Here is a 55,831-nt window from a genome sequence, read left to right as displayed (position 1 = left end):
GCCACACAAGCTGATCTCGCCGACGAACTCGAAATCAGCAGACAAGCGGTCTCATCACGGTTACACCGCGGTCTTCGACGGCTCGTAGCGAGTACCCTGATAACATCTGACGAGTGACTATTATATACGTATATAAAAGGATATTGCGTGAGCAAAATCTAGCGTCAAGTCCGTAGAGGCCCTCTATTCTGGTGATGCAATCCTCCCAAAATGCAATCGAAGCCGTCGAGATCGTTTCCTCAATGGATAACGTCGAGCTTGACGTGGACGAGGACACCTTTCGAGGGGAGTACGATAGCAGTCGTGATCAGCCGAGTCTAGCAGTAGTTGCTGCGGTAGCTGGGGTCAGCAATACAGAACCGGAGGAACTGACACCTCTCCATTCGGCGATCAATACAAGCGCGCTCAATGACCTATTCTCCCCGACAGGCAACGTACGGCAGAGAAACGGCTGTCTCTCATTCTCCTATGAAGGGTTTGAAGTGACCGTATTCGGTGAAGGAACAGTCGAGATCAGCCCTGAGGGGAACGCGTAGTCTGCACCCCTTTAGTCCGAACACGTCCAGACAATTTCGATGTCACATCGTCCGAGAGAGGAGCCTCGAAAATGTCAGAACGAACTTCGGTAGAGGAAAGGAGAATGACAGTAAGTGAACAGTCATCTGAGCATAGCGAGCAGTTGGTAACAACTCTTCGAAAGCAAAAGGGACGGGTGGTTTTGGCACTCGTAGAGGAGAAAACGATAGATACAACCCCAATTCTTCGGGGCGATGAATCCCTTTGTACTGAGGATTACGTCACCCTCCTCTACGAACTACATCACGTCGAACTACCCGAGTTAGAAGCTGATGGTATCATCCAGTTTGACCGTCATCAGGACGAGATAACACGAGGAAAACGATACGATGCTCTGTCACTCGAATAAGTATAACAACTTTGCCAATACGTATTCCAGCAAGGAGTATCGCAGCCAAACGCACCTGTCGGTTTCATAGAATGACGAACTCACATGGATGACTCAGTTGACCGCCCCGGCCCCGAGTCGGATCGCATCGTTGAACGGGAGAAAACATACGATCACGACGAACACGGAATCGTTGAGGTCACAGGTATCTGGAGGGGTATCAAACAGGTTGACACTGCCCGGAATACAGATCAAAAGGACGTGTTGACATCCTCCCCGCCCTGAAGGGCGAGGATTCCCGAGTCAAGCGAATCGAAGATTCGCGTACGTTGCGAACCGCCGGTTCGCTCAGCGTTGGGATATTACGGTTTGCAGTCTACCACTTGTTCCCTCGGTGAGAATCCGTGGGACAAGTCGTGAAGGTAGACTCCCGGCTGTGCCAACCAGCCGGTACTCCTATCCCCGGACAACTGCCCGGCAGACTCGGAGTTACGTTGATTGATGTCGAGGCGGATATTCTCCGCCCCGTTCACATCAGCGTTGAACGCCGCGTCACATTCCTCGCAGACGTATAGGCCACGTTCAACACGCTGACTGTCGTCTTCTCTACCGCAGGCGCAACACGTCTTGCTCGTGTCACGTTCTGAAACTTCTATAACCTCGATTCCCTCGACTTTTGCTTTGTAGGTGAGTATCTTCGTGAATCGGTCGAACGCCCACCCATGCAGGTCAAGGTTGCCGCGCCGACCCCAGTTCTTCGACTCACGGTTCTCGTCTTCACGCACGCCGTTGAGCTTCCCGATATTGATGCGCCCCACCCCTCGTTCGACACACCGTTCCACGATGTGTTTGGCGAGACTGTGGAAGAAGTGGGTGCGGCGCTCCGACCACTTCGCGTGCAGACGAGTAGCTTCTTTACCGCCCGAGTCGTCGCACTTGGCGATTTCCTTCGGGAAGTAATAGCCGTCCTGTTTCAAACGGTTGCCGGGGTAGAGGTCGGCTTCTTCGGTGCTGTACGCGACGGCGGCGAAGTTACAGATACCGAGGTCGATGCCCGCCGTTTCGGTGCCGGGCGCGTCAGGTGTTTCAACTTCGTGTTTGCAGACGAGGTGGAGTTCCCATCGGCCCTTCGCCGTATCGTAGACGGCGCGGACTTGTTGGATGTTTTCTACGGTGACATCGGGCCGGGTTTCGTATTCGACGAGGATATAGTCCCAGTCTCTTGGGTGTTCTTTGTGGTTTGCACCTTTCGACAATCGAACGCGGTTGTGTTTTGGGTCGTGACGGATACCTTTCTGTTTCCACGTCACCGTCGAACGGGGGTGTTCTTCGTGGACACGATTGCCGTTGTCGTCGTAGTAGTTTTTCTTGCGGTAGCCGGGTGGATTCGCACGAGAGTCGTTCTTGCGTTTGCCGTACCACGAGTTGAAGGCTTCAGCGAGTTCCTCTAGAACGCGCTGACTGGACTGAGAATGGAGTCCTTTATAGTTGTCGTGACCTTTCAACTCGCGCTTCAAGTCCGAGTCGTCGGGAATCTCGCCCGTTTCCTCCCATACTTGGCGGGAATGATAGTTTGCAACGTTCCACAGTTTGGATGCACTCCACCCGTGCAGGTCGAGCATCTGCTCCACCTGTGAGTGGTTACGGATTTTCGCCCGGTACGTGCGATGGACGTGCATTCGTGAAACGTCTCCATAATAGGTTATGTTGTCCTGTATTATGAAAATTTGGATTGCGACTGTGGAATATCCATCCGTGCAGTCATCGGTGGTGGGCGTCATCCAGTGACGGCGCGTATCCCCGCCCTGAAGGCGGGGTTTTGCGCCTGGTCATCCCATAATCATACGCTACTCGGCTAAGCAGGACGGCGAATCAATCGATGAACTCACCGACACACTAGATGAGTTCATCGCTAATATCGATTGAGAAGTGGATCAAGGGCTCTGTCAATTAGTTCAATCTGGTACTTTGTACCTGATCGGCGAGTATCGTACACCTTGATGTCCTGACTGCTGTTATCCATATTTAATGCAATATATGTACCGGGTTGCCGGTCGCATCATTCCGGTTTCTCTACCAACTACATCCCACTCTTGAACCCGCCGCGAAATGGTGACAACCGGGCACTATAGGCCAAGCAGGTAGCGAAGAAAGAATCAATATTAGTAGTCCAGTCGCAAAGTCTGCTGCCTGATTAGGTGTGTCACCAATATTATTACACCAACGATATATTGTGAAATAGCTTATGGATACCGGAGCAGTGCATTATAGCGTGAAAACCCAAGAACTCATCCACCTTCATTCGTTGCTCCTCGAAACACGTGAGTACCTTGAACGAGAGGGCAACGTGCCATACGGTGCATTTGATTCCTACGATGCGCAATCAACTCGACCGTTCCATATCCATCGCCAGAAAGACGCCCACATGAACGCAATTTACCTACTATTGGACGGGTTCGACCAATCCCTTCAGACGCACCCTCCACCGGCCACGTAACACCCCTCTGAATATACCATACTACTATAACATGACACCTACTGTTGAAGGGGCATCTGGCCGTGGTGAATTGAACGCTGTTGTAATAGATAATCCAAGTTCCGTCGATGAATGCATTCTTTACCCATCGGTCGCGACTGAGAAAGAACTCGAGACGATGTGGATTCTCGCCAAGGAGGGTGATTATACCCCACTGAAGGATAGTCGATGAGAATCAGCAGAGAGGGAAGAAGATTTCGTTCAGTTCGCATCTGTAGTTACCGAATCGTCCGACTCAGTTTCAGGCAGAATTCTGAATAAAGAAGCCGCGCTCCTGCCTACTGCTATTCCAACGTTAACCCGACGCCGATTTCCGATTCAACGGTCTCGATTTCCTCGTCGCTCAGGTCGTACATATCGTAGACGATATCGTCGACGGCACGATAGAGTTCCCGAATCTCGGCCTCTCGAGCCGCGATCTCGTCCCGTAACTCGAAGTGTGGCGTGAGATCGGCGTTGTCGACGACCGGGAGATCCGCCCGTTCCAGTTTCGCCTGTACCGTTCGTGTTTTCCCGCCGGGGTACCCGCTCTTCGGACTCTTGTTCGCGAACTCGTCGTAGTGATCCAACACGACTACATACGTCTCGAGTCGCGTTTCATCGACGAGATCAGCGGGGAACTCGTAGAGATCGACCCACCGGCGCACGATCCCGTTGCCCTCCTCGTTACGTTTCCAGTCGTAGTCCCCGTCGTCCGTCGCCTCGCGGAGTTTCAGCCGGGCGCGGAGGAGCCACTCATCGGACTCTTCTGAGTTCGCGAGCGTGAGCCGGTCGATATCGTGCCGCGACTCGAACGCGATATCGTCGACTCGAGTCGCGTATTTCAGTTCCTCGGCGAGGACGGCCTCGAAGTCCTCAGTCGGCGCGTCACGAGAGATATACTTGAACGGGTCGAGTGCATCGCGTAGAGCGCGTCGCTCCTCGAGCAGTTCGACCAGTTCGTGATAGACATCGACGAGCGCTGCTTCGATGTCAGCCGGGACGCCAGCATCGAACGCGTCCGCCGGTATGGACGCTGTATCGGCATCGGTCGCTGCCGGCGACATGATAAGCGGAATTGCCTGAAGCGAGTTGCCGAAGTACTCGTAGTAGCCGTCTCGTTTCAGTTTCGCGTGGTTGAGGTGGAAGAACTCCAACAGCGTGGAGTTGAGTAAACAGGCCACGTACTCGTTTTCCGGCACGCCGTCGGCCTCGGGAACGATCACCTCGATGTCGCCGCCATCGTTGTACAGCCCGGTCTGGTCGAGATAGAAGCGGTTCTCGGTCGCCGTAAACGGACAGATGATCTTCTCTCTCGTCTCGTCTTCGAAGATCTCCTTGTTGATCGGGTTCAGGTATTCGTACCATTCGACGGAATCCTTGGCGCGATCGTCCAGTTGCTCCCGGTACTGGGAGAGGTAGTCCATCGCGTTCGGGTAGTCCTCGATATGCTTCCCCTCGAAGTAGAGCACGTCCAGCCCTCGCGGGTTGTACTCGTACTTCCTGAGATCGCCGTTTTTGACGAGGGGTTTCACCACGTCGTCCTCGATTCCCCACTCGTCGATCTCTTCCGGCGAGACCGTAAACGCCTCGTTCAGGCCAGTCATCAGTCCCTGACCGGTTCTGTAATTCTCCCCGAGGGGCGTCCCCGCGTCCCGGATCGTCTCTTTGATGTCGAGGATGGATTTCGGCAAAATCCCCCACCGATCCGCTCCGAACGAGGACTCGGCCATCGAGTACTGTCCGCCGAGGTCGGTTTCCTCCGCCGAGACGATCTTCTCGATCGTTTGCTGAATCTTCCGTGGATCGGACTCCAGTTCGTCGCGGAGATACGTAATCGTCGTCTCGTCGACCGGTCGCCCCTTTGCGAGGCGCATAATAACGGTCAAGGTATCGACACCGGGGAAGACCTGGTTATTCCCGAGATCGACGATTTCGTGGATGTCCGCGCTGCTGCTGAGCGATTCACGAAGCCCTCGTGCATAGTGTGCTTCAGTGAAGTATCGAGAGACGATGTACCCGAGCTGTCCCCCGTCTCTGAGAAGTTCGAATCCGAGGCCACAAAAGAAGTAGTGGATGTCCGCCTTCCCGGCGTAAACGTCCGGATACCGTCGCTCGAGGCAGTCGGTGAACGCCTCGTCGGCCACGGTTTCGAGGTTGAAGTACGGCGGATTACCGACGACCGCATCGAACCCGCGTTCGGATTTCGTCTGCCCGTCGGTGTAGAAGGCCTCGACGAACTCGAGTTTCCAGTGGAAGAAGTCGTGCTCGTCGGCCGCGTCCTGTGCCCGTTGGAACCACGGCTTCTCCTCGAACGCCTCCCACGGGGTTTCGTGGTCGCCGCGAAGGGCCTGCTTCAGGTTCTCGTAGGCATCGTCGGGAACGGCGACGCCGAAGTGGGTCGCCAGATAGACGTTCGCGAGTTGGTCCAACCGCTCGCGCTTTTCCTCTCCCTCGACTTCCTCCTCGTACTTCGCTTTCTTCTTGCCGATCTGTTCGACCGTGTCGTCGTCCATCCGAGCGAACGCGGCGTATTCTCGGAGGTAACTATCGATCGTGTCTTGGACAGTGTTCAGGAACGGATCGAGCGTCGCTTGCCCGTCCGCGACATCCGCTCGAGTGTCCGAACCGGGGAGGTCGTCGATGTCGTCCAGGTCGGCCCCGAGTAGCGAGTTCCCTTGCTTGAAGTGATGGTCGAGGAACGTGAGCGGCTTGTTGCTCGCGAGCGTCTCCAGCCACATCGAGAGCTTCGCCAGCTCAACCGCCATCTCGTTCAGGTCGACGCCGAAAATACACTCCTTGGCGATGGCGCGGCGGATCTCCTCTTCGTTCATCACGCCGGAAATATCCGCCTCGAGCGTTACCGCCTGGACCTGATCCGCGAGGTAACTCGTTACCGCGGTCAGGAAGTGACCGCTTCCCATCGCCGGATCGAGGATATTGAGCTCGAGAACCCGCGCGTAGAATTCACCGGCATACTCGTGGGTTCCCGGCTCGTACCCGTCTGTTTCCAGCGATTCCCTGATGTCTTCGATGAGGGGGTCGAGCGTCTGCGAAACGATATACTGGACGATGTAATCCGGAGTATAGTACGACCCCGTGGACCGTCGTTCCCCCTCGTCGTTGACAACGTAGAGACCCCCTTCTTCGACGGTGTCGATGTAGTCATCGTATTCGGCGAACGCTTCTTCAGTAACCCAAACCTGCCCGTCGTCGGCAGCGACTGCCCACAACTGTTCCTCGGCGATCTCGAATCGGTGTTCGAGAAGGCCCTCATAGACCGACCCGAGGTGTCGGGTGTCGAGATCGCCGTAATTCGCATAGATCAGGTCGCCGTCATCGCTCGTCGTCGTACTCAGATAGTAGATGGCCCGCGCGAGATAGTCGTTCGAAACGTAGTTCTCCTCGAGGAACTGATGCTCTTCGGCGGCGAACAAACCGCCGTTGTACGCCGGGATTCCGAGATCGTCGTTGCCGGTATCGATCAGTTCGAAGAGCCGGTCGAGACGGTCCCAGTAACTCCGCGAGTGAGCGCTGAAATCGTCGAAATATTCGCCGCTGCCGGCTTCTTCGACGATATCCTCGCGGATGCGTTCCAGCGAGAATTCGCTCTCGTAATCCCGCTTTGCCCGCTCGGATTCAGGATGGATTAGCCCCTTGCCCTCGGCGTACAGGACGAACATCAATCGGTACAGATAGACGAGGGATTGCTCTTTGAGCTCTCGACGGGCGGCCTCGCCCTCAGCCGTTACGTCGAGGTCGTTGCAGTCGACGAACCCCTCACCGAGGACGCGAAGCGCCGTGAAGACGTTGTCCTGCAAGTCCTCACCGAGTTGCTCCGCGTAGATCTCGCTCTCGCGGTAGACCGTATCCAAGAACGATTCGCCGATCGCGCCCGTCAGCGCGTCCCGGTGGAAGAACGCATAGAAGTACTTGAAATCGGAGAGTCTCCCGTTCTCGATGAGGTCCACGAGGTCGACCTCGTAATAGATTTGCGTCTCATAGACGCGATTGCTGTAGATCCGCCATTTGCGACCGTTTGTGAGGAACCCCCACCGGATGGGTTCCGGCGTTCGATCGAGATAGTGGCGAATCTGCGACGAGGCGTTTCGATACGGCCGATCGACGTATTCGCTCTCGAAATCGGCGTCCCACTGTTTGGCCTCGAGTATGCCGGTCGACTTCGCGTACGTCTCGTTCAAGTCGTCGAGACTTCGGGCGCGTCGCCGGACGCTCGACGAACTAAACAAGACGTAGTCGACGTGCCCTCGATCGCTCGGAATCGGGGTCTCAGTGACGGCGTCGTATCCGAGAAGCGAGACGACCTCGTCAATCCACACATCCTGCAACTCGGACTCGAGATACGAATCGACGACGTCCCGTTCCGCCTCCCAGAGTTCCGTCAGGGCGTCGAACGCCGCTTCCGCCTCCGCATCACAGTCCCACTGCTCCGTTTCGGAAACCGTGTTCTTCAGATAGTGATCCGAGAAGAGACCGGAGTTATCGAACGGCGTCGAATCCAGCGTCGTCTGACTGCTCATCAATTACTGCTCTCTGTCTGCCGAACGCTCATAAGAGTACGCTCCTGGGTCGGGCGATTCGGGTATCGAACCTAGAGCGGCTTGCAGAGACGTCCCGTGTTCAGCGCGACCCGCTGGCTAGTATCGTAGCCTCTGAAACTCACCGCGATAGTCGTCCGAAGCGGATCGGCAAACGGGATCGATCGACGCGATCAGCGCTGGCTCGGGAAGCGGCCACCGTCGGAGGTCGGAAAGCCTAATCCCCGCCGTCCCCCAGTATCGGATATGGACGACGCTGTCGGCGACACCACGTACGATCCAGTTGGGACGGCTCCGCGTCGCGGGCATCGAGACCGAGCAGCCGAGCCCCGCGGAGGGCGAGCCCTATGAGCGCGGGCGACGACCAACCGTGGGCGAACGTCTCCCAGTTCCCCGACTTCCTCGAGCACCTCGAGAATCAGGGCGGAGCCACCGTCAGCGGGATCATCGATCGAATCGAGGCCGACGTCGATATGGACGGCGTCGTCTACCACGACCGCGGGATCCGGTCGCCGGGCTACGACGCCACCTTCGTCCCGGAACAGGAGGGGTCGCGGCTGCGGCCCGCGTTCAGCGTCGAACTCCACACTGTCGGCCCGCGCAGCGTCTGGGCGGTGTTCGACGCGACGCTCTCGTGGGACTTCTACCTCCTCGAGTCCGAGGGCGTCGCGGCGATCGCGTGGGTGAGCGATGAGGAGTACAACGCCGAAGAGGCCGGCATGTTCATGTCGAAACACGACGCGCTCGCCGCGGGGCGGTTCTCCTTTGGCACCTTCATCTACGCCGGCGAGGACTGGCAGGAGCAACGCGACCTCATCGAGGGGACCGACACGCCGGCGTTCCTCCAGCGCGACGACGGCAGCACCTTGGTGCCGACCAGCGAAAACGACTTCTACAATGTCGTCAACTCGACGCCCGAGGACTTCCGCACGAACGGCGGCGGCGCACCGCCCCACCTCGGCCTGCTCGAACTCGAGGTCACGATCGACTGACCGGCCGCGGACCCGAACTGACGAGCGTACTCGAAGCGACGCACGTGGAGGTCGCTGCGGCCGGCGGTGTGTCTCCCGATCGCAAACGTTTTCGAGACGGCGGCGAACCGAACCGATATGTCGCCCTTCGGTGAAGTCGTCGTCGTCGCCACGATCGCGGGCTGTACGACCGGGATCGGCGCGCTGCCGCTCCTGTTTTCCGACCGGGTGAGCCACCGCGTCTACGACGGCTCGCTCGGCCTCGCCGCAGGCATCATGGTCGGCGCTGCCGTCTTCGCACTCGTCCTCCCCGGCCTCGAGCTCGGCTCGCCGCTCGAGGTCGTCATCGGAATCCTCACCGGCGGCGGATTCCTGCTCGCGGCCAACGCCGCCTTTCCGCATCTGCATCTCCTGTTCAGCGAAGAGCGCGCCGAAGGCCCGAGGTCGGGACCCGATCCCGCCGGCGACCTGCCGTCGGCCGAAGCGAACTCCGATATCGACCCTGTCGACGACGATTTGCGCCGAGCCGCGCTGGTCGGCGGGGCCGTCACCATCCACAACGTCCCCGAAGGGCTGGCGGTCGGCATCGCGTTCGCCAGCGGCGAGACGGCGCTGGGAGTCGCCATCGCGACGGCGATCGCCGTCCAGAACGTCCCCGACGGGTTCGCGATGGCAGTCCCCGCGGTTCGGGCCGGCGTGTCCGGCCCCAAGACGCTCCTCTACACCACCCTCTCGGGCGGCGTTCCGGAACCGATCGCCGCGGCCATCGGTTTCTCGCTGGTCGCGTTCGTCTCCGGACTGTTCCCCGTCGCCGCCGGCTTCGCCGCCGGCGCGATGATCGCCGTCGTCTTCCGCGAACTCATCCCCTCGAGTCACGGCCACGGCTACGCCGACACCGCGACGGCGACGTTCGTGCTCGGATTCGCGATCATGCTGCTCGTCGACACTGTCCTCGCAGTCTGAACGTGAACCGTCGGGTCCGAACTCGCTCCGCGGCCGAAGTCGGCACTACCCGTTCTTGCTGTGCTCTCTCCCAGCGCTAGAGGGAATCATCGAGCCATTCGGGCGACACGACCGACTCGAGGTGACAGAACAGTCGGTCACGGGCGACGGAGCAACCGCTTCGACGCGGTTGAGAGCCGGCACAAGGGTTCGGGTGTCGAGTGCGCCGAGGGTGTCGCGTCGGGGGAGCAAGCGATAGGTGGTGTCGGCGCGCTCTGACGAGAGGCAATCGGTGTGCCGCTGTCGGAGTGAGGGATTGTCGACAACGGTGCCGACGGATGTCGGCATCGGAAATTGCCGTTTCTATCTATATGAATTTTCGGTGTGTCGGCGGTCGAGATACTCCGTCGTCTCGAGAGAGGAATCGAAGAGAACGATGGCGGCGATTGAGCGGGACGGCTCGTCGACCGGTGTCCGCACCGCGAGTTTGGCTCGCTACAAGCGCTTGCTGACGTACGGGCCGTCCTGATGGTAACCGAGCTTGTTTCGGTAGTACTCTCGAGCGCCGATGCCGGAGATGACGCTTACCTTGTCGTAGCCGGCGTCGGCGGCGAGGGCCTCGGCCTGTTCCATCAGCCGGCGGCCGTAGCCCTGATGTTGGTGCTGGTCCGTTTCGCCTTCGTCACCCATCGTGACCTCCGATCCGTAGACGTGCAGTTCCCGGATCAGGGCCGTGTTTTCGAGTTCCGGGCGGACGGGATCGTTCGGGAACCGGAGCCGGCAGAAGCCGACCAGCAGGTCCTTCTCGAAGTCCTCGAAGGAAATGAAGTGCTCGGTGCCGCCACAGGCCTCGTAGGTCATCACGTCGAGTTCGATCTCGTCGGGTTCCTCGTCGTGCATCCCGGCCTCGCGACAGCGGATGCAGTCACACGTCCAGCCGTGTTCGTCCATGCGCTTGCGGGCGAGCTGTCGCAGATTCGACTTCCAGACGCCGGCGTCGATGAAGTCCGCCGGGATGTCTCGCTGGACGCGCTGGAGTCGGGTGTACCGGGGGATCATGTCCTTGATCTCCGCGACCAGCTCGGCGGCCTCGTCGTTCGATAGCGGTTCGTACTCGTCTTTGTGCCACCAGTCGTAGGTCGCGGTCCCCCGCACCACGAGCGTGGGATATATCTTCAGGTAATCGGGCTTCCACTGCTCCTGCTCGAAGAGCCGGCGGAAGTCCTCGAGACACATCTCCTTCGACATGCCAGGCTGGCCGGGCATCATGTGGAAGCCGACCTTAAAGGCCGAGTCCCGAAGTCGCTGGTTGGCCTCGATCGACGCCTGAGCACCGTGGCCGCGGTGCATGTCGCGGTTGACCCGCTCGTAGGTGGTCTGGACGCCGACCTCGACTTTCGTCCCGCCGAGGTCGAGCATCCGGTCGATCTGCTCGGGGTCACACCAGTCGGGCTTCGTCTCGAAGGTCGTCCCGATGTTGCGGATGTCCGCCGTCTCGTTTTCCGCGATGACGTCCTCGAGATATTTGAACTCGTACTCCTCGGGGTCCTCGGCGAAGCTGACTCCCTGTGCCGGTTCGGGTTCCTTGTCGACATCGTAGTCGTTCATCGCCTCGAGGGCGCGCTTGACGAACCACTCCTGATAGTCGTGGCTGCGAGCGGTCATCGTCCCGCCCATCAGGATCAGTTCGACCTTGTCGACGGGGTGGCCGATCTGGCGCAGTTGCTCGAGTCGCAGCGTCACCTGCCCGTAGGGGTCGTAGTCGTTTTGAACCCCGCGGGCCGCGGCGGGCTCCTCGCCCGTGTAGCTCTGGGAGGACGAGAACTCGGAGTCAGGGCCGCCGGGACAGTAGAGACACTTGCCGTGGGGACACCGCTCGGGCGAGGTCATGATCGCGACCGGCGAGACGCCGGAGGCCGTCCGGACCGGTTTGCGCTGGAGCACGGTCTCTAAGTCCTCGCGGTGCTCCTCGGGCGCGTAGTCCAGCAGTTCGGAGTTTTTGGGCACCTTGGGTGCCGAGTGTTCCGAACAGGCCTCGAGCTTGGCTTTTTCGACCTCGTCGCGCTCGACCTCGCCGGCGAGAATCCGTTCGACGAGCGTCTCACAGACCCGCTCGAACGCTTCGGTTTCGGTCGGTTCTGGCGTCTCGGTACTCACTACACGTGATTCGTGGCCGTTCGTGAATAAGCGTGTCGGACTCGCCAATTCGACTGGCCACGATCGATCCGAGGCCGGCAGCGGGCCGACAACGTCCGCCGACGAGCGGTCGCTGGCCTCGATTCCGTACACGGCAGCACCGTCCGAAAGGTGATCGTTTAAGGGCGGTCTCGCCCTACTCTCGGCGTACTGAATGTCTCCCGACCTGGCGATCGTCGTCGCCGCGGTCGCGCTGCCGTTTATCGCCGCAGCACTGACGCCGCTGTTCTTTCGCGTCCTCGGAGAGGGAACGGGATTCGCGGGGAGCCTCGTCGCACTGTCGTCGTTCGGGCTTCTCGCCAGCCAGTACGGCGACGAGGGGACCGTCGCGCTCGAGTGGATCCCCTCGCTGGATATCGCGCTCCGATTTCACGTGGACGGCTGGGCGCTGTTGTTCGCGTTGCTGGCGTGTGGTATCGGTACGCTCATCTTCACCTACTCGCCCGCGTACATGCACGGCGAATCGGGGCTGGTCAGGTTCTACGCCGCCCTGCTCGCGTTCATGGGCTCGATCGTCGGCGTCGCACTCGCCGCCGATCTGATCGCGATTTTCCTCTTCTGGGAGCTCACGAGCCTCTGCTCGTTCGTCCTGATCGGCCACTACACCGCCGACGACTCCTCGCAGTACGCCGCCCGCATGGCCATGCTCATCACCGTCGGCGGCGGGCTCTTCCTGCTCGTCGGCCTCCTCTTGCTGTCGATCGTCGCCGGCGACGTGGTCGGCCCCGCCTCGGCGTTCGATCTGGCCGCGATGCTGGAACAGCCCGACGCGATGGCGGCGGCCCTTCGGGATCGGGGCCTGTTCCTCCCCGTCTTGGGGCTGCTCGCGATCGGCGCGGGGACGAAGTCCGCACAGGTCCCGCTGCACTTCTGGCTGCCGAACGCGATGGCGGCCCCGACGCCGGTCTCGGCGTTTCTCCACTCGGCCACGATGGTCAAAGTCGGCGTCTACTTCATCGGCCGCGTCCGTCCGATGCTCGTCGGCCCCGAGTGGCTGTTCCTCTTCGCGACGCTCGGCCTGACGACGATGACCGTCTGTGCGATCATGGCCGTCGCAGCGACGGACATCAAGGAACTGCTCGCCTACTCGACGGCGAGCCACCTCGGCCTGATGGTCGCCGGCTTCGGATTTACTTCCGTCTACGGCGCGGAAACCGGTGTCTTCCACCTTCTCAATCACGCGCTGTTCAAGGCCGCGCTGTTCCTCGTCGCCGGCATCGTCGCCCACGAGGCCGGGACCCGAGAGATCGACGAGCTCGGCGGACTTCGGCACGACCTGCCGGTGACGGCGGCGATCACCGCCGTCGTCGCGCTCAGCATGGCCGGCATTCCGCCCTTCAACGGCTTCTACTCCAAGGAACTGCTCTTCGAGGCCGCCGTCGAGGCGAGCCACCATCACGATATCGGGCTGTTGGGCTGGCTCTACCCCGCCGTCGCCGTCTTCGGCAGCATCTTCACCGTCCTCTACTCGCTGAAGTTCCTCTCGCTGTTCTTCGGCGAGCGACCTGCCGACCTCGGGCACGTCCATCGGCCGCCCGTCACCCTGCTCATCCCGCCGGCCGTGCTGGCGCTGCTGGCCGCCGTCGTCAGCGTCGACCCCGAACTCGCCGTCGAGGTCATCGTCCAGTCCGGCCTCGAGGCGACGGCGGTCGACCCCCACGAGATGCACGTCGGTATCCCGACGTCGTTCTCGCCCGCGGTGGGGATGAGCGCGGTCACGATCGGCGTCGGCCTCCTCGCGTTCCCGGCCTACGGCCGGCTTCACGACGGCATCCGCGCAATCCCGCGGACGGTGCCGCCGATCGGCGCGAACTGGTGGTACGATACGATCGTTGACGGCCTCAGCGACGAGGGGCGGGAGTTCGCCGAGTACGTTCACAACGGCCTCCTGCGGACCTACGCGACGTGGACGCTCGCGGCGACCTGTACGCTCGCACTCACCGGGTTCGTCGCGGCGGGTGCCATCGCGCCGACCGAGTTCGGCCTCGAGGTCACGCTCGCGATCGGACTCGTGTTGCTCGTCGCGGTGATCGGCGGCCTGGCCGTCGTCACGTCCGACTCCCACATCGCGGGCGTCCTCACCCTCTCGATTCTGGGCTTCATGGTCGCCATCTTCTACATCCTCGCGAGCGCGCCCGACCTCGCGTTGACCCAACTGGTCGTCGAAACGCTCGTGCTCGTGATCTTCCTGCTCGTGATCGAGGAGATTCCCGAATCTGACGAGATCGAGGTCGGTCGGAGCGTCCGCGACGCCGTCCTCTCCGTCGGCGTCGGCGCGACCGCGTTCGTCACGGTACTTGTCACGACGAGCGCGCGCCCCGACGGCCCGACCGATATCGCCCGCTACTACGCCGAGCAAGCGGTTCCGGAGGGCGGCGGAACGAATATCGTCAACGTGACCCTCGTCGACTTCCGCGGCTTCGACACGCTCGGCGAACTCGCCGTGGTCGCGCTCGCGTCGATTTCGATCCTCACGCTGATCGTCATGCGCGGCCGCGGCGATGACGGCTATCCCGCCGCTCGAGGCAACGACGGCAGCCCCGGCGAGGAGCCCCCTACGGACGACTCGAGGAGCGACGAACCGACCGACACACAGCGCGATAGCCAAGCCGCCGGAGGTGAAGACGAATGACGACCGTCATCATGCGCACGACCGCTCGAGCGGTCGTTCCGATCATCCTCGTCGTCGCGATCTCGCTGTTCTTCGAAGGGCACAACCTCCCCGGCGGCGGGTTCATCGGCGGAGTCCTCACGGTGACGGCCTTCGCGATCATCTACATGGCCTTCGGGCTGGACTTCCTCGAGCGGGGGGTCCTCGGGCGCGACGTCGACCCCGGCAAGGAGCACTCGCGGGACCGCGTCGTCGTGGCCTACCGCCGGCTGTTCGCCTACGGCTTCGCGATCGCGGTCGCCAGCGGGCTCGGACCGCTCCTGTTCGGCGAACCGTTCCTCGCGCAGTCGTTCGTCATGCTCGAGGGGGTACCGATCTACGACCACCTCGAGGTCGCGAGCGCGCTGGCCTTTGACTTCGGCGTCTACTGCGTGGTCGTCGGTGGCCTGCTCACGATCCTCTCGGTGGTGGGAGCCGAATGACCGCGGTCGTCCTCGCGGCCGCGGTCGGCGCGCTCTTCGCCCTCGGCACCTTCCTGCTCCTGCGGCGGGATCTGGTCCGGGTCGTCTGGGGGCTGGCGATCATCAGTCAGGCCGCGAACGTCTACCTGCTGGCGATGGGCGGCATCGCGCCGGCGACCGCCGACTCGGTGCCGGTTCTGGCGGGCCACGGCGATCACGTGCCGACGACCGCCGATCCGCTGGTACAGGCGCTCGTGTTGACCGCCATCGTCATCGGCTTCGGGATGACCGCGTTCGCGCTCGTCCTGTCGTATCGGGTCTATGAGGAACACGGCACGCTCGACGTTTCGGAACTCGGTGATCGCGAACGATGAACTCGCAGCCAATGACGGCGACGACGAGAGTAGCATCGGGTGATCGACGATGACCGCACCACCCGTCGGCACGGAATCACAGCTCGTGATCGCGCCGATGCTGGTCGTGCTGATCGCGGCCGTCGGCTCGCTCCTGCTCGGCCATCGACCCCGGGCTCGAGCGGCGGTGAGTCTCGCCGGCGGCGCGGCCTACGCGGTGGCAGTGGCCGCCATCGACTGGTACGTCGTCCTCGCGCCGGACGCGCCGGGAATCGCGACCTATCAGGTCGGCGACTGGGCGGCCCCCTTCGGCATCACGCTCGTGGCCGACGGGCTGTCGGCGTTCATGCTGACCATGGTCGCGATCCTCGGCGTCTGCTCGCTGGTCTTCTCGACCAGACACCTCCCCGGCGGCGAGGGGCGCAGCTACTACTTCCCGCTCTTTCACTTCCTCGCGCTGGGGGTCACCGGCGCGTTCCTCACCGGCGACCTCTTCAACCTCTTCGTCTGGTTCGAAGTAATGTTGATGGCAAGTTACGTCTTCGTCGCCTACAGCGGCGGCCCCCAGCACACCCGCGCGGCGTTCTGGTACGTGGCGCTCAACCTGCTCGCCAGCGCCGTCTTCCTGCTGGGCGTCGGCGGCATCTACGCGACGACCGGCACGCTCAACATGGCCGATCTGGCCCAGCGCCTCGCCGACCCGGCTGCCTACGGCCTCGAGCCCGTGCCCGTCGTCGGCCTGCTCGGCCTGCTCCTGTCGGTGTTCGCGATCAAGGCCGGGCTGGTCCCCTTCCAGTTCTGGATCCCGACCGCCTACCGGGCCGCGCCGCCCCAGATCACCGCCCTGCTGGCCGGCGCGACGAAAAAGGTCGGGATCTACGCCATCATCCGACTCTCCTTTACCGTCTTCGCCGGCGCGGAGGTCGCCGTCGACCTCCCGCTGCCGGTCATCGACGCCGCGATCGCGGGCGACTCGCCGCTGCCGTTCGTCGGCGCGGCGCTGTTCGTCATGGGCACCGCCAGCATCCTCCTCGGCGGCATCGGGGCCGTCGGCCGCGACTCCATGGAGGGCGTCTTCGCCTACTCGAGCATCGGGCAGGTCGGGTTCATCGCGATCCCGGTCGCGATCGCGGCGACGACGGCCAGCCCGGAGCTGCGCCGGTTCGCCATCATCGCCGCGTTGGTGTTCGCGCTCAACCACACGCTGGCGAAGGGGCTGCTCTTCCTCGCGGTCGGGACGGTCAGGGCCGCGACAGGGACGAGCCGCCTCAACGACCTCGGCGGGCTCGCGAGCCGGTCGCCACCGCTGGCGATCGCGGTCTTCATCGCCTCGCTCGCGCTCGTCGGTATCCCGCCGCTCTCGGGCTTTTTCGGCAAGTTCCTCGTCTTCGACGCCGCCGCTCGAGCGGGGAACGGCCCCGCGATCGTCCTCCTGCTCGCCGGGTCGCTGTTGACCATCGCCTACGCGACCCGCCTGTGGAATCGGAGCTTCTGGGGTGCCCGGACCCCCGCCGTGGAGGCGGCGACGGTCGATCCCGTACAGGTGGCCGTCCTCGTCGTCCTCGCGACGGCGATCGTCGGCGTCGGCGTCGGCTTCGAGCCCGTCTACGAGTTCGCGCAAACCGCTGCGGAGGCGGCGCTCGACTCTGAGGGCTACGTCGACGCCGTCGATCCGCAGGCCGCCGACGATCTGCTCGGCTCGAGCGGGGGTGAGCACTGATGCGGGTGCGCACGTGGCCGGTCGTCGGCGTCATCTTCGCGGTTCTATGGGTGTTCGTCCGCGGCATGCCGCTGACGCCGATCTCGCTCGTCCGGGGCCTGCTCGCGGGGCTGCTCGTCGGCCTGCCGGTCGCGTTCGTCTTCCGGCGGCTGTACGGCAAGTACGTCGACATCGGGCGCGGGGTTCGGGCGCTTCCCTACGCCGGGCTCTACCTCGGCGCGTTCATCTGGGAACTCCTGCGGGCCAACCTCGATGTCGCCTACCGCGTGCTCTCGCCGGGGATGCCGATCGAACCCGAAGTGATTCTGGTCCCGCTCCGGGTCGAATCCGATATCGCGATCACCGTCATCGCCAATAGCATCACGATCACGCCCGGGACGGTGACGCTCGACTACGACGACGAGACGAACGCGCTGTACGTCCACGGCGTCAACGGCCGCGACCCCGAGGCGATCGCCGAACCGATCCGCACGTGGGAAGATTACGCCCTCGAGCTGTTCAACGAGGACGCCTCGCCCGCGGACCCGCCGCCGGAAATCGTCGTCTCCGGCGGGGAAAGAGACAGTACCACGGGCGGCCAACGCGGAGGTAACGACGATGACTGAGAGCGATCCCGCCGTCCTCGAGACGGCGATCCGGGCCGCGTTGGTTCTCGTCAGCGGCCTCTGTGTCCTCTGTGGCTACCGCGTGATCCGCGGGCCGACGAACCCCGACCGCGTGGTCGCGCTGGACGCCATCGCCACGAACGTCGTCGCGATCGCGGTCCTGTTCGCGCTTCTGACCGATCGCGGCCTCTTTATCACCGTGAGCCTCGTGCTCGCGATCATCGGCTTTATCGCCACCGTCGCCGTCGCCAAGTTCGTCACCGACGGCGAGGTGATCGAATGATCCAGACCGTCGTCATCATCGCGCTGATCGTCGTCGGCGTCTTCTTCCTGACCGTCGGCACGGTCGGCCTGTTGCGGCTGCCGAACGTCTACAACCGGATGCACGCCACGAGCAAGCCGACGACGCTCGGCACCGCCGCGATCTTCCTCGCCGGCTTCGTCGAGTTCGGCCCCGGTTCCGAGGGCCTGACCGCGCTCATCGGGATCGTCTTCCTCTTCCTGACGGTCCCGACCGGCGCACACATGATCGCCCGCGCCGCCGAGCGGATCGGGATTCCCTTCCTCGGGAGCGTCACGTGGCCCGACCCGTCGGCAGTCGAGCGCCCCGACCGCGCCGAGCGATCGGACGAGGCCGAGCCGACCGACGACTGATCAGCGTTCGAACTCCGGCTCTCGAGTCCCGTCTCGGTCGCGGTCTCGGCCCCGATCCCATTCGCGATCCCCCTTTCGCGCTCGAGTCCACTCTTCGGCGTCCTCGAGCGTCTCCGTGTCCAGCAGTCGCTCGAGTTTGCGCTCGAACTGCTCGTCGGTCAACTCGCCGGCGGCGTAGCGTTCGCGAAGGGTCTCGAGTGCGTCGCGTGTGTCGGAAGCGGGTTCGGCGGCGGTCTCGGCGTCCGACTTTGTCGCCGACTCGTCGGTATCCGCGGCGTCGCCGGCCCACTGCCGGCGATCGTCCTCGTCGCCGAAGAGGATCGCGACCAGCGGTAGGACAGCGGCGTACCCGACGACCAACACCGGGAGCCACCACGATTGATCGGCGAGCAAACCGCCGAGCCAAAGCCCGGTCACGAGCAGTGACGCGATCCCGGTCGCGTTCTCGCGAAGCCGAGTCCACGGGCCGTCATCACGGTGACGGTCGTCCTCCCCGGTCGTATCCATAGTCGGAACTGTCGATCGGATATCAGATATACCTTATCGGTCGAGGACCCCGAGCAACCGGGGCAGACGTGACGGCGCTGCCGCTACGCAGTCTACGGACGACGGAGGAAGAGCGAGTCTTACGCGAGCGTCTCGCCGAGCGCCTCGAGTGCGGCTTCACGAACTGCGTCGCGTTCGCCGGGCAGGAACTCGACGTGACCGTCGCGGCCGCCGACGACGCTGACGCCGCCGTTCGGAACCGCTTCGGCGATCGCGTCGCCGAGATCGCGGACGTTGACGGGGTCGGTCGCGCGGACGTGGAGTTCGTCGTCGCCGACGCCGAGCGTGACGAACGGCGGGTCCGCTCGGTCGCGCTCGCTCCGGTGGAGCGCGTCCAGCAGCAGGATCGTCGTCGGGAAGTTGTACCGGTGCGTGAAGGCGTCCGTGTCGAGCACGGAGACGGTGACGCCGTCGACGCCGCGGACGGAGAGGTTCTCCCGCGCTGTCTCGAGTTCGGTCTCGAGTTTGTCGCGGAACTGTTCGGAGACGTGAGCGGCCAGATCGCCGTTGTCGTCGAACAGCAGGTCGATGATGAGTTCGCGTTTGTCCTTGTATGACTGGTAGTAGGCCTCGAGCGCGACGGCTTCGCGCCGTTCGGAGACGCCGGTTTCGTCGTAGCCGGCCTCGGTGGCGAGCTCGAGGTAGTCCGCGGGCGTGTTCTCCCAGTAGCTGACCGCGGGGAGGTGCTCTAAGTCGTCGCGGACGTCGTCGTTGACGTGGGCGGCGACGTTGGTCGCCAGCGCGGTCGAGGTGATGTCTGCGACGTCGGCACCGGCGAGCGACGGGGCGACGGCGACGTCGACCGCGTCGGCGATCTCGTCGTCCGCTCGGCTGTCGTCGATGACGACCGCGTCGGCGTCGTACAGCGAGAGCAGCTCGTAGCCGTCGGTGGACTCGACGGTCGAGCCGGCGTCGACGAGGACGACGAGCGGCAGTTGCTCGCCGTGTCGGTCGCGGGCCTCGAGCATCGAGGTGACGTCGCTGGTGGCGGCGTCCATGTCGTAGACGCGGCCGTCGAGCGGGCGGCGCTCGAAGTAGTGGTACTCCGCGTCCTCGCGGGTGTGTTTCTCGCGGATCAGCGGGAGCACGGCGCGCTCGATGGCCGCACCGGCGACGTAGCCGTCGGCGGTCGCGCCGTGGCGGACGACGACAGGACGTGCTTCCATGACGGCCCGGCGGATCGCGGTCGCTGCGTCGGCGATGTTGTCCTCGACAGCTGCCACCGCTTCGTGGTCGGCAAGCGGCGCGACGTCGGCCGGTCGAGCCTCGCGTTCGATCGCGCTTTCGAGGCGGTCGACGACCGTCTCACGGTCCTCACCCTCGAGGATCTCGAGGGATTCGGTCTCGACCTGCAGGTCGCCGTGGTGGTGTTCGACCTCGCCCTCGAGGACGACAACGTCGTCGACCTCGACTTCGGGGTAGGCGCGAACGCCGGCTTCCTCGAAGGCCGCACACTCGACGCTGCCGGTTTCGTCGGTCAGTTCGAAGACCGTCGGGCCGCTGGTCTGGCGGACGCCGGTGATCTCGCCCTCGAGGCGGACGACGCTGCCGACCTGGTTCTCGATGGCTTCGATGGTCGTTCGTTTGAGCGCGGGCTCCGATTCGGCGTCCGGCTCGGCGTCGGCGGCGTCGTCGGTCGCGGGCGTCGAGGCGGCGGCGGACTCGGTCGCGACGGAGCCGCTGCTCGTGACGGTGCCAGCGGTTTCCGCGGCCGCGGGCTGCTCGTCGACGGTGTCCGTCTCCGAGTCGGGCTCGGTCTCCTCGGCGGCCGCCTGCAACTCGCCGGCTTTCGTGGCCCGGTCGTCGGTGAGTTCCTGCTCGCTCTCAGTCTCCGAGTCGGTCGTCGACTCCTCGGAGGGCTCGGAGGACTCGGACGTCTCGGCGGAGCGCTCGTCGGCGTCGTCCCCGAACTCCTCGGGTCGGAACTCGTCGTCTGCCGTCTCGATCAGTTTGCCGCGGAACTCGCGTTCGCGCTGGCGGATCGACCAGCCGAGGTCGACGTTGCCGTTGTCCCGAACGTCGAGCACTTGGACGTAGACGTCGTCGCCCGGCTCCCAGTCGAGACTTTCGAGTCGTTGGTCGAGTTCGCTTCGATGCAACAGGCCGGTGACGTGGTCTCCGATGTCGACGAAGACACCGAAGTCGGCGTAACCGTCGACGGTCCCCCGGTAGTAGCGGCCGGGAGTGAGCTGTGAGGCGGCAGTGCCGCGAAATTCGAAAAGGGCATCCTCCTCGTGGCTCTGACAGATCTCGCCGTCAACGGGTGTGCCGCAGATGATACAGTTACCCATCTACTCGGACCAAGCGGTTTCGCCCTAAAACGGTTGTCGAAATGCGTCCGCGAAACGAATCGGGATCGGAACGGCGATATCGCGCCGCCGTCACTCGAAAACGGGCGAGTCTTCCTCGAGCGACTCGATATCGTCGACGAGCGACCGGACGTCCTCCGGGAACAGCGAAACTTGGATTTCGTTGTCGTCCTCGTCTTCGAAGACGAGTTTGACGCGTTTATCACCGAACTCCCGCGCCTCGGCGCTGTCGACATCGAACAGCTTGACCGTCGCCGCCTTGTTGTTCGGGCCGACGTTCTTGATCGCGCCGTCGTTTAGCTCTACCATGAACTCCTCGAGCGTGAGTGCGAGCATAGTCGGCGTACGGGCCCCGGGTAAAAAACGGCACGGCATCGCCGTCACGGACGGTGGCTGCCGGCGGAACGCCGTGGATTCCCGCAGTGGTGGATTGCCAAGTGGTGGTCACGGGGGTCCGGAGACGATCACAGTACCGACAGCGATTCATCGCGGCGAAACGGGAGGTTCCCGACCGCATGCGTGGTGTGTCAGTTCGCTTGCGGCATCTTCTCGTTTCCGGACCTGACGTATAAGCGTTGGTGATAGTACATGTCCGACGAGGGCCGTCAAGCAGCCGTTACGGACAGCGGGGACGGTCGAACGCGGTCGGCGAGCAGACGAGCGGACGGTTGCCCCGCCCACTTTTATGGTGGATTCGCCCCAACCACGCAGGTGCTATGGAACTTACTTGGTACGGCCACTCGACGTGGCACGTCACCGTGGGGGAGACCGAGCTGCTGATCGACCCGTTCTTCGACAATCCGCAAACCGACCTCGAGCCGGCGGACATCGACACGCCGGATTACGTCCTGTTGACACACGGCCATGCCGACCACATCGCACACGCGGGCGAGTTCTCGGATGCGACGCTGGTCGCGACGCCGGAACTCGTCTCCTATTGCGAGGACGAGTTCGGCTTCGAGGACGCCGTCGGTGGGATGGGGATGAACCTCGGCGGCACCGTCGAGTGCGGCGACGCCTACGTCACCATGACCCGTGCGGACCACACGAACGGGATCATGACGGAAAACGACAAAAGCGCCGGCATGCCGGCCGGGTTCGTCATCTCCGACACGAAGCCCACCCAGATCGTAGACGAGGAGTCGACGACGATCTACAACGCCGGCGACACCAGCCTGATGAGCGAGATGAAAGACGTGATCGGTCCCTACCTCGAGCCCGACGCGGCGATCGTCCCGATCGGCGACCACTTCACGATGGGGCCCCAGCAGGCCGCCATCGCCGTCGACTGGCTTGACGTCGACCACGCGTTCCCGCAGCACTACGACACTTTCCCGCCGATCGAGCAGGACCCCGAGGACTTCGCCAGCGAAGTCCGCGGCACGGGTAATGACGCCGACGTTCACGTCCTCGAGGCCGACGAGCCGTTCGAACTCGAGGGCTGAAGGAATCGTTGTCGCACAACGGGAGCGATCGATCGCCGGCACTATTTTCTCGCCGTCGCGGACGAGTCGGGCGCTCGGTTTTAGTCGTCGCTCGCGCGATGCTGCGAGTCCTCGGTGGCACCGATCCGGTAGCGGGTCTCGAGCGGGTAGCGGTCGTATCGGACGAGTACCAAGTGGAGACCGATAGCGACGGCGAACAGGCCGAAGTTCCACACCGGCGAATCGTAGTAGATGACGTCGATGATCACCGGTTCGGAATAGACCGGCCAGAACGGCGAGAGCGGCGCTGCGATGTCCGGTGCCGAGAGGAGGTCCGCGAACAGGTGACTGATCCCGCCGGTGAGTAGTCCGCCCGTCGCGAAGACGAACACCGTCTCGCTCGCGATTTCGGTGCTTCGGATCCGGCGATTGGCGTTGAACCAGCCAGTGAGATACCGGGCCGCGACGGTTCCAGCGAGAACGCTCGCCAGGACGACGAAGAGGACAGTGTGGGTGATCCCGTGGTGGGTTATCGGGAGCGCGTGTCGAAGCGCCAGATCGGTATCGGGGAGCATCGCCGTCACTAACGCGAAGGCCGTAAACCCGAGCGAACCGCGTCGGCCCCAGACCGCCCACGCCGGCGCGGCGAACAACAGCGCCATTCCGAGATGCCCGGTAACGTCGACCATGGTCGCTCGAGTTATCGGAGCCGTCGAACGATTCTGAGGAACAGCGAGACGGCCGTCCCGATGCCGGGGACGCGAGAGGAAAGCGCGGCCGCGACGAGGAGGAGGAGCCCGCTCTTTCGCTGCCCGCGCCGGAACGCCATCGCGGCGTCGAGTACCGTCGATACGATGCTGAGCTTCTTCGCCGAGTTCCTGTTGAGAGGTGCCATCGTCCGTTCGTAGTCGTTGTGTCGCGACCGGCAAGTCGGGCCACGCTGCAGACGCAGGGTGTCGACGCAGTCGGCACGTAGGAGGCCGTATTCGGCCGGGAAACGGCCTCGATAGGTTTTCTTGAGCCGCTGATGGCGAGTCGCGATCTGCACCAAACGTTTACAGCGCCGCCCGTGGACATCTCGAGCGCATGGCGAAAGCAGTCACCACCGTCTCCGAGGAGGGGTACAGCGCGACGAACGAGATCCGGGACTTCGAGACGACGATCGACGCCAACGGCGAGGACGGCCCCGACACGCTCGAGACCCTGCTCGCGGCCTACGGCTCCTGTTACGTGCCGGCGCTGCGGGTCGGCGGCCAGCAGCGCGGGGCCGACGACCTCGGCCGGATCGAGATCGAGGCGAACGGCGACCTCAACGACGACGACAAACTCGAGTCGATCCAGTTCGATATCCGCGTCGAAGCCGATGTCGACGACGACACCGGCGAGGAGATCACCGAGCGCGCCTTCGAACTCTGCAAGGTCCACGACGCGCTGAAAGACAGCCTGCACGCGGAGACGAGCTTCGAGGGCGACGCGTTCTGAGAGGGGCCGCCACCGTCGATTCAGTTCGCGATTCGCGATTTGTGTCTCTCTTTTCGGTTCTCGCGCTCGATCTCGAGAGCCGTGATGGGTCCTGTCCGAACAGTCACGGCCGTTGGCGGGTCCGAACGCACATATCCGCTGCGCCCGTCGATCGGACCACGAATGCGACGGGGCGTACTGGTCGTGGCGGTCGCGGGACTGCTCGTCCTCGCGGGTTGTAGCAGCGGACTCGACAGTATCGGCGGCGGCGACGGGCCGGCGAGCGATGTCAGCGGCGACCTCGAGATCCACCACATCGACGCCGGGCAGGCCGATTCGACGCTCGTCGTCACTCCCGCCGGCGAGACGATCCTGATCGATACGGGCGATTACCGCGACGACGGGCAGGAGATCATCGACTCCCTCGAGGCCCGCGATATCGACCGCATCGATCATCTGGTCGCGACCCACGGCCACGCCGATCACATCGGCGGCCACCCCGAGGTCATCGAATATCTCGAGGAGGAAGGCGACGGCGTCGGCGCGGCCTACGACTCCGGCGTGCCCCACACGACCGCGACCTACGACAACTACCTCGACGCGATCGAGGAGTACGATGTCCGACTGTTCGAGGTCGCGGCGGGCGACGACCTCCCGCTCGAGGACGACGACCTCGAGGCAACCGTCCTCAACCCGCCCGAGGGCGGAGAAGGCGACAGCGTCGATGCCAATGGCGTCGTCCTCTCGCTTTCGTTCGGCGAGTTCTCGTACCTGACGACCGGCGATATCGAGGCGAGCACCGAACGCCGGTTGGTCGAGGACCACGGCGAGTCCCTCGCCGCCGACGCCTATCAGGCGGGCCACCACGGCTCGTCGACCTCCTCGAGCGACCCGTTCCTCAAGGCGGTCGATCCGGAGACGGCGATCATCTCGAGCGCGCTCGACTCCCAATACGGCCACCCCCACGACGAGGTCCTGCAGGCCTTCGCTGACCGCGGAGTCGAGACCTACTGGACCGGCGTCCACGGCGATATCGTCCTGACGAGCGACGGCACCGACGCGTCGGTCGAGACGGAACGCGACGCGCCGACCGATCCGGAAGCATTGCTCGAGCGAAAGCAGGAGGCGCAGTCGTCACTCGAGCCACCGCAGACTATCGAACCGCGAGCGGCGGGCAACGGCGTGCACCCGGTGACCGGCGGGGATCGACCGGCGATTGATGGCGCTGGCGCGCGTACCGCGGGGCACTGACCATGAGCGAGCGCTACACCGCAGTCCTCGATCGGATCGTCGACGGGGAGACGGCGGTCCTCCTGCTCGAGGACGACGGCGAGGCGGTCGACGAGCGCCTCGTCGATGTCGAGCAGCTGCCGGCGGACGGCCGACACGAGGGGGCCGTCTTCGAGGTGACCGTCGACGAGGAGACGGTACTCGAGGCATCGTATCGCGCGGACGCCGAACGGGAGCGTCGGGAGTCGACGCGGGAGCGGTTCGACCGGCTCTCGGAGCGGTTGTCCGACGCCGATCGGGACGAGTAGGGCAGCGAAACGAAAGGGGAGTCCGAACCGTGGGTGGTTCGGGGGGATGACACGGCGGCAGGCGCTATCCGTCTGGACGGCAGCATGCCGCCACGTCTCGTTTTGTACGGATCGCGCATTAGCCGTGATGCCAAACTGTATTGGTTTCGGAAACGACCGGTTCGTACGCTTTCGTCCAGGCCAAGAGACCGCCGATATGGCAGTCGATCCCGCGACCGCCGCCGGTCCCGATGGGCACCTTCAAGGCGATTCTCGAGACAGGAACGGCTATGCTACGATCGTTCGACGGGACGGAACCGCGAGTCGCCGACTCCGCGTACGTCGACGACGCCGCGGTCGTCATCGGCGATGTCGTCATCGAAGACGAGGCCAGCGTCTGGCCCAACACCACGCTGCGCGGCGATCACGGCACGATCGTCGTCGGCGAGGGAGCGAACGTCCAGGACAACGCCGTCCTCCACGAGGACGCCGAACTCGCGCCCTATTCGACGGTGGGCCACAGTGCCATCGTCCACGACGCGACCGTCGCCGAGCGCGCGCTGGTCGGGATGAACGCGGTCGTCCTCGACGCCGCTCATGTCGGCGAAGGCGCGGTCGTCGCCGCCGGCAGCGTCGTCACCGAAGGCACCGAGGTCCCCGAATCGACGCTCGTCGCCGGCGCGCCCGCCGAGCCGAAAACGGAGATCGACGATCCGGGGCTCGAGGCGACGGCGGATCGGTACGTCGAACTCGCGAGAGAGCACGCGGAAACGTCCGAGCGACTCGACTGACGCGGCCTGCAGTTCGCTCGTTTTGCCGGCGTCGCGTCACCCGTAAATGACTTCCTGAACGTCGTCGACACCCGCCCGCCGGACCACGGCTCGGACCGGGTCCCGCGCGCCGACGAGGTTGTCCGAATCGCCGTCGAGCACCAGCAGTCGGGCCTCCCGGCCGGGTTCGAGCAGGCCGTACTCGAGGTCGGCGATCTCGGCCCCGTTGATCGTCGCCATGCGGAGGATATCGGCCGCGGAGAGATCGGAGAGCTTCGCGAGGAACTCCATCTCGCGGAACATCGACGGCGAGTTGAGCATCACGTTGTCCGTCCCGAGTGCGAGCGTCGTTCGCTCGTGGAGGTCTTCGTAGGGCGAGAGCCCAACGTCGGTGACGAGGTTCGAGCGCGGACAGACGACGATCGGCACGTCCTGTTCTGCCACCCGCTCGAGGTGGTCCGGTTCGGGGTTGACCATGTGGACCAGAAAGTCCGGCTCGAGGTCCAGGGCCGGGTCGATGTCGGTCTCGTCGACCTCGCCCGCGTGGATGCCGAAGGGTTTGCCCGCCTCGCGGGTCGCCGCTCGCTCCCGGTCGAAGCTGTCGTCGTTCGCGCCGCTCGCGCCGTAGCCGTCGCCGGCGCGCATCGCGTCGACGGAGCCCCGGGCGAACGACAACGCGTCGATCTCGAGGCCGTCCACGGCGTCCTCGAGCATCCGAACCCCCGCGACATCGCCTTCGCGGAAATCCAGACAGGCGGCGGTGCCGGCCTGCTGCATGAACCGCAGCGATTGCTCCATCGCGGTCACGAGTTCGTCGCGGGAGGCGTCCCTGAGAAGTCGGTGTTTCAGCCCGTCCGGCGGGGCGACCAGTTCCTCGAGCGAGAGGCCGCCGCCGGCCTCCTTGGCGATCGAGTCGCCGATGTGGGTGTGGGCGTTGACGAAGGCCGGGAGGATGATGTCGTCGCTCTCGACCGCCGTTTCTTCGATGGCCTCGATGCGGCCGTCGTCGCCGATGACGACCCGTCCCTCGACAGGTTCGAACTCGCGGCCGCGGAGGATCGTTCCCGTTCGTTCCATACGAGGTAGTTTGCAGTCACCGCCTTCAACGATTCGGGGTGGCGTCGGCGTCGGACAGCAGACGGCGACCGGCGGAATCAGTTCGACTCGTCGTCGATCTCGAGCGGTTCGTACAGCACGGCGATCAGTCCGGAGAGGGCGAGCAGCGAGAGTCCAGCGACGACGGCCGAATTGGACCAGCTGAGCGATTCGATCGTGAGGAATCCGCCCGCCCAGCCGACCAGTACCACGGCGATTACAGTCGCTGCAACGAGCAAGATCGAGAGCCGACTCACAAATTTACTCATCGCATAGTTCTCTCCACCCAGCGGGGATAAGGCGCGAGCCTGAATTGGCCACCTCGAGCGACTTCTCCGGCTGAATCGGCCGCTATAGCCCTGAAAGTCGCTATTCGACGAACTGATCCAGCGTCGCGTCCATTCCGTCGCGAACCTCGCTGACCAGCGCACCGTCGATATCGAGCCCGAGCACGTCGACCGCGGCCCGGCCGACTCGGTCACGCAGTTCCGGCGGCGAGTAGACCCCGAGCCGCCACTGGGAGTACTGGGCGGCGCGCAGCGCCTCGACCAGCGGCGACTGCTGGTCCAGTTGGCGGATCTCGCCGTTGACCATCACGCGCGTCGTGGACTCCGTCATCGACGGCCGACTCGGCACGTCGAGGATGACGCGGTCCGGGTCGACGCCGGCTCGATCGCTGATCTCCCGTTCGAACTCGCGGATCGTCTCGTGGTCCGACTCAATGATTCCGCCCGGCACGTCGTCGATCTCGGCCCACACGGCCCGCTTGAACAGGTCGCGCTGGTCCAGTCGGCGGCAGAACGCCGCCGTCTCGTTGCACGAGCGTAGGGCCACGATCAAATCGTAGTCGTCCATCCGCTGGAGAGTCTCGGCGTCGATATCGGTAGTGGGCGCGTCCAGTAGCCGTTCGCTCGCCCGCCGGAGCATCGCCTTGCTGATCCGGGCGACGCTGTGGCTGTAGACCGTCGGGTTCATGAGCGCCCGTGCGACCAGCAGGCTCTCGGCGGTCTGGACGTTCCCCTCGTCGAGGACGAGTTCGCCGTCCGCGAAGGTGAGTTCGCGGACGAGTCGGCCGTGATCGATCGTCCCATAGGGAACCCCGGTGTGGTGGGCGTCCCGCACCAGATAGTCCATCCGATCGACGTCGAGTTCGCCCGAGACGAGCTGGCCGAACCGCCCCTCGCCGGCGACCAGATCCGCGACCGTGTCGGGCTCTAGGCCGTGCTCTCCTAACACATCCCCGACTGCCCCGTTCGCGAGCAGGTCGTGGACGTCGTCGTGGTAGCGACCCGTTCGGCGGTGGGTAAGCGCCTCGAGATTGTGACTGAACGGGCCGTGGCCGACGTCGTGGAGCATGGCCGCGGCGTGGACCCGCTCTGCCTGCCGCCCCTCGACGCCGAGTTGCTCGAGGGCCTCGCAGGCGAGGTGGTAGACGCCGAGGCTGTGCTCGAAGCGGGTGTGATTGGCCGAGGGGTAGACCAGCGAGACGGTCCCGAGTTGGCTGATCCGCCGGAGCCGCTGTAGTTCCGGCGTATCGAGGAGGTCGCGGGCGACGCCATCGACCTGAATGTGGTCGTGGACGCTGTCCTTGACGATCTTCATTGGTCGCGTTTCGGCCCGTTCGTACAAAAACGGTCGTCCGAGCGCGGCGGTCCCCCGATCGACGACCGCGAGTTGCGAATACCGGCTCAACTACTACCGGCGTGGCCGTGGACCGTTGACGTACGATGACCAATATAGAAATTCCACCCGACGCCGACGCGGACCGGCGGAGAGCGCTCGTCCAAGAACACCTCGAGATCGGCGATATCGTCGAGGTCCGCAGCGACGAACGGACCGAAGACCACGAAACAGATGTCACCGGCGAACTGACGAGTTTCGAACCCGGCTACCTCGAGATTGACGGCAAACCGCTCGACGAGGGCAGCGTGCGCTACGACGAGATTCACACGGTCGGGAAAATCGAATCGACGTAGTCGGGCGGACGGTCTCAAGCCAACGGAGCCGACCGCACGACCTCGCACCGGTACATGGTCGATCGGCTGACCGCACTGAGTCGCGATTCCGGCCGCCGCTTACTCGTTGACGAGCAGCAGCTTCCCGAGGAAGTCACCGGCCTCGCCGCGACGGTGTGCCTCGGCGACGTCGTCGAAGGCGAATCGTTCGTCGATGTGGGGTTCGATCGCCCCGTCGTCGACAAGCGCTGCGATGTCGGCGAGCTCCTCGCCGATGCGCTCCTGCCGGTCGCCGAGCAACACGGGCAGAATAACGAGCACGACGCCGAGCTCGAGGGAGTTCGCGTGCATCGGGCCGAGGTCCAATTCTTGGGCCGCGCTCGACTCGGTCGTCACAACGGTACCGTAGGGCCGGACCGCCTCGAAGGCCGTCTCGAGGTGGTCGTCCCCGATCGGGTCGACGACGGTATCGAAGCCGGCACCGGAGGCGTGTTCGTCGACGTACGCCTCAACGTCGGTCTCGGTGTAGTCGACGGTCGCGTCGGCACCGAGTCGCTCCGCGAGGTCGCGTTTCTCGGCGCTCGAGCCCGTCGCGGTGATGTCCGCGCCGAACCAGCGGGCCAGTTGGACCGCGATGTGGCCGACGCCGCCGCTGCCGCCGTAGACGAGCACCTCCTCGTCGATGTCGACGCTGGTCTTGTCGGCGAGTAGCTCCCACGCCGTGAGCGCGACGACCGGGAGGGCGGCGCTCTCCTCGAGCGAGATCGAGTCCGGCGCGTGTGCGAACGTGCCGGCGTGGCCGACGACGAAGTCGGCGAGGCTCCCCTGCCGGCCCGCGCCGCCGGGCATGCCGTACACCTCGTCGCCTTCCTCGAACCGGTCGACGTTTTCCCCGACCGCGTCGACGACGCCCGACACGTCGCAGTGAAGCGTCGCCGGGAATTCGGGGGCGAAGTCCGGAAGCGCACCCTGCCGGAGCTTGTAATCGACGGGGTTGAGACTCGACGCAGCGACCTCGACGCGGATCTCGTTCGGCTCGGGGTCGGGGACCTCGCGGGTCGTCTCCGTGAAGACATCTGGGTCGCCATACTCCTCGATAACGTAGGCAGTCATCTCCGCAGCCATAGCGAATCGTCGTTGGGTCGCCAGCCGGGAATATCCGACGCCTCCGGCGATCGACGAGCGGCGCTATCGTAACCGAGGACCCGCAGCTAGCGCTCCGGCTCTCGTTCCCGCTCGCGATCGCGCTCGAGCGAGTCGGTCCGAATCTCGTCGACCGACTCGGTATCGACCGCCTCGTCCGGGATATCGTCGACTGCCACGAGCCGCTCGAGTCGATATTCGAACTCCGTCTCGTTGATCTCGCCCGCCGCGTAGCGGCGTTTCAGTTCCTCGAGCGGGTCCGATTCGGTGTCTGTATCGGTGGTTTGCGTCGCGCCCGTCGCGTCGGCGTCCTCGAGCAACAGCGCGACCTCGTCGCCCCAGAACAGCAGAATTGGCGTCAGCAGGAACCACCCGATAACCGAGATCGCGCCCGCGAGCGCTCCGAGGCCGGCGATGCCGGCGATACTCGTCAGTGCGAACGTCAGGATCGCCACCAGTAGCCAGCCCTCATTGGCGATGAATGCCCGAATCCTGTCGTCCATTCCCACGGAGTTATTCTTAGCGGAGCTACAAAAAATCCTGTCACGCGCCGAGCATTACTCGCGCGTCGGAAGGGATCGGACGCGTGCCGCCACACTGTCGTTCTGGCTCTCGACGAATGCTCCACCGTATCCGCTACAGACCGGCTGTTGATCCAGTGCAGTGGCGCGTGCTGTCCCGTGATGAACGACAGTGAATCGCGGGACGAACTCGCGCGAGGGATGAGTGAGTGACCGAAGGGAACGAGCGAATCGGGTGGGGAGGACGTGGTATTCTCTGCTGCCAGTACACGCAGCGGGCTCGTTTCGTCGGTCTACTTCCTGCTGTTGTTGGCAAGGGGGTAGACACATCCCAGCCGATCGGCTCTCGTTTCTCGGACTGAGACCGCTCGAGGCGGGCCCGGAAGCCCGTTGCTAGGGAGAGCAAGTGCTCCGGATCGAGATCGGAACCGCGTTACTCGAGACTGACCCACTCGCCCTGTTCGTCGCTCCGTTCGATCGCGTCGAGGACCTGCTGGGCGGCGAGGCCGTCGTCGAAGTTGGGTTCGAACGCATCACCGTTCGCAACCGCGCTGAGGAACTCGTAATTCTCGTGGATGAACGTGTGCTCCCAGCCTAGCACGTGGCCCGGTGGCCACCAGTGGTCGACGTAGGGATCGTCCTCGTCGGTGACCAGAATCGTCTCGTAGCCCCGATTTCCATCACGGAGCACCTCGAGTTCGTTCAACCGCTCGAGCGAGAACTGCAGGCTCCCCTCGGAGCCGTGGATTTCGATCGTGTGATCGTTCTTGTGACCCGCCGCGACCCGCGTCCCCTCGAGGGATCCGACGGCACCGTTTTCGAACTCGAGTTGCGCGGTATAGGCGTCGTCGACGGTGACGGAACGGGTTTCGTCGCCGCCCTCTACGGGGCGCTCGTCGACGAACGTCTGCAGGTGGCCGCTGACCCGTTCGATCTCGCCGGCGAGGTCGTCGGAACCGACGAGGAATCGCAGGAGATCGACCGTGTGCGAGCCGAGATCGCCCAACGCACCCGAACCGGCCATCTCCTCGTCGTTGCGCCACGACCACGGGGCCTCGGGGTCGACCAGCCAGTCCTGCAGATATCGGCCGCGAACCTGCTGAATCTCGCCGAGTTCGCCCGCCTCGAGCAACCGCTTTGCGTACTGGATCGCGGGCACGAACCGGTAGTTGAACGCACAGCCGGCGGGTACGTCGTCGCCCGCTTCGCGTGCCGTCTCGGCCATCTCGTCGGCCTCCTCGAGCGTCGGCGCGAGCGGTTTCTCGCAGAAGACCGGCGTTCCGGCCTCGAGGGCGGCGATCGATGGCTCGCGGTGGACGTGATTCGGGCCGAGGTTGTAGAAGACATCCACCTCGTCGACGACCTCGGTCCAGTCCGTCGATACCGAACTGAATCCGAGTCGATCGGCCGCGTCCGATAGCGCTTCCTCGTCGCGGCCGACGAGCACGATGCGTTCGATCTCGGGTGCGTCCGGGAAGAACATCGGCAGCCGCGCCATCGCGTTCGCGTGTGCTTTCCCCATGAACCGATAGCCGAGAACGCCGATCTCGAGGGTCATGGACGCCCGTTCACCGAGCCGACAGTTAGTTGTTGTCGAAGCGGGTGCGGGACGCGGTCGCGGTCCCACAGCAGTCTCACTCGATGCCTCGCCATCGGGTAGCCGCTCGGACGCGGTAGGTCACGCCGTACACGCCGGGTCTCGGCGGTACAGTTTCCCCCGCTCGGGCCGTAGGCACACCGAGACAGCGATGAGCAACACAGTCCGATTCGACGAGGCAGAGAGCATTCGGCTGGCGGACACCACCGTGGAAACGCGACCACCCGACGGCCTCGAGTTCAGGGTGGAGGAAATCTGAGCGTGACCGAGGCGGTGCTCGGCGAGTTCGCGGGAACGACGATGAATCCGTCCCGCGTGACCGTCTCGGGCGGCGACACAGACGCCGTCGCGCTCGATCTGACCGGCCCGGCAACCCCCCGGCTCGAGACCGTCGACATCAGCGTCGCGACGCCGGACCGGGAGGACCTCGCGGACGGGGTCGACGCGCTCCGGCCCTCGTCGGACGGGGACCCCGAGTCGATCGATCCGCCGCCCGACGTGCTCTCGTTTACCGTCGAGGGGGAGATCCGGAACGTGCCCTCCGAGACATTTGCGGCGCTTCCGGCGGACACCTCGAGTCTCGAGTCAGTGACGTTCGCCGTCGAGGAGTCGGTCCGGAGCGACGGCGGACGCGCCGACGACGTGATGTTCGAATGCTCCCTGCTCGGTTACGGGATCATCGTTCGCCGCGACGGTTCGATCGTCGTCGGGAGTGGCAGGATCCCGGGAAGCATCGATCTTCTCTGATACCGGTGGGATCGACCGGTTCGACTGCGAGTCCGACCGTCCATCGATGACTCGGACCCTGCCGCGGATCGTTCGAGCACGGACATCGTGGGGTTGCCCGCCCTATTCGTCCCAATCGATCGCGTCGGTCCGTTCCGCACGGCGAAGGATGAACGGCCCGAGCGAGCCGGTTCGCTTCGAAATCGTCGCGATCCGCAGGACGTACGCAGCGAGCAGGAAGAACGGCACGAGCGCGAGCGTCGCGCTGGCGCTTACGACCCACACCAGGTTATCCACGCCGAGGGTCGCCCCCGGTACCGACTCCCCGTCGAGGAACAGCACCGTCGCCGTCGCGGCCACCACGCCGGGCAACCCGGCGTACAGGATCGACCGCGTGAGTGGACCAGTTCCCACTGGAAGTACAGCGACTTGAAGTGCTCGAGGGCCGGCCCGAACAGCGTCAGGCTGTCGACCAGCTCGTCGAACGCCGCCAGTTCGTCGTCATCGAGGCTGTCCTCGTGTTCGTGGCGGAGCCGCCGAACCGCGTAGATCTTCCACGAGTAGTTGTAGTTCAGCCCCGACCGCAGGACCCCGAACTCGCCGAACGTCGACGTCTCGAGCTGAGAGGTGATCTCCTCGGAGTTGCGACGGACGTTCTCGACCAGGCGGTCGGTCCGTTCTCGGAGCCGATCGTCGTCGGTATCGGCGACGGTTTCGCGCAGCGCTTCGGCCCGGTCGCTGCTCGTGCCCACGAGCGCCTGCAGGAACTGCGCGGGGTCGGGCGGACCGACCGATCCGAACAGTTCCTCGACGCTGCGTCGGTACTCCATCGCCTCGTCCATTCACGCCTGCTGGTCCCCCAGCCGCCCGAGTTCCTGGGAGAGCACCAGCTGGTTGATCGAAACGACGAGCGTCACGCCGGTGAGAATCGCGGCGATCAGGACCTGAAACGCGGTTTCGATCGGCGTACCGCTTTCCATCGCCGTCCGGAGCGGCAGCGCGACCGTTCCGAGGCCGACGAAGACGGCGAATGCCGCGGCGGCGAGTAACCCCGCGAACAGCCAGCGGTTCGCATCGAGCAGGAACCAGTGTGCGACCCGACTCCCGCCGGTCCGCCCGCGGAGCGTGTCGCTCGACAGCGGGTCGTCCATAGCGGCCGTTCAGCCGCCGGACGAAAAGCCGTTGAGCTTGGAACAGGGGCTCGAGCGCGAGGGTCTCCCCCGAAACGCGCGGAGCGGCGTCGGCCGAGGGACGTGCTGGCGGAGAGCGAGAACGCGGAAAAGCGAACGGGCGATCGGCCGAACTCAGTCGTCGGCCGGGGTCGGCGCGCCGCGCTCGATATCGATGGTACCCGCGTCGAGGTCGTCCTCGACGTTCCGGGCCGCCTGCACCATGTTCGCCATCTTGCCGTAGGCGACCTCGCGGGGCAGCAGCTTCACGCCGCAGTCCGGCGAGACGACGAGCTGTTCCGGCGGCACGACCTCGAGGCCCTTCTTGATGTTTTCCTCGATCTGCTCGACGGACTCGACTTCCGCGACGTGGGCGTCACAGACGCCAAGCGCGAGATCCTTGGTGAACTCGGGGTCCTTGAAGACGTCGAGCTGGTCGTAGTCGCCGTTTGCGAGCTCGAGGTCGAACTCGTCGACCGGGAACTCGAGGATCTCGGGGTAGATTCGGGAGTAGTCGCCGTAACAGACGTGGAGGCCGATGCGGACATCCTCGGGGAGGTCGGCGACGATGCGCTCTAAGGCCTCGCCGACGATGGCGTGGTCGTCGGGGGTGGTCGCGAGCGCGGGCTCGTCGATCTGGATGTAGCGTGCGCCGGCGTCGACGAGCTTCTCGATCTCCTCGTTGACGAGGTCGGCGAGCTCGAGGGTGAGTTCGTCGTCGTCCTCGTAGGCCTCGTTAAAGGACCAGTTCGCGAGCGTGTAGGGACCCGTGATTGGGACCTTGACTGGTCGGTCGCTGGCGTCGGCGGTGAACTCGTACTCGTCGACGAGCCAACTGTCGTCGTACTCGACCTCGCTGACGACGCTCGGCTTGTCGAAGTAGTTGTGTCCCCAGACCTTGACGGGGCCGTTGAACTCGTAGCCGTCGATGCGGTGGGCGAAGAACTCGACCATCTCGTTGCGCCGCATCTCGCCGTCGACGACGACGTCGAGGCCGGCGCGCTCGTGTTCGTTCGTGATGAGCCGCGAGGCGTCGTCTTTGGCCTCCTGATAGTCGTCGGCGTCGAAGCCGTGGTCGTCGTCCTCGTAGAGCTCCTTCGCGCGGTTGAGCCACTTGGGCTTGGGGTAGGAGCCGACGACGGTCGTCAGCAGGAAGTGGTCGGAATCGTGCTCTGGCGGTCGGAACTGATCTTTGTTCTCGTTCGTCATGCTGCGGTCACCTCCGCAAGGTCCGCGGCCTCCGCAAGGACCTCGAGTTTCTCCACGTACTTGCCGTAGGGCAGGTAGAACGTCTCGGTGTTCGTCGTCAGATAGACCGTCTCGAACTCGGTGACGCCGAGCTGGCCTTCGACCCACTCGACCCGGTCGCGGATCGCTTCGGGGTCCTCGACGAGCGTGTTCTGGCCGTCGGCGAGGCCCAGCGCGATGTCGTCGGGCGCGCCGTACTCCTGGATGTTGTAGAGGTTGTCGTCCTGATTCGCGACGAAGTCGAAGCCGACCGCGTCGATATCGGCGTCGAGCAAGTGCGCATAGACCTTCTCCTCGAGTGCGCCCCAGTACGGTTGGACGACGACATCGGCGTCGGTCGCGCTCGCGACCTGATCGATCGCCTCGCTCGCGCGCTCGTCTTGGCCGTCCTCGGGTGCGTTCTCAACCAGCGAGGGCTCGAGCAGGAACAGCGTTTCGTGCTCGGGGAAGGCGTCGACCTCGCCCTCGAGGAAGTCGGCGATCGCGCCGAGGAAGTCGGCCTCGTCGCCGTACTGTTCGTCGGTGGCGAGGTCAGCAAGCGAGTACGGACCGGGGAGGACGGCCTGCAGGTCGTCGCCAGCGGCCAGCTCCGCGGTCGCCTCGAGTTCGGAGGCGACGTCGCCAGTTGGCTCGAGGTCGTCCTGGACGACCGGCTCTCGATAGAAGTTGTTGTTGTCGTAGTAGCGGACGATCCCGCGCGTTTCGACGGCGTCGGCGACCGCGAGCGGGTGGGCGAGCATGTCGTCCCAGCGCAGTTGCCCCTCGACGACGCGGTCGAGGCCGGCGTCTTGCTGGACGCCGATCACTTCGTCGCGGGCCTCCTCGTAGGCCGCGGTGATTGCCTCGCCCTCGTCGCCGCTGATGAGGTCGTGTTTCTGGTGTCCTTTCAGATCCGAAAGGTCGTCTTTCGCCCAGTCCGGGAGCGGATACAGCCCCGGCGTGGTCGAAACATACTCAGTCATCGTAGTTCCGGCTAGGCTATACCGACGCTTAATATTTTCCATCCAATCTAATACACAACAGTAATTTTTGCAGGTTTCGGCCGATTCCGGGGCTGGATTTCGAGATGCGTGAAAACACGTATCATGGAGCAGCTACGCCACGCACAGCTATCGGGACGGAACCGAGACGGGCCGCGATCGATCAGGGGTTTACTCGAGTCGTCGCGAGACGCAGAGTTCTGTGCCCACAGTCTCAGTCCAGTGCCAGCAGCGCGTAGGTCTCGTCGGCGACCTGTGCGACGACGTAAATCGTACCGTCGTCGAGGACCGGCCCCGGGCCGACGCGGCCCGCGAACTCACGTTCGAAGCGGACTGCAGGGCCCCAGCCCGGACTGTCATCCGGCGTCGGGTCCAGAGCGTGAAGGCGGTCACCGCCGACGAAGACGGTGTCGCGGCCGTACGCCGGCGCGGTGTGTCGCCAGTCGCCGATGTCGTGTTTCCAGTGGCGATCACCGGATTCGGTATCGACGGCGTGAAGCTCCTGCCCGTTCGCAACGAGAACGAGGCCGTCGGCAACGGCAATGCCGCGGTCGGCCCAGCCGGAATCGGCCGTCCAGTTCCGGGCCGGGTCCGATACTCCCTCGTCCATCAGCGCGTACGTGGTTCCGTCTCTACAGTTGACGTAGACCGAGTCAGTGTCCGCGCTGGGCGGTGCCGCCGGTTCGGCAGGGAGTTGCCACCGTCGTCCACCCATTCCATCCCTGTCCAGCAGATACACCATTCCGGCTCGAGTGGTGATGACGAACCAGTGGGCCCTGAAGACGGCAGGGTGGTCCTGTACCTGACCGAAGACCTCGCGGTCCCACTGTACCGTCCCGTCGTCGAGATCGAGCGCGACGACTCGCTCCCCCGCGCCGCAGACGAGTTGCTCTCCGGCGCGCGTCGCGGGCACCGTCACTCGCCCCGGTGTCTCGAGTTCCCGTTCCCACAGTCGCTCGCCGGTGTCGGTCTCGAGCGCGCGAATCGCAGACCCGGTCGAAACGTAGGCGACATCGTTCCAGATCAGCGGCACTGTTCCGACGCCCTCGACCGTCCACAGTTCCGTTCCCTCTGCGGCGTCGAGGACCCGGAGTGTGTCCTCGTCGGGTTGATAAACGCGCCCGCCGGCGACGACGGGTGCCTGATAGGTCAATTGTGGAACCTCGACCCGCCAGCGCTCGGAAACACCGTCGACCGGGGCCTCACCGTCACCGACCTCCCGGGTGTTGGCCGCATTGCAGCCGAACGTCGACCACTCGCCAGTGGCTCCGCGAGCGCTGTTCCCGGGATCCGGCATATCGTCGACGCCGGACGGCGGCGGGTCGTCGGGTCCCCTGACTCGCGAGAGCAGCGAACAGCCAGCGAGCGCGACGCTCGCACCGGTCGCGCCGACGCTCCTCAGCAACGTTCGTCGAGTGGAAGGCATCGACCGAAACATCTCAGCCATTCGAAAAGAACCTTCGGATGACGTACTTCGCCGCTCGAATAGAGCCGCTAGCGAAGCAACTCGAGCACTGTCAGCGTCTCGAAGGGGAACGGTTCGTCGGCGACGGCGACGGCGCTGAACCCGTGCTCGCCGGCTTCTTCGACCACTTCGTCAACGCCGGTGAGGCTACTGACGAGCAGATAGACGACGCCGTCGGGGGCGAGCACGCGGCCGACGTGCGCGAGGAACGGATCGATGACGGCTCGACCGTCCTCGCCGCCCGATAGGGCGTGTTCCATCCAGTCGTCCCACTCGTTTTCGGGATCGGTCGGCAGGTACGGCGGGTTGAACGCCACCGCGTCGAAGGACCCGTCCCGAAACGGCGAGACGAGATCCGCTCGCACCGCCTCGACGCCCTCGGTGCGGGCCTGGCGCACGGCGTGTGGGTTCAGGTCCGATGCGACGACGCGAGCACCCGTCTCGTCGGCGATTTGTTCGGCAACGTAGCCGGATCCGGTTCCCACCTCGAGGACGACTTCGGTTCCCTCGAGTCGGTCACAGGCCGCCTCGGCCAACAGGTGGGAGTCTTCAGCGGGTTGGTACACGTCCGGTTCCTCGTCGCGTCGGTCCTCGAGCGTCATCTATCGATCCTCCGGTGTCGTCATGCGGTGTTCCGTCGATTTGCCGTCGTCACTCGGGCTGCCGGCCGGCGTCGTCTCGCCGTCGTCGGCGATCCGGAAGCCGCCGGTCTCGGCCCGCCCGGACAGTTCGCGCTGCGGGTACGGGATCTTGATGTCCTCGTCCTCGAAGGCCGCCTTGACGGCGCTGATCGCGGCGGTTCGGGCCGTCCAGTAGCGTCTGGCGCTCGGTTTATCGATCCAGAACCGCACACCGAGTATCACCGCCGAGTCGCCGAAGGACTTCGCCACGATCTGTGGCGACGGTGCGGCCAGCGCCTCGTCGATATCTTCGATCGCGGCCTTCGCGAGGTCCGCGGCGCGGTCGATATCGGTTCTGTAGTCCACGCCGACCTCGACCTCGAGTCGCAGTCGCCCCCGCTTCGAGCGGTTCGTGACCATGCTCGAGGCGATGACGTCGTTGGGGATCATGACGTACTCGCCGTCAAACGACCGGACGCGGGTGTTGACGATCGAGATGTCGGTGACGATCCCCTCGTTGTCATCGACCGCGATCCAGTCGCCGATCTCGAAGGGGCGGGCGAACATCAGGACGAAACCGGCGAGCATCGTGCCGAGGGTCTGACGGGCGGCCATCCCGAGGACGATCCCGAGGAAGCCGGCCCCGACGAGCAGGCTCCCGAGATCTTCGATCCAGATACCGAGCACGACGACCAGCGAGACCGACCAGATAATGACCTGTGAGAGGCGATGCGTGACCTTTCGCTGGTGGGCCGTCACGGCCGAGGACGAGCCGAGTACCTCCTCGATCACCCGGCGGACGAACCGGGTAGCGATAACCGTCACGACGAGCAGGAGAAACGAGAAGATCGCGCGTGCGACGCCGTCGCCCCCGAGCCCGAAATCGTCGTAGAGCCGACTGAGTTCCGCCGTCTGCCCCCAGACGCCGAGCACGACGGCGAGGCTCACCGCACAGGTGGCGATGAGCAGGGCCATCGAAGCGATGTCGGCGTACAGCGGCCGCGCCCGCTCGGCCACCCAGGCGTGGAGCCGCCGGTAGGCGAGGAGGACGCCGACGACGAGTCCGAGCGCGACAATCGACACCGCGAATTTCAGCGGCGTCGTCGGAAACAGCTCCGAGAGCCGGTCGAACTCCGTCAGTAGTTCGGACATGCGTTCGTCTCTCGAGCCTGTCGGTCGCGTAGCTTTGAGTATCCGTTGGTCGGACTGCTCCGGTCGCTCAACTGCGACCCGAGCCGAACGACCCCCTCGAGCCGGGGATCGAGATCAGTCGTCGATCGGCTCACCCACGTCCCTCGCGAGTTGGGCGAGCGCGGCGAACTCGGCCGGTGCCATCGCGCCGGCCCGCTTTCGGAGCACGTCCTCGTCGGCCGCCTCGACGACCGCCTCCGGTTCAGCGAGCCCGGAGATGTGGCCCGTGTTCCGAATCGCGTTCCGAATCGTCTTCCGGCGCTGCGTGAACAGGGCCTTGACGAACCGCAGGAAGAAGTCCTCGTCGTCGATCTCGTAGTCGGGCTCGCGCGGGATCGCGCGAACCACCGCGCTCTGGACCGCGGGCGGCGGCGAGAACGCCTCCTTCGGAATTGACTCGACGAGTTCGATGTCCGCGTAGTGCTGGCTCGAGACCGAGAGCCGACCGTACTCCGCGGTGTTCGGCTCGGCGACCATCCGCTCGGCGAACTCCTGTTGAAACATCAAGACGAGCGGCTTCTTCTCGGGAAAGAGCCGAAAGGCAATCTCGCTCGAGACGCCGTAGGGCAGATTCGAGACCGACGCGGTGAACTCGGGGAGATCGACCTCGAGCGCGTCGCCCTGAACGACGGTCAGCTCCCCGGCAGCGATCTCGTCGGCGAACTCCTCGCGGAGGAATTCGGCGAGTTCGCGGTCGCGTTCGACCACCGTCACCTCGTCGCCGACTGCGAGTAGCCGATCGGTCAGCACGCCCGTTCCGCCGCCGATCTCGAGGAGGTGACTCGTGTCGGCGTCGCTCTCAGTAAGGTAGGACGGCAATCGATCGAGGACGCGATCGTCCACGAGGAAGTGCTGGTCGCGATCCGGATCGCCACGGACGCCCGCCCGGGCGATCAGTCCGTCTGGGTCTCTCATTGCCGGCGCTATGGCTGGGGTGGGTGTAAACGCACCGTCTCGGGCTCAGGAACCATCCCGGCGGCAGCGCCCGCTCGAGCCCTGCTAAGCAGTTACTGGTTCTGTTCCTGTTCGCGCCGGCCCACGAACGTCTGATACTTGAGATCGTCATCGCGGAGTTCCTCGAGGATGCGCTCGACGAGGATCTCGTCGGGGTCGTGGAGGCCGGACACGCGCTCGGACAGTTCCTCGAAGCTCTCGAAGGGCTTGCGCTTTCGCTCGTCGAGAATGCCGTTGCGGAGCTTTTTCCCGATGCCCGGCAGCAGGTTCAGCTGGTGGAGCCGCAGCGTGATCGGCTGGGCATCGTTGTAGAAGTCAACGAATCGCTCTTCGTTCTCCTCGACGAGGTCGGCGACGACGTACTCGAGTTCCGACTGCGCACCCGAGGAGAGATCCTCGTACTCGACGCGGTGACATTCGGTGACGATGTCTCGTTCGGCGGGCGGTTCGACGACGACCTCGCTCCCGATGGTCAGGCGTTCGTCCTCGTCGAAGGCGACTTGATAGAGCTGAAAGTCCTCGATGCCGACGGCGTAGCCTGCCGGCGACTTCGCGTACTGCGGTCGGCCGTCGTCCGACAGCCCGTGTGCGAGATAATCCAACACGACCGCACGACGAACGTCCATCTCATCGCGATCAGCTTCGCTCATTGGTTTACAGTACGACGACGCCGTACTTAAAGAGTCGGCTCGCTTGCAGGAGGCTGTGTCAGCTACCCACCCTCGATGACGGTGAACCAGAATACGACGCCGGCGATGACGGCCACCCCGGCGAGAGCGAGGCTCGTCAGTTCGATGCTCACCAAGAGCGCGAGGTTCGATCCGATCGCGATCAGCGGGATCCACGGAACGGCCGGGACCCGAAATCGCCGCTCGCGATCGGGGTCCTTCCGACGGGACTGAATCAGCGCGACGTTGACGAACACCAGTCCGCCGAGGAGCATGGCGTCCGCGAAGTGAGCCAGCGACTCGAATCCGAGCACCAGACCCCCATCGCCGCCGGGCGTTCCCGGAGAGGTCCCGAAGGCGACGCCGAAAACCAGGAAGAAAAAGAGGATCAGTCCACCGGTACCCACAACCGCGACCGTCGGGACGCCGGACTGGGGATCGATTCGCTGGACCCGTTCGGGGAGGTGACCGCGTCTGGCCATCGCCAGCTTCACCCGGGAACCGGCCAGCACCGTCGCGTTGGCGGCCGAGATCATCGAGAGTAACGCACCGACGACGAAGACGTAGAACCCGGTCCCGCCGAGATAGTATTGGGCCGCTCGGGCCATCGCGACTTCGCCGTGCTCGGCGACGAACGTCGTCGCGACATCGGGCGACGAAAGACCCCCTCGATCGGCCAGAAACGAGAGGAAGGCACCGTCGTTGATCGCGAGCACCACGACGATGACGACCAGTCCGTACAGGACGGACACGATAGCGATGCTCAGAAAGATCGCCCGGGGAACCGTCCGCTCGGGCGCGTCGATCTCGCCTTCGCTCGTGGCGATCGCCTCGAACCCGAAGAACGTGATGAACACGAGCGCCGAGGTGAGTGCGATGTCCCCGAACTGCGTGATGTGGGTCTCGAGCGACGATACGACGATCTCCGCGCTGAACGCGCGGAGACCACCGAGCAAGAACAGGCCGATCAGCGCGATTTTGAGCCCCGTGACGACGATCTGGAATCGACCCGTCTCCTCGGCACCGGCGAGGTTGATCCCGACCAGCACCGCGAGGACGACGACCCCGGGAATCCAGTAGGGGAGCGCCTCGGGGAGTGCGATCGCGGGCCGGACGAACCGGGCGAACCAATCGGCAAAGCTCGCGAGGTAGAAGGCCGCGCTCGCGGGATAGCCGAGGATGAGCAGCCACCCGACGAGATACGACCAGTCGGAGTCGAACACCTCGGCCACGTAAGCGTAGCCGCCGCCGTCGACGGTATAGATGGTCGCGAACTCGGCGTAGGTCAGTGCGGTAAACGAGGCCACGACCGCCGCCAGCGCGAACGAAACGATCGCTGCCGCGCCCACGTTGGCGACGGCGAGCCCCGAGAGGACGAAGATACCGCCGGCAATCATCGTCCCCGCTCCGATCGCCGTGGCCCCGAGGAGCCCGATGTCCCGTTCTAGCGAGTCGCCTCCCTGCATGTCACTCGGTTCGGTCTCCGTCTCGGTAGCGTCCACGACCGTATCCCGGACGGCTCTTTCGTCCACAGTACAAGGAACGCACCGCTACCTGCCAGTCAGTGGCGGTTACGGACACATTGAAAACGGCCCGGGACAGGGCCTCGAGCGCCGCTGCTACTCACGTAGCGGCGAGTGACGAAGCCGCGTCGCAACGCCACGAAGGGACCGCGTTCAGGCGTATTGTGCGACGATGTTGAGAATTTCGTCGAGTTCATCCCCCGACAGCGAGTACCGCTGCTGTGCGTACACCGACCGGAGTTCGTCCCGGTCCTGTGGCAGGAGATTGGCGATCTTGTAGGCCGTCGGCTCGTCGACCTTCTCGATGTCCTGCAGGTCGTCGACCAGCGCTTGGGCCTCCTTGGGCTCGAGGACCGCAAATCGGTTCGCGTGTTCGATCGCTCGCGCGAGCTCGTAGCGCAGCTCGCGCTCCTCGTCCATCGCGCGTTCGGCTTCGATGTCGGCGAGCAGCTCCTTCGTCTCCGAGACCGTCAGGAACTCCTCGTCGACGATCTCTTTGAAGATCGTCATCCCTGATTAGATCCGGTTCTTGTCCTGATTCTGTGCGCGCATGTGGGCCGCGGTCACGAGCAGGGTCTTGTCCTTGCCGCCGTCGTTGATCTCGACTTTGAAGGCACTGCCCTGTTTCCCGACGACTTCGCCGGTGTGTCCGTCGAACCGCGGGTGGAAGCGACCGTCTGGAACGCTTGGGTCGATCTTCAGGTGGACTTTCTCACCCTCCTCGTACTCCTGAATCGCACGCTGTGGCGGCGAACCGCCGCGGTCTCGAGGATCGTTCGCGAGCTTTCGTCGGGTTCCCTGACGAGGGCCATTAGATTTCGGCATAGTCGTACGACCGCTTTGTCCGGTGACGGTTATAAAACACACGTATTCCCACGCACCTTTTTGCTCCTCGGGATGCGCTCACTTCGTTCGCGCACCACTCGGAGCAAAAATCTGCACCAAAAAGGCCGCGCTCGCTCCGCTCGCGCGGTACGACTGCTTGCGGTCGACCGCATCCGTCGCGCTAATATCGTCCACAACAGTGATCCGACCGCGAATCCCCTATCTCAATATGGACGACGACAACGACCGCCGGATCGAGACCCGCTCGATTCACGCCGGCCAGGAACCAGACGAGGAGACCGGCGCACTGATGACGCCGATTCACGCCAACTCCACCTACAAGCAGGACGCGCCGGGCGACCACCGCGGCTACGAGTACTCCCGCACGGGGAACCCCACGCGCACCGACCTCGAGGCGAACCTCGCGAGCCTCGAGAACGCCGACTACGGTCGCGCGTTCGCCAGCGGGATGGCCTCGATCAATACCGTTCTGAACCTGCTCGAGGCCGGCGATCACGTGGTGACGGGCAACGACGTCTACGGCGGGACCCACCGCATCTTCACGCAGGTCTACGAGGACTACGACCTCGAGTTCTCCTTCGTCGATATGACCGATCTCGATGAGATCGAGGCCGCGTTCCGGGAGGAGACGGCGCTGCTGTGGCTCGAGACACCGACGAACCCGCTCATGTCGATCGTGGATATCGAGGGCGCAGCCGAGATCGCCCACGACCACGACGCGCTGTGTGCCATCGACAACACGTTCGCGACGCCGTACCTCCAGCGACCGCTCGATCTCGGTGCGGACATCGTCTCGCACTCGCTGACCAAGTACCTCGGCGGCCACTCCGACGTGGTTGGCGGCGCACTGCTGACCAACGACGAGGACATAGACGAACAACTCGGCTTCTATCAGAACTCCGTCGGTGCGACGCCCGGCCCCTTCGAGTCCTTCCTCGTCCTCCGGGGCACCAAAACGCTGCCCGTCCGTATGGACCGCCACTGCGAGAACGCCCGCGCGATCGCCGACTTCCTCGACGACCACGCCGATGTCGACCGCGTCTACTACCCCGGCCTCGAGTCCCATCCGGGCCACGAGATCGCCGCCGAGCAGATGGACGACTTCGGCGGCATGCTGAGTTTCGAACTCGACGCGAGCTTAGAAGAGGCCAGCGAGGTCGTTTCGAACACCGAGGTCTTCACCCTCGCAGAGAGCCTCGGCGGCGTCGAGAGCCTGATCGAACAGCCCGCGCCGATGACCCACGCCGCGATTCCCCGCGAGGAGCGCATCGAGGCGGGGCTCTCGGACAGCCTGATCCGCGTCTCGGTGGGGATCGAACACGTCGACGACCTGATCGCCGACCTCGAGGGAGCCATCGACGGCGTTCTCTCCTGACTCGTCGGGCGGCGGCTGCTTTCGACTCGGTCCACCCGACTCGAGGGCTACGCCTTTGGGGTCGGCCCGCCAATCGGCCCGCATGACCGACCGCGACGATCCCGGCGTGTACGCACTCCCACTGACCCTCGAGTACGGCGGCAGCGAACACACGTTTACCCCGACGGCAGTCGAGACGGACCGCGGACTGGTGTTGCTCGATGCCGGCCCCGCCGGCGCAGTCGGCCAACTCGAGACCCATCTGGCCGGAATGGGGTTCGAACTCACGGACATTTGGCTCGTTGTCTTGACCCACCACGACGCGGATCACGCGGGCGGGCTCGCGGAACTGCTCGAGCGAGTCGACGCGATCGTCGCGACCCACCGCGACGAAGCACCGTACGTGTCGGGCGAGCGCGACCCGATCAAGGGAGCGGACGACGGCGACCGGTATCCGCCCGTCGACGTCGACATCGAACTGGCAGACGGCGTCCGGCTCCCGACGCTCGCGGGGCCGATGGCGGTCGTCGCCACGCCCGGCCACGCGCCCGGACACATCTCGTTGTACTTCCCGACGGGGAACCTGCTCGTGGCCGGCGACGCACTGGTCGGCGACGGCGACGACCCCCTTGCCGGACCGAAACCCCACTTCACGCCCGATATGGATCGCGCGATCGAGTCCGTCGGGACGCTGGCAGGCCTCGAGATCGACCATACTGTGTGCTATCACGGCGGATACGTCGACCGGGGGACCGAACGGATTCGAGAGATCCACGAGCAGCTAGAGGACTGAGCGCGAGCGGCGACGGACAGAAACGGAATTCTCATCGGTATCCAGCCCCAATCGGCACGTAATGCGACTCGAACTCCGCGTCTGTCAGCACTGTCTCGACGGTGACCACGGCAACGAGAAGCGGACCGCCCTGCTCAACGACATGGTCGACTGCGCCGAACAGATACGGGAGTACAAGGAAGTCATCGACCTCGACGAGGTCCACATCCGCAAAGTCAGAGACGACGAGCCGGGGAAGCCGGCGGCGCTGCCGGTCGTCTCGGCGACGATTCAGAAGGATCAGGTCGTCCTGAACGATACACAGCTCGTCGCGGAGGGCAAAGACGGCAACATGCTGGTCTACACCAGCCCTGACGACGTACTGACGGTTCTCGCCGGCAACTTAGACGAGATCAGCAAAGCCGTCACCGCAGACGTGACCGTCGACCTCTCGGCCATCGGCGCGGAGATCGTCTCAGAGGCCGACCTCGGTGCGAACCGCGAGCAATGACATCCTCCCCGGCGTGAACGCCGGGGTTTCCTCGCGCTGGGAGTCTCGGCTACACCGAGTTGGTTCGAGAGAGCCAGCTCTCTCGTCATCACGAGACGACTTCGTCGTCTCGAACGACCACGGAGGCAACTTGCGGGTTCGTGTGCTCCTCGTTGGGACGGGGGGAGCGTGGTGACTCCAGCCAGTCGTGGCTGTCCCACTTGAGGCACACGGGCCGTGCCATCGGCCGTGCTATCTCTTCGTGCCGCTGACGAGACACTTCGTGTCTCGTTCGCCAATCAGAACTCGAAGAGTTCTGATGACGTCTCAGGAACGTCTCGCTTGCGGCGAGGTCCGCGTGGCCCTCGAAGCCGCAGGAACACGTCAGCGTGTCCCGGTGCCGAGTCGTGTTCTCGGTCGAACCGCAGTTCGGACACGTCTGGGAGGTCCACGCTTCTGTTCGCACTTCGACGGTGATTCCGAACTCCTCGGCGGTATCGGCGAGGCGTCCGACGAACCGCCGGAACGCCCAGAAGTTGTGCAGTTTGGCGTTCGTCCGAACCGACCAGTGTGTCTCGAGCACGTCGGTTAAGTCGCCGACGTACACCGTCGAAACACCCTCGTCGTGCAGCCGTTCGATCAAGTCGCGACAGAGTGCGTCCATCGCGTGGTCGCGCCACCGCGTTCGACGACGGTACAGTGAGTCGATCCGCTTCGAACTGTACCGGCCATCCTCGAGTTTCGACTGGAGTTCGGCAATTCGTTGCGTGGTTTCGCGGAACCGTTCGAACAGGTCGCGGCCTTCGTACAGGTACTGCTCGCCGGTTGTGGTCGTGCAGGCGACGATGTTGTTCGCGCCAATGTCCAGAGCGGCGGTTTCGTCCGCCAGTGGTTGTGCCAGTCGAGAATTGTCGATTGTGACTGGCTGAAAGGCCCTGAACGTCTCGCTCACGTCGTCGTAATACAGTTCCAACCGGCCCTGCTTGTCGTACTCGTCCCAGTTCGGTTCACCCCGAACTTCGAGCCGGAGTCGTTCTTGGTATCCAAGACCGTACTCCTCTTTCAGATCTTGACCGACGAGTACCTCGAGTCGGGAGTATTCGCCCCACTCGACCGAGTACGACGTGTTTCGGATGTACGTCCGCAGTTCGCGGCCGTCGTCTTGGTTGCCCCAGAAGCCGGGCTTGCCGTTGGCTTCGCCCTTCTCTCGGAGTACGAAGAACGAGCGCCACGCTTCGCGGTTCTTGCGTTCGATCTGTTGTACCGTCGAAGCGCCGAGCGTCCCGCCGTACCGGCCGCGGTACTCGTCGATTTCCCAAACGTCGCCGTCTGGGTCTTCGAAGTTAGTTCGGCGCTGATAATTGATCTCGTTCCAGAGTGCGGCTGAAGCGTCCAACAGACGCCGAAGCAACTCCTCGTCCGCGTCGGACTGGGGAACTACTTCGAACTCGTTGGTGCGCTTCATTCGCCGTAACACTCAACACGTCCTTACGTCTATTAAGTCTTATGCGTCCAAATATAGACCTCTCCCACGCAACGCATGGCCGTGTGAAAGACTTTGCCGAAGAACGAGACATCACGCTCACCGAGGCATACGAACAACTCTTGAACGCTGGACTCGACACCGTAGAGACTCCGGCCGGGGAGTAACCGGTGGACTGCGTAGCCGAGTGACGCGATTCACGCCCTCCGTGAACGGCGGACTCTCTCGCTGTTTTAGGTAGGCCGGACTGGCCCGCCCGCGATCGCGGTTGCGAGAGCACGGTCTGGCGTTCCGCTCTCGACCTGCCGATCTCCCACTCTCCTCGCGCGCTTCGATCGCTCGAGAACCGGTTGACGACGCTTTTCGAGCGATACCGGCGGCTCCGCCGTTGGAACGAGTACTCGAGCGGAAAACGCATCGCTCACGGAGATTCGAGTCGAAACGGCGAAAACGGACGCCGTGCGTTAGATGCGGCCGACGTTCTCGACGCCGACGCTTTCGACGCCGTCGACTTCAGTGAAGCTCTCCTCGACGGCTTCCGTGCCGCCCGAGCCGTCGGGGACGATCACGGTCGGGTAGAGCGCGACGAGCCCGAACGCGACCTCTTCGCGTTCGACGCCGTTGATCTTCGCGCCCTCGGGGAGGGTGCTCTCGAGGCGCTCCTGGAGCGCGTCGAGGTCGATTTCGGGGCTGTCCGGCATGACCTTGATTTTGGCAGCAACTTTTCCCATTGTGAAACCTTATGGGCCGGTGAATCCGCAGTCGGGGCACTCGTAGAGGTTGCTCTGCTTGCGACACTTGGCACAGCGGTAGATCTGCTGGCCGCAGTCGGGACACTTGAACGCGGCTGCGTTGGTGCCCGCGATGTTGAGCCCACAGGAGACGCAGGAACGCGTCTCTCGGTCGTCGGTCGTACTCATACATGTCCTTTCCCGCCCGGCGTTTTTAAACTACTCGATAGCGGACTGCCGCGCCGCCGCTCGCCCTCGAGTGCGGTCGGGGATGTCGTATCGACCGCGCGTTTTCAGACCCAGAAAACGCACTGGCGACTACTTTATACCCCGGCTCGAAGCAGTGAGTGAGGTTCGGTTGCAGACGCGACTGGACCTCTGCCTCTGACACTTCTGCCGACCGAAACCGGGCGAGGAGTCTCACGGATAGCGTGATCGCTCGGGATCCCGAACGCACTCGGCCGTCCGAAACTCAACATTCAACACCGTCCCCGCCCTAGCTCGAGTGAATGCGCCTCGGCGACTATATCGAGGACTTAGAGCCCGATGAGGAGGCCGAACGTCGCCGCCTCGCCAAGGAGAAGTCCTACGCGATCACGGATCATCTCGAGGAGTTCGAACGGAAGTTCGACGACGCCCTGAGCGGCGACACACTCGTCGGGTCGACCTCGCCGTCGATCTTCGTCGGGCGGTCGAACTACCCGGACATTCCCGTCGGACTGCTCTCGCCGGTCGGCGACGAGGGCGACGCCGCGGAGTACGTCACCGACGGCGACTGGTACCAGCAGGGGTACGCCATCGACGACGTGCTCCAGCGCCGGACCGGGCTCCTGAACTCGAGCAAGCGCGCGAACGTCGACTCCCCGAGCATCGCGAGCCGGCTGACGCCGAGCGTCGACGATGTCTGGGACGGCTTCGTCGGCGTCCAACGGGAGGTCGCCATCGCCGACCGGCCGGTCGATCTCGAGATCGGCCTGGACGACAAGCCCGACCTCGGACTCGACGCGGGTACCGACGTGGCGACCCCACGCGGGCCGCGAGCCAACGCGACCAACGCCGAACTGCGGGAGAACCCCTACGTCCCGAAACCGGTCAAGAAGACCCTCGAGGACGACGACTGGCAGGCCCAGGGCGCGATGACCTACCTCTACCGGCGCGGGTTCGACGTCTACGAGATCAACTCGATCCTTTCTGCCGGCGCGCTCGGGCAGACCAAACAGCGCCGGCTGGTCCCCACGCGGTGGTCGATCACGGCCGTCGACGACACCGTGGGACAGTACCTGCGCGGGCGCATCCGCAACGCGCCGAGCATCGACGAGGTGCAGGTCTGGGCCAACGAGTACGTCGGCAACCGCTACTGGATCGTGCTCGCGCCCGGCAACTGGGAGTTCGAACTCGTCGAGATGAAGGCCCCGGGCAGCATCTGGAACCCCGACCCACACGACGACATCTGGCTCGCCAGCGCCTCGGAGGGGTACGAAGGCCGCTCGAGCTACGTCGAGGAAACCGCGGGGGCCTACTACGCCGCCCGACTGGGCGTCTTGGAGTACCTCGAGTCGATCGGTCGACAGGCGAAGTGTCTCGTCTTGCGCGAGGTCTCCGACGACTACTGGGCACCTGTCGGCGTCTGGCAGGTCCGCGAGAGCGTCCGCAACGCCTTCGAGGGCGAGTACGGCGAGGCGGAGACGTTCCACGAGGCGGTTTCGGAGGTCGCGACCCGACTACCGGTGTCCTACGCGCGATTGCGGCGCAAGTCGGAACTCGCGGCCGGACTGCAGGCCAACCTGAGCGCGTTCTCGACTTCGGAGTAAGCCGGTCGCCCGCTATTTTCGCCGCAGTCTATCGAGTGCGGACCAGCGAGCCGACTGCTGAGAGACTGTTCATTCAGCGATAATGTGACCACTGGTATCGCGAAGCATATCTTCGGGTAATAAACCGCTCTATTTTTATTCCCCAAGTGCATACCACAGCCGATGTCAGCCGATTTCACACCGACAACGGTCGACGACCTCGACCCCGAACGGCGGCCGTCGTTCGCTCTCGCGCTCGTTCCGGTGCTCGCGGTCGTCGCCTTCCTCGGCGTCGGATCGGCCGTTCTCGGCCTCGATCCGCACGTCCCGCTGCTCTGGAGTATCGTCTTCGTCGGCGCGTTCGGTCGCTATCTGGGCTACAGTTGGCCCGAACTCTCCGACGGAATCTCGAGCGGGCTCCTGATGGGGTTACAGGCGCTGTTGATCATCTTTACGATCTACGCGCTGATCGCCACGTGGGTCGACGCCGGGACGATCCCGGCGATGATGTACTACGGCCTCGAGTTGCTAACCCCGACGGTGTTCCTGCCCGTCGCCGCGATCTTGGCCGCCATCGTCGCGTTCTCGATCGGGTCCTCGTGGACGACGGTCGGGACCCTCGGCGTCGCGTTCGTCGGGATCGGTGCGGGGCTCGGCGTGTCCGGGCCGCTGACCGTCGGTGCGGTCATCTCGGGTGCCTACGCGGGCGACAAGCAGTCCCCCCTGTCGGACACGACTAACCTGGCGGCCGGCGTGACGAACACGCCGCTGTACGACCACATCCGCCGGATGCGAACGGGGACGGCCATCGCGTTCGGCCTCTCGGTACTGGGATTCGCCGCGCTCGGCCTGCGGGCCGGCGGCGAGATCCCGGCCGGTCGCATCGTCGAGATTCAGACCGCACTCGCGGGCACGTACGATCTCTCCGTACTCGCCTTCCTGCCGCTCGTGGTCACCTTCGGCCTCGCGCTCTACGGCTACCCCGCGCTCCCGACGCTCGTGACCGGCGTTTTCGCCGGCGTCTTCACCACGATTCTGGTCCAGGGCACCGGCTTCGTCGCCGCGTGGGAAGTCTTCATGAGCGGCACCGCCCCCGAGACCGGAACCGACCTCGTGAACGAACTCCTCGCGACCGGTGGCCTCACCGGCTCCGCGTGGACGATCACCGTCGTCGTCGCCGCGCTGTCCCTCGGCGGCCTCCTCGAGCACATCGGCGTGCTGGCCGTCCTCGCCCATCGGCTCTCGCAGGGCGTGGGCAGTTCCGGCAGCCTGATCGCCGGCACCGGGCTCTCCGCGATCCTCATCAACGCGCTCACCGCCCAGCAGTACATGAGCATCGTCCTCCCGGGACTGACGCTGCGAAACCTCTACGAGGAGTTCGGCCTCGACAGCGAGGAACTCTCGCGGGCCGTCGAGGCCGCCGGGACCCCCACCGGCGCGCTCCTGCCGTGGCACGCCGGCGGCGTCTTCATGGCCTCGGCGACCGGCGTCCCGACCCTCGAGTACGCGCCGTTCTACCTGTTCGGATTCCTCTCGCCGCTCGTGCTGTTCGCGATGGCCCTGACCGGTCGCGGGATTCCGACGACCAGCCGGGCCGAGCGGGCCCATACCGCGGACTGAGCTACGTACCGGCCGTCACAGACACTACTGTTTTGCTTCGACGAAGGATTGCTCTCGATCGGTTCCAGTCGCGGAGTCGCTGTTCGCCGAATCGGCCCGCTCGAGCCGGTCGGCGACGGACACGCAGGCTTTGAACGCCGCGAGTATCACGGGGCCGACGAAGACGCCGACGATACCGAAGAGGGAGATACCGCCGACGACGCCCACCAGCGCGGTCGCGGGATGCAGACTCGAGCCGCGGTCGACGAGGGACGCGCGCAGGTAGTTGTCCGTGACGGCGAGGACGGCGACGCCGTAGCCCAAGAGGACGCCAGCGTGCACGGGATCGCTCGAGGCCGCGTGGGCAACTGTGACCGGCCCCCAGACGAGCCAGACGCCGACCGTCGGGAGAAACGAGGCGAGAACGAGGATCGCCCCCAGCGTGGTCGCGTACGGCACGCCGAGGATTGCGAGCCCCAGCCCGCCGAGTAGTCCCTGTACGATCGCGACGAGGACGTGACTGCGGAGGACTGCCCACGTAACATCCTCGATTTCCGCGAATAGTTCGTCGAGCACGCGCGCCTCGAGCGGCGCAGTCTCGCGGAGCCAGTCGACGAAGGCCGCGCCGTCGACCAGCAGGTAGTACAACAGGAAGACGAGGACGACTAGTCCGACCGCCACGTCGATCCCCGTCGTCACGATATCGATGAGTCGGCCCAGCGTTAACTCCGCTGCACCCGCGATCGACCCCTCGAGTTCCGAGCGCACCGCGATCTCGAGTGTGGTGACCGTCTCGTCGGCCAGTCCGAGGTCGTCTCGAGCGACCTCGCGACCGTAGTCGAGCATTCGATCCGGCTCGAGCGACTCGAGGGTCGACAGGGCGGTGCGGAGAACAACCAAGGAGACGAGAACCAACGGGACGACGCCGGCGACGACGGCAACACCGGTGAGCGCGAGGCCGGCGATTCGCGGGCCGACGCGCGGTTCCAGTCGCTCGTAGGCCGGGCGGAGAACGACCGCGAGCAGACAGGCCGCCAGCACGTACTCCACGAGCGGGAGGACCAGCAGGGCGGCGAGGCCACAGAGGGCGGCGACGAGGAGGGCGAAAAACGCCGTTCGGGCGTCCATATTTCAATCTCTTGAACGGAAAACATAAATATTGGCGTTCGTGACTGTACGGTTCGGCAAGAAGAACTCGATCGGGACGGAACCGTCGCGCTCGGGACGCCGGTTCCGCGAGGAGGAGACGAGACAGTTGTGGTCCAGTTCTAAAGGTTCGCGTAGGCCTCGTCGACCATCTCGCTGGTCGTGTCGACGATCTCCTGCCAGTTCTCGTCGTCGGGAGCGATGCCGAGCAGTCGCGCGATCTTCATGATCGAGACGTGGTAGACGACCTGTCGGCCCGGTTCCTCCTCCCAGACGACGACGTTACAGGGGAACAGCGCCCCCATCCGTTCGGTCACGTCCAAGACCTGATCCGCCATCTCGGGGTTACAGGCCCCGAGCACGTAGTACGGATCGCGGTCCGCGTCGACCTTCTCGTTGAGCAGTTCCGAGGGCGAGAACTCGGCCGGGACGCCGAATCCCGCTTCGGTGAACACCTCGCGAGTGTGCTCGATGGCCGCCTCGTGGTCCATCTCGAGTATCGCGCGGTGTTCGCCGTAGTCGTCCGGCTCGATCTGCGTCGGGTCGATGGGAAGTGCCATAGGTGACGATTCGTCGTCCCGGCCCTTAATCGGTCCCGTCGGGCGGCGACCATCGGGTCCCCGCTACAGCGGGACCGGCAGCCACTCGAGGAACCGAATCACGACCGCCGGATCGAACAGCGGATCGTGCAGGACGAGCCAGTCGAGCAGGACGAGGCCGCCGCCGTGGGCGACGACCGACGGGAGGATCGAGTTCGATTTGTAGTCGACGGCACCGAACAGGATATCCGTCGGCCCCGACAGCAGAAACTCGATAGGCGGCTTCGAGGCGTGGTGGAGCATGTAGACGACGGGGCTGATGAAGACGGCGACGAACCCGAGCTCTCTGACGCCGACACAGAGCAAGCCGCGGTAGTAGGTCTCGGCGGCCAGCGCGAGGACGAACAGTTTGATCGCGTGCGGGACGAACGACCCTGGCGCGGCCGAGGTCTCCCAGATCGGGTAGAACGCCCGGATCGTCGGCAGCGCCGAGCCGACGACGTAGAACGGGACGACGAACAGCCCGAGAAGGATCGTATTGCGCACCGCGGTCCGATCGATGCGCCAGCCGATGCGGTTTCCGTGGGCCAGCCCGAGCGCGAGCGGCCCCCCGATCAGGAGGATCGCGTCGACGACGACCCGCTGGTCGAGATCGCTGGGAACCAGCCGCATCCACAGCACCGTCACCACGGCACCGACCAGTAACGCCCGCTGGATCCACGAGAGGCGCATGCGCTTACGGAGCCAGTGATCGTCGCGTTGCCCCGGCTCGGAGGACACGGTGTTACTCGTCTGCGGTCGGCACCGGCCCGGTCCCGATCACGTCTCGAACGTGGCCCTCGAACTCCTGATGGCGCTGGAAGTACGTCTCGTCGACCGACTCGAGGACGGTCGACAGCTCGCGGGGACCGTCGGGCGTTCGAATAACGGCGTCGCCCTCGAGCCGATCGATTTCGCTTTTCTCCTTCGGCCACGCCAGTCGCGAACTGACGCGGGCGAGCGGCGCGCCCTCGACCGGGGTTCTCTCTCCGAGCGAGACTGCCGGCTCGGCTTCCTCGTCCTCGTCGCTCATAGGGAGTCGTTTGCGAGGGCGGCGATTCAAGCTTTCGTTTCCGCGGGTCCCATTGAGTCACGCGCCGGTTACCTCTCCGACAACCGAGGTGTGTCTGACGTATCGTTTTGTGATGGGACGCCGAACGACTGGCTATGACAAGCCTGACGGAGGCCTACGACGGGACGGCACCGGGGGTGACGAGTCGCCGACTGTACGCGGGGACGGCGCTCGTGTTACTCGGCGCAGTCCTCGCCGTCGTGGCCGTACTCGTGGCGACGACCGATCTCTTCGGCGGGTACGCGGTCGCGCTCTCGGGGGAGATGGCCGCCCAGTTCGCGACCGTCCGCGCCGCGGGCGTGCTGGCCGGGCTCAGCGTCCCGACCGCCCTCGTCGGCGTCTTCGTCGTACTGCCGGCCAGCCGCCGCGTCCAAGCGACGGCCGCGATCAGCGCGAGCCTCTGTCTGCTCGGGGTCGCGCTCTTCTGGCACGCCTACCCCCAACACTGGCGCTACGGCGGCGACCAACTCACGCTCGAGGTCTCCGCGATCTACCTGCTCGGACTCTTGCCGGCAATCTGGTGTCTGTTCAGCGCCGTCGCCACCTTCAAGCTGCGCAACGACCCCGGTGGCACCCTCCAGATGCTGTCTCTTATAC

General features: G+C 64.5%; 58 protein-coding genes and 1 pseudogene (1 of these 59 cut by a window edge). 27 read left to right on the top strand and 32 right to left on the bottom strand.

Features of this window, described 5'->3' with window-relative positions:
• From C489_RS12230 to C489_RS20845, 3 genes are all read left to right on the top strand, one after another.
• On the top strand, positions 1-117 hold the 3' portion of the coding sequence (locus C489_RS12230) for a helix-turn-helix domain-containing protein (RefSeq protein WP_006431590.1). It extends 534 nt beyond the left edge of the window; only the last 117 of its 651 coding nucleotides appear in the window; its start codon lies beyond the left edge, outside the window; the stop codon is at positions 115-117.
• Positions 118-194: 77 nt separating this feature from the next.
• A complete protein-coding gene (locus C489_RS12225) occupies positions 195-536 on the top strand; it encodes a HalOD1 output domain-containing protein (protein WP_239642055.1) in 342 nt (113 codons plus the stop codon).
• Between the two features lie 71 nt (positions 537-607).
• The gene (locus tag C489_RS20845; protein WP_152423155.1) at positions 608-925 is read left to right on the top strand and encodes a hypothetical protein; all 318 of its coding nucleotides are present in this window, start codon (positions 608-610) and stop codon (positions 923-925) included.
• Between the two features lie 341 nt (positions 926-1,266).
• Here C489_RS20845 and C489_RS12220 read toward each other — a convergent pair whose 3' ends face one another.
• Positions 1,267-2,583, bottom strand: coding sequence for an RNA-guided endonuclease InsQ/TnpB family protein (locus tag C489_RS12220; protein WP_006431588.1), 1,317 nt, complete (start codon positions 2,581-2,583; stop codon positions 1,267-1,269).
• Between the two features lie 566 nt (positions 2,584-3,149).
• Between C489_RS12220 and C489_RS12215 the strand changes: the two genes are divergently transcribed.
• Both C489_RS12215 and C489_RS23225 read left to right on the top strand, forming a co-directional pair.
• Positions 3,150-3,401 carry a UPF0058 family protein gene (locus C489_RS12215; protein WP_006431587.1) on the top strand — a complete coding sequence of 84 codons (252 nt, stop codon included), beginning with the start codon at positions 3,150-3,152 and terminating at the stop codon, positions 3,399-3,401.
• A 31-nt stretch (positions 3,402-3,432) separates the two neighbouring features.
• On the top strand, positions 3,433-3,612 hold the full coding sequence (locus C489_RS23225) for a DUF7511 domain-containing protein (protein ID WP_449289383.1): 180 nt from the start codon (positions 3,433-3,435) through the stop codon (positions 3,610-3,612).
• Positions 3,613-3,724: 112 nt separating this feature from the next.
• On the opposite strand, the gene C489_RS12210 is transcribed toward C489_RS23225, so the two are convergent.
• Positions 3,725-7,960: an Eco57I restriction-modification methylase domain-containing protein gene (locus C489_RS12210; RefSeq protein WP_006431586.1), complete on the bottom strand. Its 4,236-nt coding sequence runs from the start codon at positions 7,958-7,960 to the stop codon at positions 3,725-3,727.
• 365 nt (positions 7,961-8,325) lie between these two features.
• Between C489_RS12210 and C489_RS12205 the strand changes: the two genes are divergently transcribed.
• Together C489_RS12205 and C489_RS12200 are read left to right on the top strand one after the other, a co-directional pair.
• Entirely contained in the window at positions 8,326-8,970 is a 645-nt protein-coding gene (locus C489_RS12205) for a hypothetical protein (protein WP_006431585.1), read from the top strand.
• Positions 8,971-9,087: 117 nt separating this feature from the next.
• Entirely contained in the window at positions 9,088-9,912 is an 825-nt protein-coding gene (locus C489_RS12200; RefSeq protein WP_049890823.1) for a ZIP family metal transporter, read from the top strand.
• A gap of 474 nt (positions 9,913-10,386) precedes the next feature.
• On the opposite strand, the gene C489_RS12195 is transcribed toward C489_RS12200, so the two are convergent.
• The gene (locus C489_RS12195) at positions 10,387-12,048 is read right to left on the bottom strand and encodes a tRNA uridine(34) 5-carboxymethylaminomethyl modification radical SAM/GNAT enzyme Elp3 (RefSeq protein WP_006431583.1); all 1,662 of its coding nucleotides are present in this window, start codon (positions 12,046-12,048) and stop codon (positions 10,387-10,389) included.
• Positions 12,049-12,241: 193 nt separating this feature from the next.
• On the opposite strand from C489_RS12195, the gene mbhE reads away from it, so the two are divergent.
• From mbhE to mnhG, 7 genes are read left to right on the top strand one after another with little or no spacing between them, the layout of a single operon-like run.
• Positions 12,242-14,719 carry a hydrogen gas-evolving membrane-bound hydrogenase subunit E gene (mbhE, locus tag C489_RS12190; RefSeq protein ID WP_006431582.1) on the top strand — a complete coding sequence of 826 codons (2,478 nt, stop codon included), beginning with the start codon at positions 12,242-12,244 and terminating at the stop codon, positions 14,717-14,719.
• The gene (locus tag C489_RS12185) at positions 14,716-15,180 is read left to right on the top strand and encodes an MnhB domain-containing protein (protein WP_006431581.1); all 465 of its coding nucleotides are present in this window, start codon (positions 14,716-14,718) and stop codon (positions 15,178-15,180) included. Before mbhE ends, C489_RS12185 begins: the two co-directional genes overlap by 4 nt.
• Positions 15,177-15,533, top strand: a complete 357-nt coding sequence (locus C489_RS12180; RefSeq protein ID WP_006431580.1) for a sodium:proton antiporter — start codon at positions 15,177-15,179, stop codon at positions 15,531-15,533. The genes C489_RS12185 and C489_RS12180 overlap by 4 nt, the downstream gene beginning before the upstream one ends.
• Before the next feature lie 49 nt (positions 15,534-15,582).
• Positions 15,583-17,232 carry a Na+/H+ antiporter subunit D gene (locus C489_RS12175; RefSeq protein WP_006431579.1) on the top strand — a complete coding sequence of 550 codons (1,650 nt, stop codon included), beginning with the start codon at positions 15,583-15,585 and terminating at the stop codon, positions 17,230-17,232.
• Positions 17,232-17,837 (top strand): Na+/H+ antiporter subunit E, encoded by a 606-nt coding sequence (locus C489_RS12170; protein ID WP_006431578.1) that lies wholly within the window; start codon positions 17,232-17,234, stop codon positions 17,835-17,837. The genes C489_RS12175 and C489_RS12170 overlap by 1 nt, the downstream gene beginning before the upstream one ends.
• Positions 17,830-18,120, top strand: a complete 291-nt coding sequence (locus C489_RS12165; protein WP_006431577.1) for a monovalent cation/H+ antiporter complex subunit F — start codon at positions 17,830-17,832, stop codon at positions 18,118-18,120. Before C489_RS12170 ends, C489_RS12165 begins: the two co-directional genes overlap by 8 nt.
• A complete protein-coding gene (mnhG, locus tag C489_RS12160; RefSeq protein ID WP_006431576.1) occupies positions 18,117-18,491 on the top strand; it encodes a monovalent cation/H(+) antiporter subunit G in 375 nt (124 codons plus the stop codon). Before C489_RS12165 ends, mnhG begins: the two co-directional genes overlap by 4 nt.
• Here the strand turns inward: mnhG and C489_RS12155 are convergent, their stop codons facing one another.
• The 3 genes from C489_RS12155 to C489_RS12145 form a co-directional block, all read right to left on the bottom strand.
• Positions 18,492-18,998, bottom strand: a complete 507-nt coding sequence (locus C489_RS12155; protein ID WP_006431575.1) for an SHOCT domain-containing protein — start codon at positions 18,996-18,998, stop codon at positions 18,492-18,494.
• 119 nt (positions 18,999-19,117) lie between these two features.
• Positions 19,118-21,328, bottom strand: a complete 2,211-nt coding sequence (locus C489_RS12150) for a DHH family phosphoesterase (protein WP_006431574.1) — start codon at positions 21,326-21,328, stop codon at positions 19,118-19,120.
• 90 nt (positions 21,329-21,418) lie between these two features.
• The gene (locus C489_RS12145; RefSeq protein WP_006431573.1) at positions 21,419-21,682 is read right to left on the bottom strand and encodes a hypothetical protein; all 264 of its coding nucleotides are present in this window, start codon (positions 21,680-21,682) and stop codon (positions 21,419-21,421) included.
• Between the two features lie 380 nt (positions 21,683-22,062).
• Here C489_RS12145 and C489_RS12140 point away from each other — a divergent pair, with 380 nt between their 5' ends.
• On the top strand, positions 22,063-22,791 hold the full coding sequence (locus tag C489_RS12140; RefSeq protein WP_006431572.1) for a metal-dependent hydrolase: 729 nt from the start codon (positions 22,063-22,065) through the stop codon (positions 22,789-22,791).
• An 80-nt stretch (positions 22,792-22,871) separates the two neighbouring features.
• On the opposite strand, the gene C489_RS12135 is transcribed toward C489_RS12140, so the two are convergent.
• Both C489_RS12135 and C489_RS12130 read right to left on the bottom strand, forming a co-directional pair.
• Positions 22,872-23,459 carry a metal-dependent hydrolase gene (locus C489_RS12135; RefSeq protein ID WP_006431571.1) on the bottom strand — a complete coding sequence of 196 codons (588 nt, stop codon included), beginning with the start codon at positions 23,457-23,459 and terminating at the stop codon, positions 22,872-22,874.
• Positions 23,460-23,470: 11 nt separating this feature from the next.
• Positions 23,471-23,665 carry a hypothetical protein gene (locus C489_RS12130; protein ID WP_006431570.1) on the bottom strand — a complete coding sequence of 65 codons (195 nt, stop codon included), beginning with the start codon at positions 23,663-23,665 and terminating at the stop codon, positions 23,471-23,473.
• 191 nt (positions 23,666-23,856) lie between these two features.
• Between C489_RS12130 and C489_RS12125 the strand changes: the two genes are divergently transcribed.
• The 4 genes from C489_RS12125 (at position 23,857) to C489_RS12110 (ending at position 26,539) form a co-directional block, all read left to right on the top strand.
• Positions 23,857-24,252: an OsmC family protein gene (locus C489_RS12125; protein WP_006431569.1), complete on the top strand. Its 396-nt coding sequence runs from the start codon at positions 23,857-23,859 to the stop codon at positions 24,250-24,252.
• 162 nt (positions 24,253-24,414) lie between these two features.
• Positions 24,415-25,482 carry a ComEC/Rec2 family competence protein gene (locus C489_RS12120; RefSeq protein WP_006431568.1) on the top strand — a complete coding sequence of 356 codons (1,068 nt, stop codon included), beginning with the start codon at positions 24,415-24,417 and terminating at the stop codon, positions 25,480-25,482.
• 2 nt (positions 25,483-25,484) lie between these two features.
• Positions 25,485-25,769, top strand: a complete 285-nt coding sequence (locus tag C489_RS12115; protein ID WP_006431567.1) for a DUF3006 family protein — start codon at positions 25,485-25,487, stop codon at positions 25,767-25,769.
• A 269-nt stretch (positions 25,770-26,038) separates the two neighbouring features.
• Positions 26,039-26,539: a gamma carbonic anhydrase family protein gene (locus C489_RS12110; RefSeq protein WP_006431566.1), complete on the top strand. Its 501-nt coding sequence runs from the start codon at positions 26,039-26,041 to the stop codon at positions 26,537-26,539.
• Positions 26,540-26,575: 36 nt separating this feature from the next.
• On the opposite strand, the gene C489_RS12105 is transcribed toward C489_RS12110, so the two are convergent.
• The 3 genes from C489_RS12105 to C489_RS12100 all read right to left on the bottom strand — a co-directional run bounded on the left by C489_RS12105 (position 26,576) and on the right by C489_RS12100 (position 29,215).
• Positions 26,576-27,595, bottom strand: coding sequence for an amidohydrolase family protein (locus tag C489_RS12105; protein ID WP_006431565.1), 1,020 nt, complete (start codon positions 27,593-27,595; stop codon positions 26,576-26,578).
• Between the two features lie 77 nt (positions 27,596-27,672).
• Positions 27,673-27,882, bottom strand: coding sequence for a hypothetical protein (locus C489_RS21590; protein ID WP_152423154.1), 210 nt, complete (start codon positions 27,880-27,882; stop codon positions 27,673-27,675).
• A 100-nt stretch (positions 27,883-27,982) separates the two neighbouring features.
• Positions 27,983-29,215, bottom strand: a complete 1,233-nt coding sequence (locus tag C489_RS12100; protein WP_006431563.1) for an HD domain-containing protein — start codon at positions 29,213-29,215, stop codon at positions 27,983-27,985.
• A 125-nt stretch (positions 29,216-29,340) separates the two neighbouring features.
• Here C489_RS12100 and C489_RS12095 point away from each other — a divergent pair, with 125 nt between their 5' ends.
• Positions 29,341-29,589 carry a hypothetical protein gene (locus tag C489_RS12095; protein ID WP_006431562.1) on the top strand — a complete coding sequence of 83 codons (249 nt, stop codon included), beginning with the start codon at positions 29,341-29,343 and terminating at the stop codon, positions 29,587-29,589.
• 99 nt (positions 29,590-29,688) lie between these two features.
• On the opposite strand, the gene C489_RS12090 is transcribed toward C489_RS12095, so the two are convergent.
• From C489_RS12090 to C489_RS12080, 3 genes are all read right to left on the bottom strand, one after another.
• Positions 29,689-30,693 carry a zinc-binding dehydrogenase gene (locus tag C489_RS12090; protein ID WP_006431561.1) on the bottom strand — a complete coding sequence of 335 codons (1,005 nt, stop codon included), beginning with the start codon at positions 30,691-30,693 and terminating at the stop codon, positions 29,689-29,691.
• Positions 30,694-30,779: 86 nt separating this feature from the next.
• On the bottom strand, positions 30,780-31,214 hold the full coding sequence (locus C489_RS12085) for an SHOCT domain-containing protein (RefSeq protein WP_006431560.1): 435 nt from the start codon (positions 31,212-31,214) through the stop codon (positions 30,780-30,782).
• Positions 31,215-31,665: 451 nt separating this feature from the next.
• Complete coding sequence (locus tag C489_RS12080) at positions 31,666-32,790, bottom strand: Gfo/Idh/MocA family protein (RefSeq protein WP_006431559.1); 1,125 nt, start codon at positions 32,788-32,790, stop codon at positions 31,666-31,668.
• A gap of 300 nt (positions 32,791-33,090) precedes the next feature.
• Between C489_RS12080 and C489_RS12075 the strand changes: the two genes are divergently transcribed.
• Positions 33,091-33,576, top strand: a complete 486-nt coding sequence (locus tag C489_RS12075; RefSeq protein ID WP_006431557.1) for a hypothetical protein — start codon at positions 33,091-33,093, stop codon at positions 33,574-33,576.
• A gap of 102 nt (positions 33,577-33,678) precedes the next feature.
• Here C489_RS12075 and C489_RS23050 read toward each other — a convergent pair.
• The 11 genes and pseudogenes from C489_RS23050 to C489_RS12010 form a co-directional block, all read right to left on the bottom strand.
• A pseudogene (locus C489_RS23050) lies at positions 33,679-34,706 on the bottom strand (hypothetical protein).
• A 153-nt stretch (positions 34,707-34,859) separates the two neighbouring features.
• Complete coding sequence (locus C489_RS12055) at positions 34,860-35,933, bottom strand: methionine synthase (RefSeq protein WP_006431556.1); 1,074 nt, start codon at positions 35,931-35,933, stop codon at positions 34,860-34,862.
• A complete protein-coding gene (locus C489_RS12050; RefSeq protein ID WP_006431555.1) occupies positions 35,930-36,934 on the bottom strand; it encodes a hypothetical protein in 1,005 nt (334 codons plus the stop codon). Before C489_RS12050 ends, C489_RS12055 begins: the two co-directional genes overlap by 4 nt.
• Before the next feature lie 232 nt (positions 36,935-37,166).
• Positions 37,167-38,378, bottom strand: coding sequence for an outer membrane protein assembly factor BamB family protein (locus C489_RS12045; RefSeq protein WP_049890822.1), 1,212 nt, complete (start codon positions 38,376-38,378; stop codon positions 37,167-37,169).
• Positions 38,379-38,446: 68 nt separating this feature from the next.
• Positions 38,447-39,019, bottom strand: coding sequence for a HemK2/MTQ2 family protein methyltransferase (locus tag C489_RS12040; RefSeq protein WP_006431553.1), 573 nt, complete (start codon positions 39,017-39,019; stop codon positions 38,447-38,449).
• Positions 39,020-40,189, bottom strand: coding sequence for a mechanosensitive ion channel family protein (locus tag C489_RS12035; RefSeq protein WP_006431552.1), 1,170 nt, complete (start codon positions 40,187-40,189; stop codon positions 39,020-39,022).
• A gap of 114 nt (positions 40,190-40,303) precedes the next feature.
• On the bottom strand, positions 40,304-41,143 hold the full coding sequence (locus tag C489_RS12030) for a 16S ribosomal RNA methyltransferase A (protein WP_006431551.1): 840 nt from the start codon (positions 41,141-41,143) through the stop codon (positions 40,304-40,306).
• A gap of 92 nt (positions 41,144-41,235) precedes the next feature.
• A complete protein-coding gene (locus C489_RS12025) occupies positions 41,236-41,832 on the bottom strand; it encodes a DUF655 domain-containing protein (protein ID WP_006431550.1) in 597 nt (198 codons plus the stop codon).
• A 62-nt stretch (positions 41,833-41,894) separates the two neighbouring features.
• Complete coding sequence (locus C489_RS12020; protein ID WP_006431549.1) at positions 41,895-43,352, bottom strand: APC family permease; 1,458 nt, start codon at positions 43,350-43,352, stop codon at positions 41,895-41,897.
• A gap of 174 nt (positions 43,353-43,526) precedes the next feature.
• Positions 43,527-43,883, bottom strand: coding sequence for an RNA polymerase Rpb4 family protein (locus C489_RS12015; RefSeq protein WP_006431548.1), 357 nt, complete (start codon positions 43,881-43,883; stop codon positions 43,527-43,529).
• 6 nt (positions 43,884-43,889) lie between these two features.
• Positions 43,890-44,198 (bottom strand): 50S ribosomal protein L21e, encoded by a 309-nt coding sequence (locus tag C489_RS12010; RefSeq protein ID WP_006431547.1) that lies wholly within the window; start codon positions 44,196-44,198, stop codon positions 43,890-43,892.
• 229 nt (positions 44,199-44,427) lie between these two features.
• On the opposite strand from C489_RS12010, the gene C489_RS12005 reads away from it, so the two are divergent.
• The 3 genes from C489_RS12005 (at position 44,428) to C489_RS11995 (ending at position 46,856) form a co-directional block, all read left to right on the top strand.
• Positions 44,428-45,594 (top strand): cystathionine gamma-synthase, encoded by a 1,167-nt coding sequence (locus C489_RS12005; protein WP_006431546.1) that lies wholly within the window; start codon positions 44,428-44,430, stop codon positions 45,592-45,594.
• 82 nt (positions 45,595-45,676) lie between these two features.
• A complete protein-coding gene (locus C489_RS12000; RefSeq protein ID WP_006431545.1) occupies positions 45,677-46,366 on the top strand; it encodes an MBL fold metallo-hydrolase in 690 nt (229 codons plus the stop codon).
• 61 nt (positions 46,367-46,427) lie between these two features.
• The gene (locus C489_RS11995) at positions 46,428-46,856 is read left to right on the top strand and encodes a hypothetical protein (protein WP_006431544.1); all 429 of its coding nucleotides are present in this window, start codon (positions 46,428-46,430) and stop codon (positions 46,854-46,856) included.
• An 88-nt stretch (positions 46,857-46,944) separates the two neighbouring features.
• On the opposite strand, the gene C489_RS11990 is transcribed toward C489_RS11995, so the two are convergent.
• From C489_RS11990 to C489_RS11980, 3 genes are all read right to left on the bottom strand, one after another.
• A complete protein-coding gene (locus C489_RS11990) occupies positions 46,945-48,300 on the bottom strand; it encodes an IS200/IS605 family transposon protein TnpB (protein ID WP_006431542.1) in 1,356 nt (451 codons plus the stop codon).
• Between the two features lie 482 nt (positions 48,301-48,782).
• Positions 48,783-49,049 (bottom strand): elongation factor 1-beta, encoded by a 267-nt coding sequence (locus C489_RS11985; protein ID WP_006431540.1) that lies wholly within the window; start codon positions 49,047-49,049, stop codon positions 48,783-48,785.
• Positions 49,050-49,058: 9 nt separating this feature from the next.
• A complete protein-coding gene (locus C489_RS11980; RefSeq protein ID WP_006184530.1) occupies positions 49,059-49,238 on the bottom strand; it encodes an HVO_2753 family zinc finger protein in 180 nt (59 codons plus the stop codon).
• 320 nt (positions 49,239-49,558) lie between these two features.
• Here C489_RS11980 and nreA point away from each other — a divergent pair, with 320 nt between their 5' ends.
• Both nreA and arcD read left to right on the top strand, forming a co-directional pair.
• Positions 49,559-50,860, top strand: a complete 1,302-nt coding sequence (gene nreA / locus C489_RS11975) for a DNA repair protein NreA (RefSeq protein WP_006431538.1) — start codon at positions 49,559-49,561, stop codon at positions 50,858-50,860.
• A gap of 162 nt (positions 50,861-51,022) precedes the next feature.
• Positions 51,023-52,459 carry an arginine/ornithine antiporter ArcD gene (gene arcD, locus C489_RS11970; RefSeq protein WP_006431537.1) on the top strand — a complete coding sequence of 479 codons (1,437 nt, stop codon included), beginning with the start codon at positions 51,023-51,025 and terminating at the stop codon, positions 52,457-52,459.
• A gap of 24 nt (positions 52,460-52,483) precedes the next feature.
• Here the strand turns inward: arcD and C489_RS11965 are convergent, their stop codons facing one another.
• The 4 genes from C489_RS11965 to C489_RS11950 all read right to left on the bottom strand — a co-directional run bounded on the left by C489_RS11965 (position 52,484) and on the right by C489_RS11950 (position 55,195).
• Entirely contained in the window at positions 52,484-53,566 is a 1,083-nt protein-coding gene (locus C489_RS11965) for an AI-2E family transporter (protein ID WP_006431536.1), read from the bottom strand.
• Positions 53,567-53,706: 140 nt separating this feature from the next.
• Positions 53,707-54,144 carry a DUF302 domain-containing protein gene (locus C489_RS11960; protein ID WP_006431535.1) on the bottom strand — a complete coding sequence of 146 codons (438 nt, stop codon included), beginning with the start codon at positions 54,142-54,144 and terminating at the stop codon, positions 53,707-53,709.
• A gap of 63 nt (positions 54,145-54,207) precedes the next feature.
• The gene (locus C489_RS11955; RefSeq protein WP_006431534.1) at positions 54,208-54,855 is read right to left on the bottom strand and encodes a CPBP family glutamic-type intramembrane protease; all 648 of its coding nucleotides are present in this window, start codon (positions 54,853-54,855) and stop codon (positions 54,208-54,210) included.
• A 52-nt stretch (positions 54,856-54,907) separates the two neighbouring features.
• A complete protein-coding gene (locus C489_RS11950) occupies positions 54,908-55,195 on the bottom strand; it encodes a DUF5789 family protein (protein ID WP_006431533.1) in 288 nt (95 codons plus the stop codon).
• 134 nt (positions 55,196-55,329) lie between these two features.
• On the opposite strand from C489_RS11950, the gene C489_RS11945 reads away from it, so the two are divergent.
• Positions 55,330-55,831 (top strand): DUF7139 domain-containing protein (locus C489_RS11945; protein ID WP_006431532.1); only part of this gene is annotated, 502 nt, incomplete at its 3' end.

This window comes from Natrinema versiforme JCM 10478, from assembly GCF_000337195.1.
Taxonomy (GTDB): domain Archaea; phylum Halobacteriota; class Halobacteria; order Halobacteriales; family Natrialbaceae; genus Natrinema; species Natrinema versiforme.
This window is presented reverse-complemented; position numbering and strand designations above follow the sequence as displayed.

Coding starts and splice junctions, on each gene's coding strand:
- C489_RS12225 (WP_239642055.1), top strand. CDS start 195: ATGCAATCCTCCCAAAATGCAATCGAAGCCGTCGAGATCGTTTCCTCA.
- C489_RS20845 (WP_152423155.1), top strand. CDS start 608: ATGTCAGAACGAACTTCGGTAGAGGAAAGGAGAATGACAGTAAGTGAA.
- C489_RS12220 (WP_006431588.1), bottom strand. CDS start 2,583: ATGCACGTCCATCGCACGTACCGGGCGAAAATCCGTAACCACTCACAG.
- C489_RS12215 (WP_006431587.1), top strand. CDS start 3,150: ATGGATACCGGAGCAGTGCATTATAGCGTGAAAACCCAAGAACTCATC.
- C489_RS23225 (WP_449289383.1), top strand. CDS start 3,433: ATGACACCTACTGTTGAAGGGGCATCTGGCCGTGGTGAATTGAACGCT.
- C489_RS12210 (WP_006431586.1), bottom strand. CDS start 7,960: ATGAGCAGTCAGACGACGCTGGATTCGACGCCGTTCGATAACTCCGGT.
- C489_RS12205 (WP_006431585.1), top strand. CDS start 8,326: ATGAGCGCGGGCGACGACCAACCGTGGGCGAACGTCTCCCAGTTCCCC.
- C489_RS12200 (WP_049890823.1), top strand. CDS start 9,088: ATGTCGCCCTTCGGTGAAGTCGTCGTCGTCGCCACGATCGCGGGCTGT.
- mbhE (WP_006431582.1), top strand. CDS start 12,242: ATGTCTCCCGACCTGGCGATCGTCGTCGCCGCGGTCGCGCTGCCGTTT.
- C489_RS12185 (WP_006431581.1), top strand. CDS start 14,716: ATGACGACCGTCATCATGCGCACGACCGCTCGAGCGGTCGTTCCGATC.
- C489_RS12180 (WP_006431580.1), top strand. CDS start 15,177: ATGACCGCGGTCGTCCTCGCGGCCGCGGTCGGCGCGCTCTTCGCCCTC.
- C489_RS12175 (WP_006431579.1), top strand. CDS start 15,583: ATGACCGCACCACCCGTCGGCACGGAATCACAGCTCGTGATCGCGCCG.
- C489_RS12170 (WP_006431578.1), top strand. CDS start 17,232: ATGCGGGTGCGCACGTGGCCGGTCGTCGGCGTCATCTTCGCGGTTCTA.
- C489_RS12165 (WP_006431577.1), top strand. CDS start 17,830: ATGACTGAGAGCGATCCCGCCGTCCTCGAGACGGCGATCCGGGCCGCG.
- mnhG (WP_006431576.1), top strand. CDS start 18,117: ATGATCCAGACCGTCGTCATCATCGCGCTGATCGTCGTCGGCGTCTTC.
- C489_RS12155 (WP_006431575.1), bottom strand. CDS start 18,998: ATGGATACGACCGGGGAGGACGACCGTCACCGTGATGACGGCCCGTGG.
- C489_RS12150 (WP_006431574.1), bottom strand. CDS start 21,328: ATGGGTAACTGTATCATCTGCGGCACACCCGTTGACGGCGAGATCTGT.
- C489_RS12145 (WP_006431573.1), bottom strand. CDS start 21,682: ATGCTCGCACTCACGCTCGAGGAGTTCATGGTAGAGCTAAACGACGGC.
- C489_RS12140 (WP_006431572.1), top strand. CDS start 22,063: ATGGAACTTACTTGGTACGGCCACTCGACGTGGCACGTCACCGTGGGG.
- C489_RS12135 (WP_006431571.1), bottom strand. CDS start 23,459: ATGGTCGACGTTACCGGGCATCTCGGAATGGCGCTGTTGTTCGCCGCG.
- C489_RS12130 (WP_006431570.1), bottom strand. CDS start 23,665: ATGGCACCTCTCAACAGGAACTCGGCGAAGAAGCTCAGCATCGTATCG.
- C489_RS12125 (WP_006431569.1), top strand. CDS start 23,857: ATGGCGAAAGCAGTCACCACCGTCTCCGAGGAGGGGTACAGCGCGACG.
- C489_RS12120 (WP_006431568.1), top strand. CDS start 24,415: ATGCGACGGGGCGTACTGGTCGTGGCGGTCGCGGGACTGCTCGTCCTC.
- C489_RS12115 (WP_006431567.1), top strand. CDS start 25,485: ATGAGCGAGCGCTACACCGCAGTCCTCGATCGGATCGTCGACGGGGAG.
- C489_RS12110 (WP_006431566.1), top strand. CDS start 26,039: ATGCTACGATCGTTCGACGGGACGGAACCGCGAGTCGCCGACTCCGCG.
- C489_RS12105 (WP_006431565.1), bottom strand. CDS start 27,595: ATGGAACGAACGGGAACGATCCTCCGCGGCCGCGAGTTCGAACCTGTC.
- C489_RS21590 (WP_152423154.1), bottom strand. CDS start 27,882: ATGAGTAAATTTGTGAGTCGGCTCTCGATCTTGCTCGTTGCAGCGACT.
- C489_RS12100 (WP_006431563.1), bottom strand. CDS start 29,215: ATGAAGATCGTCAAGGACAGCGTCCACGACCACATTCAGGTCGATGGC.
- C489_RS12095 (WP_006431562.1), top strand. CDS start 29,341: ATGACCAATATAGAAATTCCACCCGACGCCGACGCGGACCGGCGGAGA.
- C489_RS12090 (WP_006431561.1), bottom strand. CDS start 30,693: ATGGCTGCGGAGATGACTGCCTACGTTATCGAGGAGTATGGCGACCCA.
- C489_RS12085 (WP_006431560.1), bottom strand. CDS start 31,214: ATGGACGACAGGATTCGGGCATTCATCGCCAATGAGGGCTGGCTACTG.
- C489_RS12080 (WP_006431559.1), bottom strand. CDS start 32,790: ATGACCCTCGAGATCGGCGTTCTCGGCTATCGGTTCATGGGGAAAGCA.
- C489_RS12055 (WP_006431556.1), bottom strand. CDS start 35,933: ATGACGAACGAGAACAAAGATCAGTTCCGACCGCCAGAGCACGATTCC.
- C489_RS12050 (WP_006431555.1), bottom strand. CDS start 36,934: ATGACTGAGTATGTTTCGACCACGCCGGGGCTGTATCCGCTCCCGGAC.
- C489_RS12045 (WP_049890822.1), bottom strand. CDS start 38,378: ATGCCTTCCACTCGACGAACGTTGCTGAGGAGCGTCGGCGCGACCGGT.
- C489_RS12040 (WP_006431553.1), bottom strand. CDS start 39,019: ATGACGCTCGAGGACCGACGCGACGAGGAACCGGACGTGTACCAACCC.
- C489_RS12035 (WP_006431552.1), bottom strand. CDS start 40,189: ATGTCCGAACTACTGACGGAGTTCGACCGGCTCTCGGAGCTGTTTCCG.
- C489_RS12030 (WP_006431551.1), bottom strand. CDS start 41,143: ATGAGAGACCCAGACGGACTGATCGCCCGGGCGGGCGTCCGTGGCGAT.
- C489_RS12025 (WP_006431550.1), bottom strand. CDS start 41,832: ATGAGCGAAGCTGATCGCGATGAGATGGACGTTCGTCGTGCGGTCGTG.
- C489_RS12015 (WP_006431548.1), bottom strand. CDS start 43,883: ATGACGATCTTCAAAGAGATCGTCGACGAGGAGTTCCTGACGGTCTCG.
- C489_RS12010 (WP_006431547.1), bottom strand. CDS start 44,198: ATGCCGAAATCTAATGGCCCTCGTCAGGGAACCCGACGAAAGCTCGCG.
- C489_RS12005 (WP_006431546.1), top strand. CDS start 44,428: ATGGACGACGACAACGACCGCCGGATCGAGACCCGCTCGATTCACGCC.
- C489_RS12000 (WP_006431545.1), top strand. CDS start 45,677: ATGACCGACCGCGACGATCCCGGCGTGTACGCACTCCCACTGACCCTC.
- C489_RS11995 (WP_006431544.1), top strand. CDS start 46,428: ATGCGACTCGAACTCCGCGTCTGTCAGCACTGTCTCGACGGTGACCAC.
- C489_RS11990 (WP_006431542.1), bottom strand. CDS start 48,300: ATGAAGCGCACCAACGAGTTCGAAGTAGTTCCCCAGTCCGACGCGGAC.
- C489_RS11985 (WP_006431540.1), bottom strand. CDS start 49,049: ATGGGAAAAGTTGCTGCCAAAATCAAGGTCATGCCGGACAGCCCCGAA.
- C489_RS11980 (WP_006184530.1), bottom strand. CDS start 49,238: ATGAGTACGACCGACGACCGAGAGACGCGTTCCTGCGTCTCCTGTGGG.
- nreA (WP_006431538.1), top strand. CDS start 49,559: ATGCGCCTCGGCGACTATATCGAGGACTTAGAGCCCGATGAGGAGGCC.
- arcD (WP_006431537.1), top strand. CDS start 51,023: ATGTCAGCCGATTTCACACCGACAACGGTCGACGACCTCGACCCCGAA.
- C489_RS11965 (WP_006431536.1), bottom strand. CDS start 53,566: ATGGACGCCCGAACGGCGTTTTTCGCCCTCCTCGTCGCCGCCCTCTGT.
- C489_RS11960 (WP_006431535.1), bottom strand. CDS start 54,144: ATGGCACTTCCCATCGACCCGACGCAGATCGAGCCGGACGACTACGGC.
- C489_RS11955 (WP_006431534.1), bottom strand. CDS start 54,855: ATGCGCCTCTCGTGGATCCAGCGGGCGTTACTGGTCGGTGCCGTGGTG.
- C489_RS11950 (WP_006431533.1), bottom strand. CDS start 55,195: ATGAGCGACGAGGACGAGGAAGCCGAGCCGGCAGTCTCGCTCGGAGAG.